Source organism: Stanieria cyanosphaera PCC 7437, from assembly GCF_000317575.1.
Taxonomy (GTDB): domain Bacteria; phylum Cyanobacteriota; class Cyanobacteriia; order Cyanobacteriales; family Xenococcaceae; genus Stanieria; species Stanieria cyanosphaera.
The window spans coordinates 1,084,386-1,142,056 of sequence record NC_019748.1; the positions used below are offsets into that span (position 1 = coordinate 1,084,386).

Genomic DNA, 57,671 nt, shown 5'->3' on the forward strand with positions numbered 1-57,671 from the left:
TGTTTGGCAAGCAGCAGTGGGATTTAGATAAGTCTTCTGGCTGGAAAATAAAAAAATAACATCTCAAAAATTGTTTAATTGGCATCTTGATTGGATGCCTTTTTTATTACCAGGAAGGATGTGTTTAGCCACCTGGTTAGTAATGAGTCTAAAATAAAAAAACATTTCAAATAAAGTTGATGCAAGTTACTACTTCAGATTTAACCCAAATTTGGGCTGGTTTTCACGCGCTGTCAGAACCATTAAGGCTACAAATTATCGAACTACTGCACTCTCATGAATTATGTGTTTGTGAACTGTGTAACAAACTAGAGGTAAGCCAATCAAAGCTCTCATTCCACCTGAAAACTCTTAAGGAAGCTAATTTAGTTCGCGCTCGACAAGAAGGACGCTGGATTTACTATAGTCTTAATTTGGCTCAGTTTATTGTTCTAGAACAATATTTAGCAGAATATCGACGTTTTGGGGATATTTTACCAGCTAGAGGCTGTGATTAAAGATTAAATTTTTTTGTTGAGAAAAAAATATAGAAAATAGAGATTCCTTCGATTCTTATTCAAACTTCATATCTGTATTGCAAGGGCGATCGCTATTGAACCAGAAGTATTGCTGATGGATGAGCCTTGTTCTGCCCTCGATCCCATTTCTACTCTCAAAATTGAAGAGTTAATTCAGCAGCTTAAACAAACTTATACCATTGTGATCGTAACTCATAATATGCAACAGGCAAGTCGTGCTTCGGACATGGCTGCTTTTTTTAATGTCGTGACTTCTGAAGAAGGAAAACGCTCTGGTTATTTAGTCGAATATAACCAAACAGCAAAATTGTTTAACAATCAATCAACCCAAGAATACGTCAGTGGTCGTTTTGGCTAATTTGGTGATCTTTTAGCGATCTGCTACTTCTATCCATCAAAAATATTTGATGCATCAAGGTTATTTGATATATAATTAAAATCGGTTCCACAATTGTGAGTGGAGAAAAAAATGAATATTTTGAACAAAATACCGCTAAAAGTATCTCAATTCATAGCTTTTGGAGTAGGTACAGCACTGGTAGCTGTTGCCATTCCCCTGGCTTCTCAAGAAAAACAATCAATAAAAGTTGATGGTTCTAGCACTGTCTATCCCATCACCAAAAAAATCATCGAAGAGTATCAAGCCAATCAAAAACAACCAGTAAATATTGAGAGCAATTTTTCTGGGACAGGAGGTGGGTTTGATAAGTTTTGTCGTGGGGAAACTGATATTAATAATGCTTCCCGTCCGATTCAACTCGATGAGATGGAAGCCTGTAACAACTCAGAAGTTCGTTATATCGAATTACCTGTTGCCTTTGATGCGCTCACAGTGGTGGTCAATCCTCAAAACAATTGGTTAGAAAGCATTACTCTTGAGGAATTAGCCAAGATTTGGTCGCCAGAGGCAGAGGGAAAAATTACACATTGGAATCAAGTTAGACCAGATTTTCCCGACCAACCTCTTAATCTTTATTCTCCTGGGAGAGATTCAGGGACTTTTGATTATTTCACTGAAGCTGTTATAGGAGAAGTGGGGTCAAGTCGTAACGATCTTACTGCTAGTGAAGATGATGATGCTTTAGTTCAAGGAGTCAGTCAAGATCCTAACGCTTTGGGTTATTTTGGTTTAGCCTATTACGAGCAACGTGCCAATGAAATGAAAGCTATAGCTGTCGATAGCGGTAAGGGCGCAGTTTTACCTTCCAGAGAAACTGTTGAACAAGCTCAGTACCAACCTTTGTCCCGTCCCTTATTTATATACGTCAACGCAGCTTCAGCGCAGAAAAACCAAACTTTGAGAGAATTTATCGATTTTTATCTTGCTCAAGCACCAGAGCTAGTAACTCAAGTCGGTTATGTTCCTCTACCAGAAGAAGCTTATCACATTGATAAAGTTACTTTCCACAAAGGTGAAGTGGGAACTGTGTTTGAAGGCAAATCCCAATTCAACCTGACCATACCTGAGTTATTACGGAAACAAGCTCGATTTTAATTTTTAAGTAGAAGTTTTATGAATCCTGAAAGTCCAGAAATCAACGAGCGAGCGGTTAAAGCTGGCAGCCAACTGAGTTTCTTTGAGAAATACCTGACTATCTGGGTTGCTCTTTGTATTATTGCGGGGATTGTTCTTGGAAAAACCTTTCCTGGGGTAGCTCAATCCTTGGATGCCATGAGCATTTATAACGTCTCAATTCCCATTGCCATCTGTCTGTTTTTCATGATGTACCCAATCATGGTGAAAATTGACTTTTCTCAGGCAAAGAAGGCAGTAAAGTCACCCAAACCAGTATTATTAACCCTAGTAATTAACTGGCTAGTCAAACCGTTTACCATGGTAGCATTTGCTCAGTTTTTTCTGGGCTGGTTATTTCTGCCTTTATTATCGCAAACTGAACTGATCAGAGGTGTGGAAGTCACTCTAGCTAATTCCTACATTGCAGGAACGATTTTACTAGGTATTGCACCTTGTACGGCGATGGTACTGATGTGGGGCTATCTCTCTTACAGCAACCAAGGACATACTTTAGTAATGGTGGCGGTTAATTCCCTAGCTATGTTGTTTCTTTACGCACCATTAGGAAAATGGCTACTGTCTGCCAATAATCTGACTGTACCTTGGGAAACTATTGTTTTATCAGTTTTAATTTATGTTGGGTTGCCTTTACTAGCAGGAGTTCTCAGTAGACAATGGATTTTTCAGCATAAAGGAAGACGTTGGTTTGAAGAGAACTTTCTTCACTATCTTTCCCCAGTTGCGATCGCAGCATTACTGTTAACCTTAGTTCTCTTGTTTGCTTTCAAAGGAGAATTAATTGTTAATAATCCTCTGCATATCTTATTAATTGCTATTCCGTTATTTATTCAGACTAACTTTATTTTCTTAATTAGCTATGTAGCAGCCCTAAAACTCAGATTAGACTACGAAGATGCAGCCCCCGCAGCCTTAATTGGAGCAAGTAATCACTTTGAAGTTGCGATCGCAACTGCGGTAGTTTTATTTGGGTTAAATTCTGGTGCAGCTTTAGCCACTGTAGTTGGGGTACTAATTGAAGTACCTGTAATGTTGATGTTGGTGGAAGTTTGTAAGCGTACTGCTAATTGGTTTCCTAGACATCCTGAAAAAGCAACCTTGCTTGACCCTCGTTGTGCAAGTCCTTATCGGTAATTTCAATGAAATTAAATAAAATACTTCTACTATGGACGAGCCTTCAGGTATAAAAGAATATGAAGAGGCTGGGTTTCAAGCTCTCTGGCTGCCAATTACGGGGGGTAAACCGCCAACTGTCAAACAAGTCAAGCAGTTTGTTCGATTTGCCAAACCATTAATAGAAGAGAATCAAGCAGTAGTAGTTCACTGTACCAGTGGAAATCGTCGAATGGGAACATTAGTAGCTGCTTACTTAGTTGCAGAAGGGGAATTAGCAGAAACCGCAATTTCCCTTGTTGAAAAAGCACGTCCTACAGCCGAACTCAGGGAAGCACAAAAAGAATTTTTGTTTAATTTGTCTCAGTTACTAGCATAGTTTTATCGAGCAACACCAAGCATGACTACATTCAATCATCCACCAAGAATTTTATTTTTATACGGTTCATTAAGAGAACGTTCTTACAGTCGCCTTTTAGCAGAAGAAGCAGCCAGAATTATTACTGATATGGGGGCAGAAGTTAAATTTTTTCATCCCGACGAATTACCACTAAGAGGACAGGTAGAAGAAACTCATCCTCAAGTACAGAAGTTACGAGAATTAAGTCAGTGGTCTGAAGGTCAGGTGTGGTCTTCTCCTGAAATGCACGGTAATGTGACGGGTATTCTCAAAAATCAGATTGATTGGATACCTCTAAGCATCGGTGCAGTGCGACCAACTCAAGGAAAAACTCTAGCGGTAATGCAAGTTAGCGGAGGTTCGCAGTCTTTTAATGCCGTTAATACTATGCGGATTTTAGGGCGATGGATGCGAATGTTTACTATTCCTAATCAATCTTCAGTAGCCAAAGCTTACCAAGAGTTTAATGAAGATGGCACAATGAAAGATTCTCCCTACAGAGACAGGGTAATAGATGTAATGGAAGAATTATATAAATTTACCCTGCTACTACGAGATAAGGTGGATTATTTGACTGACCGTTACAGCGAACGTAAGGAAAGAGAGCTAGCTAACAGTAGATAGAGTAAATTAAACAAATGAACATCTTATTTATGTGCGTTGCCAATTCTGCTCGTTCTCAGATGGCTGAAGCACTAGCAAAGGATATTTTAGGAGAAAAAGTAACGGTAATGAGTGCAGGGATTCATCCCGCAGTTACGGTTCATTCTGAGGCTGTAGCAGCTATGGAGGAAATCGGTTTTGATATTTCTTCTGCTAAACCCAAGCTACATGGCAATTTACCACCCAGTTTTTTAGCCAATCTCGATTACGTAATTACAGTTTGTGAAGAAGAACTTTGCCCCGAACTAACTACGAGAAAAGAACGTCTGCGTTGGTCTTTTCCCGACCCTGTATTACTGCAAGGAGAAGAACAAAAACAAGCTTTTCGAGAGATTCGTAATGAGTTAGAGCAAAAAATCTTCGATTTTGGTCATCACCATCAACTTTTAGCTTAATCACTATAAATTATCTGGAGCAAAAACTATGAAAAAAGTAATGTTTGTCTGCAAAAGAAATTCCTGTCGCTCCCAAATGGCTGAAGGTTGGGCAAAAACACTAGGAGAAGGCAAAATTGAAGTGACATCTTCTGGGTTAGAAGCTAGTCGAGTACATCCCACAGCTATTGAGGTGATGTCAGAAGTTGGCATTGATATCAGTAGCCAAACTTCAGATCCTTTGAGTAATTTTAATGCCGATGATTACGATGCAGTCATTTCCATGTGTGGTTGTGGAGTTAATTTACCACCTGAATGGGTAACACAAGAAGTTTTTGAAGATTGGGAATTAGATGATCCTGATGGACAACCAATAGAAACTTTTTATCGTGTCAGAGATGAAATCAAAAAGCGAGTAGCAAATTTAATCGACCAACTTAAGTGATCCCTCTTTTGTCACTAACGGGATTTGTGAGAAGTTTACGTGGTTTCAGCCAACGAAAAATTAAGCTTAGACCTCAAAATGACAAAAGAGGGTTAAGGGTGTGGTCTTATCTTCTGGCACTCAGGTTAAGTTCCCTCCTCATATTGGCGAATGTTTGGCATTTATGGCACAAGAGAATGCAGAGATCGAATCGAAGTTCAGGGATTTGGTGTTGAAAATGAATATGGAAGAATGATCGAAGCATCAACACTTGTAGTTAATGGTGAACCACTCAATGTCTTGAGTGAAAAACCTTTTTAATCTTTTTCTAAAACATTAGATAGACATCTCCAAAAATTAGATTTTGAGCCTGGTTTAATTATTGGAGATGTTTAACTGCGAGCGGTAAGAGAGTACCCTTGACATTCTCCTAACTAGAAATTTGATTGAAGACCAAGCCGAAAGGTCAAACCAGGTTGATAAATTCTATTAGCCTTCTCGTAAGTATTATCTGTTAAGTTTTCCAAGAAAACTGTTAGCTGCATTTTCTCAAAGATAGGGATTTGCAGTCCTAAATCCAAACTAACCCAAGAAGGCGAAAAGTCAGTAATTGCGTCTTCTGGATTGGTAAACAATGCTCGTCGCGCACCACTGTAATAGTTTGCATAGAGGTTGACTCGCCAGTCCTTAGGAGAAGCATAACCTATGCCCAATTGAGCAACAGAATAAGGAACTAGTGCCAATTGTAGACCCTTCTGCAAACCTGTTTTAATTTCAGCATCGGTATAAGTATAGTTAAGAAAAGTTTTCCATTGAGGCGAAATTTGCCAATTGAGTGCTACTTCTAGTCCATTCGTATTAACCAGACCAATATTTTCCCATCGTCCCTCACTAATGCCGAGACGGTCATCTAAGCTACTGCCAAAGTAAGTAAATTGACCAGTCAATCCTGGTGTGAACAGAACATCGACCCCTGCTGTCCAAGTAGATCCCTTTTCTGGTTCGAGATCTGGATTTGATAGCCAATTGTGAACCGTATCAAATACATAAAGTTGATCTAGTCCTGGATTGCGCTGTACTGATGCCCAACTACCTCGTAGGGCAAGAAATGGTGTAATGTCCCAACGAGTTCCGACACTAGGATTGAGATAGTTGCCAAATTCGCTGTTAAAGTTTTGCCGTAAGCCAAATTCTGTCTGAAACGTGTCGGTAATTTTCCAAGTGTTGAGAGCAAATAGCGCAGTGTGAAAACGTTCTCGTTCTTCAGTGCCATTGAGTTGGGCAAGTTGGGGAACGTTGCTGGAAACTTCGCCAGTCAGAAACGAATTTTGCAAATCTACACCCCAGCGTAGATTATTGTTGGCAGCAGTCTGCCAGTCGTGTTCCAATCTGCCATTAACTGCTCGTGAATTAAGAGTGCCAGTTCGGTAAAAAATATCTTGCGTAGGACCGTAAGTATTAAAGTAATCTTGATTAAAAGAAATAGTAGTTTTTAATTCTGAGTCTTCCCCTTGACCCAGCATAGATTTCCAAGATAATCCAATATTTAGTTTATCGTGATCGAGGCGATCGCGCTGTAAGGGAAAGCCAAAGTAAAGCAATCCACGACGACTTGTTATTTTGGAAATATCTAAACTGAGGTTGTTACGCGGATTGAGATCGAACGAAAGATTACCATAGTAGTTTTCTACAGAAGAGTCTCCATTAAATAAGCGTCCATCAGGTCCGCGATTAGCAGCACCAACAGGAACGCGATAATCGTTTTCTGCCTCAAATCTCTCATAATTCAAAGCATAGCTAAATTTTTTTGTTCCGCCACTAAAGCTTCCTTGAAACCGAGATTGGTCATAAGAACCAAACTGAGCGACTCCATTGGGTCTAGGTGGTCCTTCTCCCTGTTTAGTTGTAATGTTGACCACTCCACCTAAAGCTTCTGAACCGTAAAGAGTCGTGCTAGTGCCACTTGATAATTCTACTTCCTCAATATCTCCTGAAAGAATGCTATTGAGATCGGTTGCACCATGGTAAGTACTTATGTTAGTACCAATCGGTCTACCATTTAACAAAAATACGGACTGGTTAATTGAAGCCCCTCGATAATAAGTTCCTGTATGAATATCTGCTCCATACCCAAAATCGTTGATAGCAAAGCCTGGCAAGCTCCGCAGTGTCTCAGAAAGAGTATCGACACCTTGGTCGCGGATTTGATCTGCATCAATTGTATACACTGGGGTAGACCCTTTTGATGGCTCGGGTTGCCCTCGAATAAAAATTTCAATTTCTTGCTCGATGTCCGAATCTTCTTCTTTATCTGCTAAAAGCGATCGCTCAACTGGGATTGATTCCGACTCTTGAGCTAGCAATTCGCTTATTTTAAACAGTTCTGACCGTTGAGAGGAACTAGCGGGAAACAAATTGATCAAGCGTACTTTGAATTTAGTAGTATTAGCAACAGGCTCTGCCAAACTAATCGATGCCATTCCCAGAGTAAGGGAAGTAGTAGCTATAAACAACAGTTTCAGGAGCATTATTTTCAATATAACTTTTCACACCAAACAAAATTAGCGAATTTGTTTTGCCGTTTCTTAGTTTTGCTCAGGCAAACACAATCTAAAATATTTTTTCGTTAACGCTTTAGTTATGTCAAAAGACAATCTGTCAAAGTTGTAGCTTTTTGTTTGACTAGATATTTAACAATAATTAATTGCCCCAAAACTTAAGCTCTATTGTATATTTGAGAAGAAAATCCTGTGCCGATCATAGTTATACAATATGCTGGACTTAAATAAGCTAGCGGGACAAATTCCAGGTATTAGTCAGCATTTACATCAAGAAACGATCGCCTCTCGCCAAAGACTTGAATTGGCGGAGAAATTAACTCAGCAAGCGTGGAGTCAACAAACAGAATTAATTGAGAAATTAGAAATGTGGCGCGATCGCTTGATTTTTGCGATTGCTACTCCTGTTGAACCTCTGGATACAGCAATTGACATTCAAGCAGCACCTTATAGTCATAGTGTTTTTGCTACGGATGGTTCTCAAATTGCTCCTTCTCACCACGAAATTGCTTACTGTTATTTGATCAATGTCGGGCGGATCATGCTGCATTATGGGCAAAGTTTACACCCATTATTAGATAGTTTGCCTGAAGTATTTTATAAACAAGAAGACCTTTATATTCCTAAAGAATGGGGTATTCGTCTTGAAGAATGGATGAGTCACCGTCGGACTGTTTCAGAAGCGCAAATGCTAGCGGAGATGGCTTGTAAATGGGTTTTACCACCAGGCGCGCATCCTGATATTCCTAATTTGGCGATGGTAGATGGTTCTTTGATCTACTGGTTTTTGGATGGTTTACCTGTAGAAGCTAGAGAACAAATTTTGCCTCCCATTCTGTTGGCGTGGGAACAGTTAAAAGAAACTCAAATACCGTTAATGGGTTATGTTAGTTCTTCTCGTAGTACTGAAGCTTTGAACTTTCTCCGCTTACACACCTGCACCCACGAACATCCCAATTGTTTTGCCAACTGTAGTGATTTAGTAGATAGATATCCCTGTCAAAAAGTTGACCCCCTACGAGATGCTACTTTTTGGGCAAATCGTTTAAAACCTGGGCAAAGAAGCCCGCTTTATCGCAGTTCTTTACGCATTTTAGAACTATACGATGAATCACAACGAGTTTACTTTTGTTACGTTCATGTTGGCACAGAGATTGCTCGGATAGAACTACCTGCTTGGGTAGCAGAAGATTCAGCCTTATTTGACCGCTCCCTTAGTATTATGCTGGCACAAGTTCATAAAGGTTATGGTTATCCAGTAGCCTTAGCCGAAGCACACAATCAAGCTGTCGTTAGGGGAAGCGATCGCGCCCGTTTTTTTGCTCTCCTCGAACACCAAATGATTCGTGCAGGCATTAGAAATGTTGGGACATCTTCTAAAGAAACTCGTAAGCGAGGTAGTATTGCATAACCTTTTCTTGACATTTCTTTGGTAGTCTTGAGTTCAAGAAACTTAACAATTAAGCATGATGAAATTAGCGTATGTAACCACTTACAATGCTGAAGATGTTGCTAATTGGTCAGGAACAGGCTTTCATATTCTTCAAGCTTTAAGAAAACAATCTTTGCAAGTAGAGTTAATTGGTTCAATTAAAAATAAATATTCCCCTGTTTCATTAGCATCTAAAGGAAGAGAATACCTATATAAGTGGTTATTTAAGCAAAAATACTTATGCGACCGCGAACCTCTTTTGCTCAAACAGTATGCCAAGAAAACTGTTCAACATCTTGCTGAACTTAAAGATGTAGATTTAGTATTTAGTCCAGGCACAATGCATATTGGTCATCTAGAATGCGATCGCCCTATTGGTTTTTGGACGGATGCTACTTTTGCCAGTTTAGTGGATTTTTACCCACAATATAGTAATTTATGTGAAGAATCCCTAAAAAACGGTCATTTAATGGAACAGCAGACCTTAGATCGCTGTAAAATAGCTATTTACTCTTCAGAATGGTCTGCTCAGAGTGCGATCAACAACTATCAAATCGATCCAGCTAAAGTGAAAGTAGTTCCTTTTGGCGCAAACGTTAATCATCACAAAAATTTTAAAGAGATTCAAAGTTTAATTCAATCAAGACCAACCAATCAATGTAAATTATTATTTTTGGGAGTTGATTGGTATAGAAAAGGTGGACAAATAGCTTTTGAAGTAGCGAAAGCCTTAAATCAGTCTGGTTTACCAACAGAACTTACCGTAGTTGGATGTGAGCCTATTTTAGATGAACCGATACCTGACTTTGTTAAATATTTAGGATTTATTAGCAAAGCAACAACCAAAGGTAGAGAAAAACTTAATCAAATTATCGCCCAATCTCACTTTTTAATTTTACCCGCGATCGCAGATTGTACTCCCATTGTTTTTTGTGAAGCTAATTCTTTTGGTGTTCCCTGTTTATCAATCAAAGTAGGAGGTATTCCAACCGTAATTAAGGATAATATTAATGGAAAACTATTCGCTCAAGAGGCGGAAATAAGTGAATATTGCCAATATATTGCCAATTTATTGACTAATTATCCACAATATCAACAATTAGCTTACTCTGCATTTCATGAATACGAAACTAGATTGAATTGGACTGTAGCAGCACGTACTGTCAAACGTCTATTACAAGAAGCTATCTAAAGCATAAGAACATAATTTTATTGACCAGAAATTATCTCAAGTTCTGAAAACTGCTGTAAAATAAATTTTCTCGGCGTCCCCGTGTCAATCGTCACATTCAACTGTTTAAGCGAACTTGATATTTAGCTAATCTGGCAGAAGCGATCGCGTTCTGTGCGATAGCATGAACGTCTGGATGAATGCCAGTCAAAAGTTAAGTTGGAGCATCCTGATTTTCGATATATTTCTTCAATACTGATATTGTTACAGACAAAACTGATAGCCCCAAGGTAATGAATTATTAAATTCACTGTTACTATCTATGCATTCTCTTGCCTTAGCCAAACCATTAGTATTAATAGCATATTCATTAATCCAATCAGTATAAGCTTGTCCAAAAGCAACCACTGCTAAATCACGACAATTTTTAACTAAATAATTTGCCCATTCTTGTTGTAATTGAACTGAATTTAAAATACTTTCAACAACCTCATTTGATGAGGAATCATATTCTTTGGAAATAACAACATCTTCCATTGGATAGATTAATTTTCCTAAAATAATCATTACTCTCGTCTGTCTGTGACTAGGATTACCTACATGATCATTATTGGCATCATGTGCTTGAATAATACTAACTGAAGCTCCAGATTGATAAATTTGTTCAGCCACAGAATTTAAAGCCCAATTACACTTTTGATCAGGTTGAGAATAAACAGAATCAACTTGAAACCCTAAACAAAATAAATTTAAGAAGAAGAAAGACAAGCTTTTTTTAAGCATGACTAAGTAATTAATTATCAAATTGAAACTTCTAGAAATTAGAATATTGCTTTTATTTGGTTATGCAAGTGATACTCATCACTATTATTTTTGTGGTATTAAATATTATTTAAAATTAATATCTTAATAAAATAAGAGTTTGTTTATTTAAATAAAATTAAACCGAAAAAAAACAACAGCTTAAAGTAAATCATTAATTTAAGCAAATTTAAGTATGTGTTTACAAAGTAACTGAAAAATGTAAATTGTTTGTTGCGATAGTCAGATTGTGAGATATTATCAAGAAAATTATTAATTAACTTGCTGCGTTTTAGTAATGAAACAGATTTGGTTTTCTTTCCCTCTAGCTGGTACGATTACCATTGGTTCTTTATTTGTCTTGCCTTTCGCTTCAGCACAAATTTCTCCCGATGGCACGCTACCAACCCAAATTAATCGCCAGGGAAACGTTTGGGAAATTACTGGAGGAGGGCAAGCAGGCAATAATCTGTTTCACAGTTTTAAAGATTTTTCTATACCGACTGGCAATGAGGCATTCTTTAATAATGCATCTGATATAGTTAATATTCTTAATCGTGTTACTGGTGGAAATTTATCTAACATCGATGGTTTATTAAAAGCGAATGGTAATGCCAATTTATTTTTAATTAATCCTGCGGGAATTATTTTTGGTAAAAATGCTTCATTAAATATTGGTGGTTCTTTTTTTGGCTCTACGGCTGATGGTTTGTTGTTTGATGATGGTACAGAATTTAGTGCGATCAATACTGATACACCGCCTCTTTTAACTATTAATGCACCAATTGGCTTAAATTTAAGAGGAAATAATTCTGCAACTATTACGAGTCAAGGCAATTTAACTGTCATTAAAGATTTAACTCTTGCTGGTGGCAATTTAGATTTACAAGGGCAATTACAAGCAGGAGAAAATATAACTTTTCGGGCAACTGATACAGTAAAAATTAGAGATAGTAAAGTTAATCCTTTTATTGCTAGTGCTGGTGGGAAATTATTAATTGAAGGTAGTCAAGCTATTGATATCTTTACTCTTAATCATCCGAATAGTGGCTTTTTTTCTGGTAGTGATTTAGTTTTACGTAGTAATAATGCTATCAATGGCGATGCTCATTACTATAGTGGTGGTAGCTTTCAAATCCAACAATTGGATGGCAGTTTAGGTAATTTATTTAGTCTCTACGATCCTGTAATTAAAACCGCAGGAGACGTTAGTTTTCAAAGTTATCAAGGCGCATCTTTACATATCTTTGCTGGTGGCAAAATTGAGGTTGCTGGAAATATTACCATTACAGATACAGATACCACAGCTAATTCAATTCAAGAAAACGTCACTCTTTCTGATGGTGAAACGATAATCGGAATAGATGGTAGTAGCAAACCAACTTTAGATTTGAGGGCAGGTACTACGGCATTTAATCCACCTGAAGTTACTGGGGAACTTACTGGTTTTACTTCCAATCTTATTGTAGCAAATCCAACTAGTGCAGATTTAATTATTGGTGGCAATATTACTAATAATGGCGGTACGGTTTTTCTAACTAATCAGTATCAACCAAATCCTAATTTACCCGCAGGAACGATTCAGGTAGGAGGCATTAACACTAGCAATGCTTTTGGGGATGGAGGCGATGTCATCATTGACTCTCGTGGTGGCGTTAATCTTCAAGGTAATGTTGATTCTTCTGCTTTCAAAAATGCTGAAATCAGAACTTTAGTTAATCAGCCAAGTAATTCTATAATTACAGCTAATGCTGGTGATGGTGGGGCAATTACAATTTTTGCTAATGATGATATTAGTGGTCAAAATTTAAATTCATTTTCTCAAGTTCGGTTTAATTTAGCTACTGATGTTCAAAGTCAAGCTGATATTCAAGGTCTAATACCAACTCAAGCAACAGCTACATCTGGTAACGGTGGTGCAATTACAATTAAAAGCAATGGTAACTTAAACTTAAATATTTTAAATTCTTCTTCTTCTGTTACTGCCAATGCAAATATTTTAAATCCTAATAATTTTTCTTTGATTAATAGTTCTCTTGATTTTAATGTTGGTAATGGAGGCAAAGTTGAACTTAATGCTAATGGTAATCTAACTACTAATGTAATTGATTCTTCTGTTTTTGCTTTCTTTAATCTCAACAACCGAGTAGAAGCTATCGATACCAATGGTATTAATCGTGAATCTCAAATTAATCTTAATGCCAATGCAACTATTGGTTCAGCAGGGGCAGTAGATTTAATCAGTGGAGGTGATTTAAACTTAGGATTGGTAAGGTCTTCAGTAGGCGCGATCGCAAGAATCAACAATGTTGCTCAAGTTTTTGGTACTAATCCAGCCTTGAGTTCTATCAATAATCCTACTACTGCTCGTGCTAATGTTCAACTCAATCTTAATAGTGAATTAGAAGGTAACGGTGGTGCAATTATCCTATCTAGTGGTGGCGCTATTAATGCTGGCGAATTAAATTCTTCTTTATTTAATACTTCTAATGCTACTTCGATTGGCAATGCTGTAGCTGATAACGATACCACTGTTTCAGCATTTGCTAACCATGATGTTGCTATTAATAGTAATGCTAAGGGTCAAAATGGTGTTATTTCTCTTAGTGCCTTAGGAAATGTCAACTTAGACAATATAAATTTTGTTGCTTCTACAAATCAAGCTACTAACCAGTTAACACCGATTGCTAGATCTTTAACTCCTAATGCCAAAGCGAATAGTAATGTAACAGGAACAAATAATGTTCGCCTATCTAGATCTGATGTTAATTTACAAGCGATCGCAATTGAAACAGGAGGTAATCTTAATCTAGGAGATATTTTTGCCCAAGAAATTAATTTAACCGCAGCAGGAAATTTAACTACAGGTTCGCTTTTATCGAACGGAGATATCAATCTTACTAGTACTAATGGTTCAATTAGGACAGCAAATCTTAATGCTACAGAAAATCAGATTAACTTAAATGCTCAACAAGATATTGTAATTGCTATTGCTAAAGGAGATTTAAATCTTAGTAATGCTTCGTTTATTAGTAATGGAGGAGATATTACTATTCAAGCAGATAACATTAACTTAAATAATACCAAGCTTGAAAATAACAATGCAGGTAATATTAATCTCACCACTGATGGTGTTATCACTCTCCGAAACGACAGCACTCTCTTTACTAACAATCCTGAAAGTCAAATTAATCTTAACGCTAAATATGTGATTGCTTCTCCCAGTCAGAACGATGGTAACGATATCATTGCTAACAATGAAGGTACGATTACTTTTAATGTTGATTCAGTGTTTAATCTTCAACAACGTCCTCAAAATTCTGATGCTAATGATATTGTTGGTAATTCTGTGATTGGTTTAGATGAAACTTTTGCCATTGTAGTTCCTGATCTAGACTTCAGTGAAGAAATCCAATTTTCAGGAAACTATCTCATTCCTGAAGCACTAACCAAATTAAATTGCCCTGCTACTACTCCTCAAACAGCAGAAGACTTAAAAATAGTTACCTCTCAAGGCGTAATTTATCCTGCCCAAGGAATAGTACGTCAACCAGATGGCACAGTTATTTTAACTGCTGAACCTACTCCTAATACTCCTCAACGTAATCCCAATCTTCCTGTTAATTGTAATTGACGACTCCCATCGCGACTAGGCGAGGGATTCTCAGTTCAATCGCCCTTGCTAACCGAAGTTAGTCTTACAGTGCGTCCCTGAGCAGTACGGAGGTTACTATGCGCCGTCGCACGGCGCGTAACTCCTCTATCGATGCGTCCCACCGATAATATCCGTAGTCCCTCATCTCTAATATTAGTAGCTGCGTTGATATCCCTGTCATGTTGCGTATTACATTTAGGACATTGCCAGCTTCTAATATTCAGAGGTAATTCTTCAACTTTATGATAGCAATGACTACAAGTTTTACTAGATGGGAAGAATCTATCTACTTCAATATAGGTTTTACCTTCCCATTCAGCCTTATATTTCAACATAGTACAAAGCATACCCCAACCTACTTGGGAGATAGCTCTACTAAGTTTTCTATTTTTAGTCATTGCTTTGACATTTAGACTCTCAACACAAATGACTTGGTTTTCATCAACTATTCTACGGGATAGTTTGTGTAAGAAATCCGAACGACAGTTAGCGATATGGTTATGAACTTTAGCGACAATTATGCGTGCTTTATCTCTACGCTTAGAACCTTTCTGCTTACGAGTGAATTTGCGTTCTTTACGAATGCGATTCTTCTCATGTTTAGCCATCCATTTAGGATTACTAAACTTCTCGTTATCACTCGTAACAGCTATATCAGTAACACCAACATCAATCCCGATTGCTTTTCCTTCTTTAGATGCTTGAGGTATAGCTTTACCATCATCTACCAAGATAGAAGCATAGTATTGACCCGAAGGTGTTAGTGAGATAGTAGTAGTCTTGATAGTACCTTCAAAATTTCTGCTTAGACGGCAATAGATTTTACCTACTGCTCCAGGTAATTTTAGATAATCACCTTCTAACTTTACATTTTGAGGATACTGTATTGATTGCCTACCTTTCTTGGATTTATAACGAGGATAACCGCCTCGCTTCTCAAAGAAGTTTTTATAAGCGGTGCTTAAGTTCAGTGCCACTACTTGTAGGCATTGAGAGTAACAAAGACCTAACCATTCATATTCTTTCTTGAGTTCTGGTAAGAGTTTTTGAATAGCATTCCTAGTAAGTCCTTTACCTGTTTCTCGATAGGTCGTTTCACTCTTGTTCAAAGCATAGTTCCAAAACCACCTAACATTACCCAGGTGTTGGGCTAGAAGTTTTTTTTGTTCTTGTGTTGGATAGATTCTGTATTTGTACGCTTTGTACATTAGCTTCGAATTTTATCACTAACTATAGTTTATGATAACATAAATCATCAAAAGTTGCTACAACTAGTGAAAAGTTCGCTTTCATCTCTCACGCCTAGGAGAGAGAATTCCCGCTCACAAAAGTTAACGATAATTTTGAGCTTGAGTTTCAAATAAATAAGCGTAACTGCCTTGAAGTTGGATTAATTCTTCATGAGTACCACTTTCAACAATTGAACCTTGATCCATTACATAGATGCGATCAGCCATTTTGACTGTAGATAAACGATGACTAATTAAAATAGCTGCTTGTCCTTTAATCAGTTGACGAAAATTTTCAAAGACTTCATATTCCGCTTTAGGATCCATTGCGCTAGTAGGTTCGTCCAAGACAATAATTTGGGATTTTCTTAAAAAAGCTCGCGCTAAAGCTACTTTTTGCCATTGACCGATACTTAATTCTTCCCCTTGATTAAATAATTTACCTAAAACCGTATGATAACTTTGAGGTAATCGAGTGATAACATCATGCGCTCCAGACAACATGGCTGCTGAGACAACGCTTTGGTCGTTTGCAGGGATTTCTACATTACCTAAGCGGATGTTTTCTGCTGCGGTAAAGTGATATTTGACATAATCTTGAAAAATCACACTAACTTCACGTCGCCAAGCAGTAGTATCTAACTGATTTAAATTAATACCATCGACAGTAATGTTCCCGCTAGTGGGTTCATATAAACGACAAAGAAGTTTGATTAAAGTAGTTTTCCCTGACCCATTTTCTCCTACTAAAGCAATCACTTCACCTGCTCCAAGAGTCAGATTAATGTCTTTAATTGCTTGTCGTTGACTATTAGCATATTGAAAACTAACGCGCTCAAATACAATCCCCTTTTGGATTGGTTTAGGAACTGGTTTAGGGTTAGCGGGTTGGACAATATTTGGTTTTAAATCTAAAAATTCGTATAGATTACTTAAAAAAAGATTATCTTCGTAAAGTGAGGATAAACTACCCAAAAGACCAGTTAAAGCACTTTGTCCTCGTTGCAGTGCTTCGCGATAAATTACTAAATCACCAATGCGAATAATCCCCAAAAAAGCTTGATAGATAATATAACTATAAGCAGCGAGCATCAACAAAGCAGCTAAAGATTGAGCAGCTACATTCGCAAAAGAACGTTTAGTACTAATATTCAGATTTTCTTGATAGAGTTTTTTTCGTAAGGTATCATACTGTTGACTGAAAATATTTCCTAAATTAAATAAACGAATTTCTTTAGCAAAGTTATCTCCAGTTAATAACCAACTTAAATATTGTCCTTGTCGTTCCATTGCAGTTTGCTTGCGTTGCCAATGGAAAAGGATTTCAGTGAATTTTATTCTGACTAATACTGAAGGAATTGCTGCTACAAATAAAATACCTCCAATCCCCCAATGAAGAGATAAAAGTAATCCAACCATCGTTACTAAAGAGATAAAATTTTGAGCAACCCAAACTAAATTTCCTAAAATTATATTCGGTCGATAAATAGCTTCTTGTTGCGCCCTTTGTAGAGTATCAAAATATTGAGGATTTTCATAATATTCTAAATCTACTTCAATTGATTTGGCATGAAGTATACTACTCATATAGTCGGTAACTTTCCGAGATTGAGCAGTCTTAACTAATTCTCCGATCGCACTACAAAAGACATTAATTAATGTAGCTACTCCAGTCAAGATAATAAAAAAAACTAATTTCTGAAATAAGCTTTCTTTGTTTGTAGTGGTAACACTAACTGTTACTGTATCAATAATTAGCTTTGTCAGATATAACAAGATAATCGGAATGATACCCTGAATTATAATCAGTACAACGTGAGTAGTAGTCCAGACCGGACTAGCTTGCCAAACTAATCGTAATGCGGGTAAAAAACGGAATACTCCTTTAAGTTTTTGTTTGAGACTTTGGTTCATTAAAGCTAACTGAAACCTGCAATTAAGTTTCTCACAAAGTTGAGGGCTTTTTTCGATTCTTTAAACAATTGGGGATAGTCTTTAGTTAATTGAATAGTTAATTGTTCTACAGACAATTTTCCATCTATATTGCTTAAAACATATCGCGCTGCTTTACCTTTATCATTAAGACTAGGTTGATACTGAGGAGAGAATTTTTTCATCTTTTTAAGAGTCATCGGTAAGGCAAAGAAAGTGGAATGTTGCTGTGATGTGGTATCAGTTTTAACTTTCCAACTCCAATCACCAAAAGCAGGTCTTTGCAGTTTAAATTTTACTTCTTCTCCAGCTTCTAATTCTAAAGGAGGATCTAGTGGTAAAAATGCAGCAGACCAATGTAAATGGGGTTCATGGGGCGCAGTAGAGAGCCATTTGTCTCCTAACTGCATGGCAAACCAACCTATCCAACCATGACAGCATCCAGACTCGATAATTGTCTGAGTAATTTCGATTTCACAGTTGGTATTATTGCAACTATGGAAATCCATTGCTAGTAACTTAGTAGGTTGGGCAAGATACTGAGCGTTACTTAATTCTTTTTGAGAATAATAAATTGAGTTGCTAACATAACTACGAGCAACACTAAGATTGATTCCTAAATGAATTTCTGACCAACAAGCAATATTTTTTTGATAAAAGTCTGGAATTGACGCGGGAACAGCTTCCATTACTGCTGCTTGAGGAATCATTACTCCATTAGGTTTGAGATATTTATCCCGTGCATAAAATAAAGAAGGTAATAAGTCTTCTTGCAGTAAAAAGTTCCCCGTAAACACAGAAATAATTACATCAACTGCTTCGGGAAGTTGAACTTCTTCAATCTTTCCCTGTAAACAAACAACATTATCATAGCCGTTAGCTTTGGCAATTTCACCTGCAACATTAATAACATCTTCTGGTTCGATTAGATAAACTTTTTTTGCTCCTAATTGTGCTGCTAATAAACCTAAAGTTCCTAACCCTGCACCTAAATCTAAAACTACACTTTCAGGAGTAATAACTTGTTTTAAAGCTTCCCAATAAGCTTGGTTGCGTCGCAGATCTAGAGCCATAAATTGCTGACCCTGGACTAAAGAATAACTCATAATTAATTATTAAATTGATTGACTTCTCTAACAATAAAATCGTAAACTTCAGACAAACGATCAAGATTTCTTGGATAAAAGATTTTTTTGACGGAAATTGTTTTTATTAAATTAATGTAATCATCAAAAAGCTGTAAATTGTCTTTGATGATGATGCTAGTGTGATAGCTATTTTTAATTAATTCCATCATTGCCAGACCAGAAGTAAGCAATTCACTATAAATATCTTCAAAACTTTCTTCTAATAAATAAATACATTTAAGAGGTAAGGGCTGAGTTTGAATTTTTGCCCCTAAAAATTCGGGTTTGTAATGAATTTTATAAGCAGTTTCTTGGCTGGTATCCAATCCTAAAATATCTGCCGTACTGGGAAACAATTTAATTCTAGGACTTCCTGGAAGAGCAAAACCTTGCCTGTCGATGACTAAGACATCATCAGTAACAAAACCCACACCTCTACTAGCACAATAAGCAGTTAAAGTAGATTTACCTTTACCCGAATCACCCACAAAAGCAACAGCTAAATCGTTAATAGCGATGACATTGGCATGAATGGCAATTTGTCCTTGCAAACAAAGACAAGTCGCTGCAATATGAGAAGCCAAACAAGTTACTGTAGAATATTCAATTTGTTCTATGCTTGCTGATTCTTTAACAAGAATAGTTGCTGTTTTTCCGTCTGCTTCAATCCAAGCTCCTAAATCTTCGATCCAGTCTATCCAGTAGCGAATTGAATTAGATTCAGGAAAATCAACTTTAAAGAAGTAACCAGCACTTTTGATATTGGGCATTTGAGTAGTAAACTCAATTTTTAGCTGAATATTATGAGTAATCTGATCAATCTCATGGATAGCAAGTTTAAAAACTTTATCAAGCAAATTTGTTTTTTTTGTAGTATTAATTTGTCCGAACAAATTTAAGTTAGACATTGGTATTTTAAAATCTAAAATATAGAACCGATCGCCAAAGTTGACGATCGATTGTTAGTTGGTTTGTTTAAACTCGATCTATTTGAAATCAACAATCAAGTTCAATCAATGTTCAAGGTTTAAGGAAAAGGAGTCATGTCCATATTCATCATGATAAAGTTCATGTTACCTTGTTGATTTTGCCCATCAGTATCAGGCCCAGATTTACCTAAACCTAATTGAGTAAGTTCATCAAGATTACCTAATTGAGTAATTTTCATAGGGGAATATATTTTTTTTGCTGTCATTTTTATGCTCCTCAAAAAAACATTAGATTACTCGAATATCAAGAAAAATTATAACTTATTTTTAAACAAAAAAAATTCTAGCTTATTATTAGTTAATACTATTAAATGCTTTAAAAAAAACCTGAAGTTAATCCAAGCATTTTATGTGAACATAAGTTGTCTTGTTTTTTGTTTATCTTAATTAAAATTAAATTTAATTATTTTCTATAACAACCCCTATTGCATACCCATAATTATCATTAGCAAAAAAAATTAATTTAAAACCAGCTTCGTTTAGTTCGTATTCAATTTCTTCCTTAGTAAAGTAATGCACAAAAATTCGATGAGGTAATAAAGAGTCGCCGAGTTCAATTTTTTCAGCCCAAGGCAAGCTCCTAATTAAGTTGCCGATGAGCGCAATTAATTTGTAAGATAAATTATTACCCTTGCGAGGAAAAAAAGATAATAATAAGGGAGCTTGATTTTTAACCTGAGAGCGCATTTGTTTGAGAAATTCAATGCGATGTTGTTTCCCTTGTATATTTGTATAAGCACCCCAGCCAACAATTAAGCCATCATATACTTGATTAAAAGTAGGGCAAGTATCGCGAGGAGCAATTTTAACCTGAGAATTAATTCCTTCTTTGCTTAAAAAGTTATTAGCAAACTCAACCAAATTAGGATTGCATTCAAAACCATCAGCTTGATATCCTGACTTGTGTAAAGCATAGATTTCTCTACCTCCCCCCGCACCAGCAACTAAAATTTTTTTAGATGACTCAAAATAATCCTGAATAGCTTGAACTTCCCAATCCCAAAAACCACTACGATTATATGCTTCATCTTGATACATCGAATCGTTATCGTAAAAAATGCGATCTGCTAATTGTAAAGTTTTGCGGTTTAAAATTCCCAACCAAAAACCAGCAAAAATAACATTTAAAGCAGCTTGAATTTTGCTTAACAGTGAACAAGAATATTTATATAATTTGAGACTTAGGGGATATTCAATAACATTCATAAACACAATCAACTCAATTAATTAAAATAGTGCTTTTCTACTCTCAACCACCAATCGCAAAATGTTAGAGATGTTAACAACTGATTACTCAACTTATTCTCAACATCTTGCCAAGGTGCATAATTTTGCTGATACATTTTTCGATATTGATTAAGAGAATCTTCTAATTGAATAAAATCAATAATACTGGCTAAATAAGAATTTTCTTTGGCTTGTGCGACAATAGCTAGAGGTTGTTTTCCTTTCCCTAATCCCGCATATTTTAAAGGATCGAAATAATTTTCTTTAGGACGCAAACGTACTCGATCGGGTAAAGTTTCGCGGTTAGCTTGGCGTAAAAAGATTTTTTCGTAATTGTTATCTATTTGTAAAGAAGGATGAATACTATTAGCAAACTCAATCATTCTGCGATCGCCGATTGGAGCAACAGGTTCAATTTGATAAGTTGCTGCCAACAGCTTGTATAATTGGTTCATACCAACAGAACTTGTATTTTCAAGCGACTGACAAATGGCCGATACACGACTGTTAACTAAAGAAGATTGAAAGCGTTGTTGTATTGCCAAATGAATCTGAGAAGATTGAGCGTAGTTAGAATTTAGCCATTGAGGTAAATTATATTTGCTAGAAGATAAACGTAGAGCAATCCAGCGAGCTTGCCAAGATGCAGGTAAAGACGGTAAAAAAAACTGTCGCCATAACCAAGAATACCATCGTGGAGATTCTTGAAAATGTTGCCAAAACAGTTTCCAATTACCAGCTTTCATTTGATCCGCCCACAAGGTATAGCAAAACTCATCTCCCCAAACTCCAGAAAATGCCAATCCAAATCCTTGGTTTTTAGCTAAATCCATTGTGCGAAGATTCATCGGTAAGGCACAGGTAATAAAAGGATCGTCTACTACAGGTAACTTATCCCAAGGCTCGCTAAACGCCCAAGCATCATTACAGTTAATCGGATGCCAGTTAACTTGAGGATAACGTTGTAAAAAAGCTTTAATTGGTTCTCTTTCGTCAAATTCGGGATAAATATCTGTAGTAACAGAAAAAGCATCAACTTTTGGTAGATGATTTAACAGCGAGACTGTTACCGTACTAGAATCTAAACCTCCACTAAGAGTGGTATAGGGCTGACGACAGCTACGTAAATAATCTTTGACTACCTTATTGAGGAGATACCAAAATTTTTCATAGCAGTCTTCTGGAGACTGAGGAGATAAATAACTCTTTGGTTGTGTAAGTTGATAAATTTGTTGTAGTTGTAATTGTTCTGATTGTAAGACCAAAGCTTGACCTGGAAGAAGTCGTTTTAAATCTTTAAACGCTGTAATACCAGGAGGATGTGCCAAGCTACCACAAATTGTATGAGCAACGTAAACTTCATCTAGTTCTCGACTCACTTGGGGATGCAATAGTAAAGTTAATACTCGCGATGCCAGCAATAAAGTTTGACCATCCCAATAGTAAGCAAGAGTGCGTCTTCCTAAAGCATCACAACCGACAAATAATAAATCTTGACTAGCATCCCAAAGAATAAAAACAAAATCGCCGATGAGGTACTTTATACAATCAACTCCCCAACGACGATAACTTTCTATAATTAATTGAGCATCTGTAACTTTAGAACGATCTGCAAGTAAAGATTCACGGTCATCAACTCTACCATCCCAAACTAAGACACATCCTTCATACTCAATTACGGGTGCTTCTAGACATGATTCAGGAGTGTTAAAGAACTGAGTACGTCCCAAACTCAAGTTTATTTCAGAATTGTGCCAATCTCCTCGTCCATCCTTACCCAAAACCTCTAAATCTGCTAGCATTTTTTGCCAGGGCGTGGGTTTTCGACTATTCCAGACACCTAAAATTCCGCTCATGCTCTTCAATATCGATTAGCGATATATCTATTTTTTATTCTTAAACTCTACTCAAACGTGGAGTAACATTGGCAATATCAGCACGATCGTTAAGCACAATGTCATTGTAAGTAACCCAGGCATGACCAATCTTGTCGCCCCAACCTACTTCTAACTTTGGAGTAATACCTTGTTCCCTTAACCAGTTATATAAAACCAAAGAACGATGCAAACACTTAGGACGTAGAGGATGAATTTTAGCTGTCCAGGCGATCGCAATTACCCGTTGTCTAATGGCTTGTTTTAACTCTGGAGTCCAAATAGCCGACTTACTTTCTCCAGGAGTTTGTAGTGCCTCCAACGCCATGTCCTTCAGACGACTATCGACCCACCATAATTGCTGAAATGCCCATAAACACAACCAAATATATTTCGGCTTGGTAATTGCTTTAGTGGTCAGATGAGGAAATAATATTGCAATCCGATAAATCTTGAAGAAAACTTTGGAGATCTGCGACGACGCGATCGCGTTCGACTTCGTATTCATTTATGATTTGATCTACTACTGGTGTTAGAGGTTTTGCATCTAATAAAGCTTGCCAAAACATAATACTGGTTTCGCTCAAGCTATAATAAGTTCCAGAAGGAATATGCAGTAAGATTCCCTCATTTTCTACCTGGCGAAATAAAATATCTTCAGCTACCTGATATTTTTTTTCATCATTAGCTTTTATTTTGCTGATTGGCTCAATGTCCGCTGTCATTCTAGGCTTCTATTCCTTTAGAATAATTATGTTTAATTGAATAGGTAAACTTCTTAGTTTAAAAGTATAGGTTGAAATACAAAAGATAATCAGAACTTAAAAAGTAAGACAAATGTTACTCAAAAGTTTGGTTATTAACACTCTGCTGTTGAGATCAAGTGCTTTAAGTAACTAAAAAGTCAGTCCAAATCCTATAGCGGTTCTCAGATTCATGAGATACAGTTCATTTCCCTGGTTGAGCGTTAATAGTTGATAGTTGAGACCTACGGTAGTGCGCTTCGCTTATGTTAATGGTTGATTATTCATCCCTCATAATTAGTAATTAGTAATTAGTAATTAGTAACTGGTAATTAGTAACTGGTAATGGTGTACCTCACCAAGAGCGAGAAAGGCTATAGCTCTCAATGCCTAATCTAGCCTTGTTCTAAGGTAATGAGCTAATCTGTACGATATTTTAATTCAATTAAACTTGCTATTTAAGCAGCAGATAATGCTTCTTTTCCATGTTTGCGCAGTAAATCCATCAATTCATCTCGATAATCGTGAAAAACTGATTGACGTTTAATGTGATGAGTACGTTCTGGTAAATCAATCAGCATTTCCTTTCTTACTGTACCAGGACGCGCACCCAAAGCATAAATTCGATTAGAGAGAAATACTGCTTCCTCTACATCATGAGTAATCATAAAAATTGTTAGATTAGTACGATACCAAAGGTCTAACATAAATTCATGCATCGCTTCTTTAGTATGGATATCTAGTGCGCCAAAAGGTTCATCCATCAACAAAACTTTTGGTTCGGAAGCCAAAGCACGAGCGATCGCAACTCTTTGTTTCATCCCACCAGATAGTTCTTTAGGTAATGATTTGGCAAACTTAGATAACCCTACTACACTTAAATAATAACTAGCTTGTTCTCGCCGTTCTTTTTTAGGTAATCCTTGAAGTTTTAGCCCAAATTCAGTATTTTCTTGCACATTCATCCAAGGATAAAGGGTATAATGCTGAAAGACCATACCGCGATCGGGTCCTGGCCCGGTTACTAACTTTTCACCAATTTTTACTTCTCCCGAAGTAGGTAGATCTAATCCAGCAATTTGCCGAAGTAAAGTAGATTTACCAGAACCTGAAGCCCCTACTGCACAAATAAATTCGCCCTGCTCGATGGTCATATTAATATTTTTAAGCACCACAAGATTGCCTTGTTTAGTCTGAAAGTGTTTATGAAGACTGTTAATTTGTAGATACATTGATTTCACCTTTTTAACCATGAATAACTACTTGCTATCAATTCATTGAAGTTGTTTGCTGTAATCAAAAACACATTTTTCAAAACTAATTGATCAACTATCTTTTTTGAGAAGCCCATTTACAAAAAACTTTCAAAAGATATTGAAAAAATAGATCAAAAGATAAGCCAATAATTCCAATTACAATCAATCCCACAAAAATTTCATCAGTTCTAAGAAATCGACCAGCCACACTAATTCGACGACCTAAACCTTCAGTTGAAGCAATTAATTCTGAAACAATTACTAACTGCCACGCAGCAGCTAAGTTAATTCGACAAGCATCAATAATTCCAGGGATAACGTGAGGAAAAATTACTTGAGTTAGAGTCTGCCAACGACTTCCCCCCAGCATATAAGTAGATTCAATCAAGTCTTTGGGAACAAACTTAACTGTATCCATCACCATCAGTGAATTAAAGAAAAATACTCCAATAAAAATTAAAGCAATTTTGGGTTCTTCTCCAATACCCAAATAAAGAATTAATAAAGGAATAAAAGCAGGGGCTGGCATATAACGCATCAACCCAAACAGAGGTTCTAACAACGCCCTAATACTGGCAAAGCTACCCATCAGAATCCCTGTAGGAATAGCAATGAGTGAAGCTAAACTAAACCCAACTACCACCCGCCAAAGACTAGCTACTGTATCTTTAAGTAATTCTCCTGTACTCCAAAGTCGGACAAATGCTTCAACTACTCTTCCTGGCGAGGGTAAAAATTTGGGGTCGATATTACCAAAAGTTGTTACTAGCCACCACACTAATAAAGGAGCAAGAATTGAAATAATAACTAAGGTAGTAGATAGAGGTTTAGGAATATCTTCAGCCAATCTCCAAAAAACAGTGGGAGGCAAAGTATTTGATTGACTGGCAATTACCTTTGAGTTATCAACTTGATTCATAATTGTTTTTCCGATGCAGAAACGCAATAAACTTGGAAATTTACTTCGATTGCTTTGATTATTAATAATTACTTGGCTTTTTCTGCGTAAGCTTTAACAAAACGGTCATCAAAAAGTTGACTCGTATCAGGTACTTGAGGTGCTAAACCAACTTTGACTAAAAAGTCACTAATTTGTTGAGCCGAATACTGAAGAGAACTCGCGTCATTGCCTGGTTGAAAAGCTTTCAGGTTGTCTTCTACCGAAAAAATAGTCGTTCCTTCAGCGTAATCTTGATATTCTTCAACAGTGACATTTGCTCGTCTTGCCATAATTTCGTAAGCTTGTGCTTGATTTGGCTCCATATAATCAAGAGTGGCAAACCAAGAATTGACTACTGCTTGCACCTGTTCGGGATTTTCTTCAACGAATTGACGAGTAAACACTAAGTGGTCAGAAATTGCCCCAGGAAAGTCTTTAGAACTAAAAAGTTCTTTACTACCATTACGTTTCAAAGCTTGAGTTGTAAAAGGTGCAAAGACTGCGACTGCATCTACCTGTCCACCAACAAAAGCTGTTGCTGCTTGCCCTGTTTCTAGGGGTATAAATTCAATATCTTCTGGAGACAAACCTTCTTGTTCTAAACCTAACAAAAGTAGATAGTGGTCAACTGTTCCTTCTTCAGCAGCAACTTTTTTGCCTTTAAGATCAGCAATACTATTAATTCCTTCCCTAACAATTATTTTGTCGTTACCAGTAGAGTTATCATTAACTAAAACAATAACTTGTTCTGCTCCTCCTGCTATAGCACTAATAGTATCGTTTAAGGTTTGACTATTGGCAGTGATTTGTTGAGCATTAAGGGCATTAATTGATTCTAAATAACCATCGAACCACTTCAACTCTACTGAAGCATTATTAGCTTGAAAAATTCCTTGTTCTTGAGTCACTTGCCAAGGAAACCAACCAGGCCAAGCACTATATCCTAAACTTACACTAGCTGTATTCCCAGAAGAAGTAGAACCTGTGTCGTTAGTAGTTTTAATTGAAGTAGCAGGATTACAACCAACTACTACACTTAAACTAAAAATAAAAAGAATGAGATAAGATAAAAATGAACGAGTTTTCAGCATAGATTTAATTGAATAATTAACGATTAGATAACAATTGTCGTCAAATAAAAATTGAATTTTACTTGCTTAAATTTAGTAAATGAGAAAATTAATAAAGTAGCGATACCTAATAAAAAGTAAGTTTTAGAAATAGCAAAAATTAATCAACTAAATTAATTAGTTAATAATTTAAAATTGATTTTTTACTTAAAATTGCTCAATTTATAGATTGGTAGCAAAGACTCTATCTTTTTTTGTTTGCAATTTGATCCAATTAAACCAAGCTTCTAATCCTTCACCCGTTTTAGCAGAAATAGGAATAATGGTTACATGAGGATTCATTTGTTTAACATTAGCTTTAATTGTTTCTAAATCTATTTCCAAATAAGGAGCTAAATCAGTTTTAGTAATTAATAAACAATCTGCTTCTTGAAACATCACTGGATATTTCAGAGGTTTATCTTCTCCTTCAGTCACACTAAGTAGGGCAACTTTAGCGTGTTCTCCTACTTCAAATTCGGCAGGACAAACTAAATTACCGACATTTTCTACTAAAACTAAATCAAATTCTTCGGGATTATATTCATGGGCTAATCGATGAATTCCTCCTGCTACCATTTTTGAATCTAAATGACAGGAACGTCCTGTATTAATAGCAATAACTGGAACACCATACTGACGCAAACGTTCTGCATCTAATTCGGTAGTCATATCACCTTCAATGACAGCAATTTTTAATTGATCTTTAATAGCAATAATAGTTTTTTCTAAAAGAGCAGTTTTTCCTGCACCAGGACTACTCATAATATTGAGACAAGTAATTCCCCATTGATCAAAATGTTCGCGGTTATGATCTGCGCCTTCTTGATTAGCATGGAGTAAATTAAGTTCTAAAGCAGCGTCGAATGTTTGATGCATCTTTTTCAGTTATTTATTAGTTAGAGACGTTTCGCCGAAACGTCTGTACAGTATCATTTATCAGTAGGGACGTTTTGCAAAGCACCTTGACAAGTATTAGTTAAAGAAGAATATTCAAGGCGATCAATTTTTAATTCTCTTCCAGAACGAATATCTTCCATTGCCGACTGACATTGAGGACAATTGTATTGCAAACCTAGTTGTGGTTTGTATTCTGTTTTACAAGTGTGACAAAAAGCAATCAAAGGTGTTTCTCGAATTACTAATTCAACTTGTTCTAAAAAAGTATTACGAGTTTGTACTTCAAAGGCAAATTGTAAACTAGCGGGTTCAACACAGGTAAATTGTCCGACAATTAAATGAATTTTTTCTATTTTTGGCTGTTCGGGCTGACTATCCCACCAGTCTCTCACTGTCATAATGAGAGCTTTAGTCATATCAGTTTCGTGCATAATTAGTTATTGGTCATTTATCTTTGTTGAAAATTATTCAGTAAAATAAACATTTTTGTTGATAGTTGATTGTTTTTCCACACATAAACCTTGTCCTGAGTGAAACGAAGGAACAGATGAACACAGTGGAGTTATCGGTTGGTAGTGTTTTTTGTTGATGATTGGTGGTTGATAGTCGATTGTTAATGGTTAATTGTTGATTGTTGATTGTTAATTGATAACTGGTCACTGGTAACTGGTAACTGATCACTGAATTAAGTCCAAGCAGCATCAGCTTCTAGTTTGGCTTCGGGATGAATGTAGGCTGGTTTTTCTTTTCTAGGTAACTGTCCAGACACTACTAAATGCGCCATCGTGTCGCAGATTACGCGAGTTGCCATCAACGCAGTCATATCACTGATATCGTAAGGAGGTGAAACTTCTACTACTTCCAAACCACAAACAGGGGCATTTTGAACTATTTTCTTCAATAAATAAAGAGCTTCACGGGGTAATAAACCACCTGGTTCGGGCCAACCTGTACCAGGAACAAAACCTGCATCGATACAATCAATGTCAAAACTGATCCAAACGCAATCGGTACCATCTAAAGCTCTTTCTAACGCAAAGTCAGCAGCAGCATCTAATCCCATTTCGGTGATATCGGTAACGGTAAGAATATTAGTTGCTCGTTCGCGACAAACTTTGACACCTTGACGGGGTACTTGCCAACCACCAATTCCTAATTGGACTAAATTTTTGGCTGGGGCATTGGCGATATTAGTGGCATGAAACCAAGGACAAGTGTGCATCCTTTCATCTAAATCGGTTTCTTGAGTATCCACATGGCGGTCAAAGTGAATAATGCCGACTTTTTTATCTCCTAAATGACGACAAATTCCTCGAACTGTGGGAAAACCAATTGAATGATCTCCTCCTAAAAGAATTGGAAAAGCACCAGAACCAAAAACGTGGGCAACCCCTTTGGAAATTTGATCGAAAGATTTTTCATTATTAGCAGGAATGGTAAAAATATCCCCGACATCACATAAGGTAATTTGTTCGCGTAAATCAACCCCTAATTCAAAGTTATAGGGAGTATACAAAGCGGAGATACGGCGAATTCCTTGAGGGCCAAACCTTGTTCCAGGACGATAAGTAGTACCCGAATCATGAGGAACACCAACGATCGCAACATCATAGTTGCCCACTTGCCTAACATCTTCTAAATATGGTGCTTTTAAGAAAGTATTAATACCTGCATAATGAGGTAATTCACCACGGGAAAAAGTTGGAATAGTGCGATCGCGTATACTATTTGCTGCTTCTAAACCATACTTTAAGCCCTGATCTACTTCTTGTTGCCATCCTGTTAGAGGTAATTGTCTTTCTTTATCTAAGGCGCGTTGAGCTTCGCTATCATGTCCATTGCGATCGCTATTGGGAGGTTGAAATGGTAATTCGGTCATGACACTTCTCCTACATTCAATTTTTGTTTCCATGCAAAAAACCCAAGAGGCTGACAGGTAATTAATCTGTGTCAGTTCCTCCCGGGCTTTTATCCCGCCGTGTGGCTACTAAATTATTAGTAATTGAGTAAAATTGAAAATTTCTGATGTAGCCTGCTTCTCTTGGACCAGTCACTCGATAATGATCAATTATTTGAGTCGGAACCCTAGAAGCTATGTTTGGATTATTACCTTGGTAAATTAACAATTTTTTTTTCTCATTTATGTATTAATCGTTACATAATTTTGAAGAATTGTCATCAAATTTTAATTTTTTATTGACTGTATTCTTGTTAGAAAATCTAGACCTAATAAAATTGCTGTTACACTACCACAAACACAAATTTCTCCTTGATTAATTTTTTCTTTGATCTGAGTAATAGGAATAATTACTACTTCAATTTCTTCCGTCTCATCTAATCTTTGCTGATCACAGTAAGTAGCATCTTCGGCGACAAATAAATAAATTTTGTTACTATCTTTAACAGGGTTATCATATAGCATAGCGATTTGAGTAAATTTACTTGCTGTGTATCCTGTTTCTTCTAGTAATTCTCGTTTGGCTGCCTTCAAACTATCTTCTTTTTGAGAGTTAAAAGTACCTGCTGGAAGTTCTAATAAAATTTCTTGAACTCCATGACGATATTGACGTACAAAAACTATTTCTTGATTAGGTGTAATGGGTAAAATTAGAGCGATATCTGGTCGAAGATTAACAAAATAATCATCAATAATTTTGCCGTTGGATAATTGAATTTTATCTTGCCTTACTTTACACCATTGATTATCAATTACGAAGCGAGAATTAATCGTAGTCCATTTTTTAATTTTAGTCATATAGTTTTGAGATACAGATGTTTATGAGTAATTTTATTACCTCAACAACTGCTTAGATAGTAGATTGCTTTTAATTAATAAAAACTTAAAATAATATTTTAATCTCTACTTTAAATAAATAGAGAATTTTATTTTTATATACACATAATTAAAGAGTGAGTGAAGAAAGCCTGAGAGGCTAGAAAAACTGCTTAAGTAATGATATTTTAGTAACATCTTTAATTTCAAACAGACAACATTTGAGCAATAGTTTTATCCATTTGAAATTTAATCACCGAAAAGTCCCTGACAGCAAATTTATTTTTCTAGTGTTTTGCTTAAGCATTAATATTTCTAGTTGTGTATTTATTAAAGAGCAAATGACACTAAAGTTTACGAAAGAACAATGGTTATCCAGGGATTTTTCCAGAACAAAAGACTGTATGGGAATTCTGGATGTTATGTTCTGATCTTAATAGCTGTATTTTTGTTAAAAGTTTAGGAAGAGTACAGTGCTATGAATGGCAAATGATAGCTTTCAATACTGAGACAGGAAAAGTAGTTAAAGTCTTTTCTGACGATCCTGAAAGAATTGGTTTTGAATAATTTTCAAAAAATGATTTTATGAGCCAAATTTAACTATGTTAATACCTTTTATCGATAATTTATGGTGATTATAATGAACAGAATGCGCTCAAAAAAACTATTTATCCACAAAAAAGCCAGGTTTAAATCCTGACTTGGTATCTAGTACCTCAATACAATCTAGCAGGTGTGAAGGCTACTGTCTTAAAATCTGAATTAATTATGAATTATTTAGGTAATGCTTGCGCTAAGAAAAGTTTAAAAATAGTTTTAATCTCGCTGAATTTTTACTAATAATATTGATAATTAAGTCTAAAATTACAATTATTTGAAAATATGGATGTAACAGTCCAAACGTTTACTGTTCACAAAAAATATTCTTTGCAAATTAGTCGCGGTACTACCTCCGAAACTACTAATATCTGGATCAAACTCAAAGAAGATGGGATTGAAGGATGGGGAGAAGCTTCTCCTTTTGCTATTAATAAGGAAAAAGAAATTACCACTGTACAACTGGTGACAGAATTAGAGGCAATTATTCCTCAATTAAAACAATTTAGTCCTTGGCAACGACAAGAAATAGAAAGCTTTTGCGATCGCGTAAAATTATCTTCTGCACTCAAAGCTGCAATTGATATGGCATTGCATGATTGGTTGGGGAAAAAAGTTGGTTTACCTCTCTGGCAAATGTGGGGTTTAAATCGCGATCGCATTGTGCCAATTTCTGTTACTGTGGGCATTAGTTCCCCTTTAGCAGCCCAACAAAGAGTTAAGGCTTGGCAAGAAGTCGTTGATTTTCAAGTTTTAAAAGTAAAATTAGGTAATCCTGCTGGAATTGAGGCAGATCAAGCTATGTTATTGGCAGTCAAGGAAATAGCGGTAACCGCTAAATTAACTGTCGATGCCAATGGAGGTTGGAGTTTAACTGAGGCAATCAGTATGTGTCGATGGTTGGCAACTCTGGGAGTGGAGTATGTTGAACAACCTTTACCCGTAGGAGAAGAAGCGCAATTATCTACCCTCTCCCAATCATCTCCTTTACCTATTTTTGTTGATGAAAGTTGTTTTACGAGTCGTGATATTCCTCAACTGGCTGACTCTGTTGCTGGTGTTAATCTCAAAATTATGAAAACAGGTGGTTTAACTGAAGCAATGCGAGCCATTCATCTGGCTAAAGCTTGTAACTTAAAAGTGATGTTTGGTTGTTATTCTGATAGTAGTTTAGCTAACACTGCCATGTCTCATTTGGCACCCTTAGCGGATTATTTAGATTTGGATAGTCATTTAAATCTGATTGACGATCCTTTTGCGGGTGCAACTATGACTGAAGGGCGTTTGCTACCTAATGATTTGCCAGGAATAGGAGTTGAATACTGTGGATCTCACAGCTAAACGAATAGCTATTTTGCTTCATGAAGGAATTAAAGGTAATCACGGCAAAACAGGATTAGCTTTTTTACGTTATAGTCAAGCTCAGATAGTAGTAGTTATTGATGCTCAATCGGCAGGAGAATCTTTGTTTCGGTTAACTGGTATTGCTAAAGAGATTCCGATTGTAGCCAATGTCGAGCAAGCTTTAATTTATACTCCCGATGTTTTATTAATTGGCATTGCACCTTCAGGAGGACAATTACCTACTAGTTGGCAAGAAGAAATACAAATTGCGATCGCAGCAGGATTATCTTTAGTCAATGGCTTACATACTCCTTTTGCACTTCAGTTTCCCCATTTACAACCACAACAATGGATTTGGGATATTCGTCAAGAGCCATCGGGATTATCAATTGGTGCAGCCAAAGCACGTCATCTTGCTTGTCAACGCATTCTTACGGTAGGAACAGATATGGCAGTAGGTAAAATGTCTACCAGTTTAGAATTACAGCGTGCTGCTCAACGTCAAGGAATTAAAGCCCAATTTATGGCAACTGGACAAGGCGGTTTAATGATTGCTGGACAAGGGATACCTTTAGATGCGATCCGAGTCGATTTTGCTGCGGGTGCAGTTGAACAAACAGTAATTAAATTGGGACAAGAATGCGATTTATTAATGATTGAAGGGCAAGGTTCTCTACTTCATCCAGGCTCTACTGCTACTTTACCATTACTGCGAGGCAGTCAACCAACAGGACTCATTTTAGTTCATCGTGCTAGACAAACACACATTCGAGATTTTCCCGATATTCCTATTCCTTCTTTACCCGAAGTGATTCAACTTTATGAAAGTGTAGCTAGTGCAGCAGGAACTTTTGGGACAATTAAGGTTAAAGCGATCGCACTTAATACTTTTCATCTCGATCTCAAAACAGCACAACGAGAGATTCAAGCAACTGAAACAATAACTGGACTTCCTTGTACCGATGCAGTTCGTTTTGGTGCTGATATTTTATTAAATGCTTGCTTTTCTATTTAAATAACTAGTTAAAGAACAACAAATTTGAAAAGTTTACTAATAATTAATCAGTAATGACTCATAACTATTAAGCTATGTAGCAAAAAGTATTATATATTCGATTTTAAAAATTACAATAAAAATAAAGCCATAAAGGATCGACTTATATGTTAGTCATTCTTACAGAAGAACAAATCTTATCGCCTCAAAAAGTATGTCCAACTTGTTTAATGGCTGACCAAAGTGGCTCACCTCGCTGGCATCACGGCAAATTATTCTGCGGTCATGCTCTTCAAAAATCAGAAGAACGACAAGCTACAATTTATGAATGTCAAATGGGATTTAGGATTGCGAATATTCAGTAATCAAACACAAAAACATCTAGGTTTGTCTAGACTGCGTTATCTTAAATCTGAGTAGAATATTTTTATTTTTCACAACTAAGAGGAGATGACGCAATGGTTTGGCGTGGCTCAACTGATTTTAAAGATCGTATTTTTGCTGCATTAGTTTATTTACTTCCGTTATATTATGCCTTGCCTTTTGGAAGTTCACTATTTGCTCAGTTTCCTTTATTAGAATTTATTACAATACCTCTAATTCCAATAGGAATTATCTATAATAGTATTCCCTTTGCTGGTTTAATTATCTTTTTTGTCTTATTTTTAGCCGTGGTTAGAAACGAAAGAATTAGCCACTTTATTCGTTTCAATACTATGCAAGCGATTTTACTAGATATTATCTTGTTTTTATTTGGTTTTTTAATCCAAATTTTAGGACAACCATTAGGAGCAGGTTTTTTAATCCAAACTTTATCTAATGTACTTTTTCTAGGAACTTTAGCTGCTTGTGTGTATGCAATCATTCAATCATTTTTAGGTAAATACGCAGAAATTCCAACACTTTCCGATGCTGTTTACTCTCAAGTACGCTAAACCAATAGCTATTAAATCATAATTAAACCGAAGCTATTACAGAATTTTCCAAACTACCAATTCCTTCAATTTCCACTCTAACGCGATCGCCTGCAATAAGTGGACCAATTCCTTCTGGTGTACCAGTTAAAATCAAATCTCCAGGTAACAAAGTCATGACTTGAGAAATATAAGCAATGAGACTTTCTGGAGCAAAAACCATTTCGTCAATGGTAGCTGATTGACGAGGTGTAGGCAGATCGTTGACAAAAGTTTGTAGTTTCGCTCCTGCACTTAATTCTCGAACAATCCAAGGACCTAAAGGGCAAAAAGTATCAAATCCTTTAGCTCTAGTCCATTGACCGTCTTTTTGCTGTAAATCTCTAGCTGTTACATCATTAGCAATTGTGTAACCCCAAATTACTTTACTAACCTGCTCTGGTTTAAGATTGCGACAACGTTCCCCGATTACAATTGCCAACTCTCCTTCGTAGTCAACTCGTTGAGATTGGGAAGGATAATAAATTGGTTGACCATCAGCCACAATGGTAGTAGGTGGTTTAAGAAACAATAAAGGTTCTTTTGGTAAAGGAGTACCCATCTCCTCAGCGTGTTTAGCATAATTTTTGCCTACTGCAACAATTTTCGAGGGAGCGCAAGGAGCAAGTATTTGATAACTATCTGGAGCTAACTCGATTTCTGTAGATTGTCCTCCTAACCAAGGTGGTGCATCAAACACAGCCACACTGCGGTTAAGTTTTAATAAACCGTAGTAAATTTGCTCTTGAATAGTTTTAACTCGAACGTAGCGTTGTGCCATAACAAAAAAAAGTTGATGTTATCAAATTATCATGAGACATTAAAGACATTTTTTGAAGACAATCTCACTCAATGATCTCGCTCAGGTTGAATTTTACCGTGAAATTAACATTACTAGGACTAGCGGTCAGGTATAAAGTAATAGTAAGATCATAAATCCTTGCTTCTTTAATTTATTGCTAAAGATCAAACAACTGCTATTTTTGAGTCTAGCCGTACATTCAGAGAAGCCATATTGTCCATAAGGAGATTACAGATTGTATGAGTAGAAATTATGAAATGATGTATATTCTGCGTCCTGATTTATTAGAAGATCAAGTGGAAGCAGCAATTAACAAATATCGCGATTTCTTGAGCGAACAAGGTGCAGAAAATATTCAAATTCAAAATCGAGGTAAAAGAAGATTAGCTTATCCAATCAAAAAACACCTAGACGGCATTTATGTTCAAATGAACTATCAAGCTGATGGAAACCAAGTTGCTCCCTTAGAAAGAGCAATGCGTTTAGGTGAAGAAGTAATTCGCTATTTAACTATTAAGTTAAAAGATGAACCTGGTATGGTTTCATCGGAAACTAAAGTTGAAACTAAAGTAGAAACAGAAGTAGAAACAGAAGTAGAAACAGAAGTAGAAACAGAAACAGTTGCCACCGAAATAGAAGCTTAGAAGTTAAAAGACAAAAGAGTAACTGATAACTGATCACTGATCACTGGTAACTGCTATAAGATTGTCCCCTAAATTGCAGGACTTTTAATGAGTCACCAACTCTGATCGATCCTGTGGTTTGAGGGGTCATATTTTCGCCAAACATCACTCCTTGTTCGGCAAATTGGCGAAAAGTTCCCAAACTTCTTAAAGGTTCTCTTGATTCATCTCTAGTACCAGTTTGTTGATCGGTTGTAGTGATAATACAACGGCTACAAGGTTTAACTACAGAAAAAATCACTTCACCAATTTGAATTGATTTCCATTTGTCTTCAATAAACGGTTCGGTTGTTTCTACCACAATATTAGGTCGAAATCTATCCATTGGGATAGTTTGTTTCGGTTGTTGATACATCTCGTGAATGCGAGCATTTAACTCTTGTAGAGAAGCTGTGGCTGTGAGCAGAAAAGGATAGCCATCAGCAAAACTAACCATTTCATCGCCTTTAAAAGCGTATTTTTGATTAACTGGGCGAATATGTTGAGGAGACTGTCGAACTAAACGACATTCTTTGTTGCTTTCTAGCTGTAATACTTGATGAAACCATTGAGCTAGTTGATCGCCTTGATCAATCGCGATAGTGCGATCACGCCAAATTTCAACTTCTATTTCGTTGCCTGTTAAAGTAGGAGTGAAATTAATCGGTTCAACACTGTTATCTTGGGTTTTTAAAGCAATACCATCTTCAACGAGTTCTACTTTAACTTTGGCTAACAGGGGATATTGTCTTTGAGTGAGAAATTTTCCTTGTTGATTAATCAGCATCATTTCTCGATCCCAAGCAAACCCTTTAGGAGTTACTTGAGCTTGTTGAACTTTAATTCCCTGACAAGATTTAATTGGATAAATACACAGTTCGGAGACAATCATAGATTTTGGGATAAATTAACAAAACAAAAAGTCAAGGAGATGAAAAACGATTGATTTTCTTTTCTCTAAAATACTTTCAGCATTCAGTTTTAGTTATTAATAAATTCTGCGCTCAGAAATAACTTTTACTCTCTTGTTTTTTAGAGCAAAATTGATCATTCGTCCACTTAGTAATCAAGAATTAAATGAGAGAATAAGTGCCAATTATTCCTCTATTTTCAAGAAAATGAGCAACTCTGAGAATTAATAATTCTTGGTAAGGAGCAGCAATAATCTGTACTCCTAAAGGTAATTTTTTAGAACCAAGTACAGGAACAGAAAGTACAGGTAATCCGATCAAAGAAAAAGGTTGAGTAAAACGACCTAAATTAGGACGTACTAACACTTCTTCTCCTCCAATGATCATTTTTGTTTGACCCAATTTGGGCGCAACACAAGGAGTAGTCGGAGCAAGGATCAGATCTACTTGTTGAAAAATCTGTTGTAGTTGATGGCGATACCAACGGCGGAATCTTTGCGCTTGAATGTACCACGAAGCAGGAATCAGCGCACCAGCTAAAAAGCGATCGCGAGTAGCGGGATCGAAATCTTGAGGACGTGATTTAAGGTTATGGAGGTGTAAGTTTGCTCCTTCGGAAGCTGTAATTAGATAGGCTGCTGCTTTAGCGCGATCGCTTTCAGGAATCGTAATTGTCTGTCGAACATTTAATGCTTGAGCAACCGTAGCTACTACTTCAAGAGCTTCTGGTTCTGCTTCCTGTTGAAAATAGTCTCCTGCGATCGCAATTCGTAAATGGTCTATTTCTCCTTCTAATTGAGATAAACATGGTTGGATCGGCTTATGGGTGCAAACAGGATCTTTAGGATCTGCACCTTGTAAAACATCAAATACGGCAGCTACATCTCGAACAGAGCGAGCAAAACAGCCAATATGATCTAAACTACTCACAAATAAAAACACACCTGCACGAGAAAGACGACCATAAGTAGGTTTAAAACCATAAACGCCACATAAGGCAGCCGGCACTCGAATTGAACCATTAGTATCTGAACCTAAAGTTAGGGGTACTAATCCTGCTGCTACTGCTGCTGCTGAACCTCCAGAAGAACCACCAGCAATCCGACTGAGATCGTGGGGATTTCGAGTTGCACCATAATGACTATTTTCGGTTACAAATCCATAGGCGTATTCATCCATATTTAATGTTCCGACTAAAATAGCTCCTGCTTGTTTTAAAAGCGCGATCGCAGTAGCATCTTCTTGAGCGGGAGAATTGTCTTGATTGATTTTTGAACCAGCTAAAGTAGTAATGCCTTGAACATCAAACAGGTTTTTAACTGCAAAAGGAACGCCTGCTAAAATACCTGGATGTTTACCTTGATCGATTTTTTCCGCCGAAGCGATCGCAGATGTGCCAGTTACCGCAGTAAAGCAATTTAAATTAGGATTGCGTTGTTCAATTTGTTTGAGAGTTTGACTAACAATCGCCTTAGCCGTAGTTTTTCCTTGATGTATAGCCTCAGCAATAGCCAGTGCGTTTTGAGTTTGATTCATGGTTCAAAAGTAGCAGCAGATTCAAGTTCTGGTTGTAATTCAAATTCGGTTACTAAAGATGCGATTTCAGCAATTCGCTCAAAATTATCTTGTACTCCAGGTAAATATTCTGGTGTTAGTTTTAAACCAAGCAATTCCGCTGTTTGTTGAATATATTCCCGATAGTCTGAAGTTGAATTAAGCATGAACTACCTTTTTTAGTAAATCTCTGTTTAAGATAGGTATGATTTGCAAATATTGCTTAATCATCATGAAAAATCATCTACTAAAATTTATTCGTCTAAGTACTCTGGTTTCTATACCAGCAAGTCTATTTACTATTACTCTTAACTTTCCTGCTACTGCTGCTAGTTTTGGTGCTTGTGCTAGCAGTTTAATCGATAGCGGGATCACAGGAGAACAAGCTGCTACCGCTTGTGCCGATGCACTAGAACCAAAAGAATTGTCTGCTTGTGTAGAGAAAATTAAAAATAATACTGCGATCGCTGGAGAGGAGGCTCTTCAAGCTTGTTATCGCGTTCGTAGACCAGCAGAACTAGCTAGTTGTGTTACTAGCATTAACGATCAAGTTGGCGGTGAAGGTAAGTTGATGGCATTAAATAATTGTCGTAGCAGTCTTTTACCGAAACGTTATGCTGATTGTGTCACTGGGTTAACAGGTAGCATTCCCAATCTCTCTGGAGCAAAAGCGATGGAAAGTTGTATTAGTGCTGAAACTTTCCCTCCAGTATTGTTTCCTGGTCAATCAAATTAATTCAATCATTAATTTACTCAAATCAATAATTTTGACTTGCCTCCTTTGTCTGGGGGTAATTTTTTGAATTTTTACTCATGTAATTTGGTAAATTTTTTTCTTTCTGGTTTTTACTTTGCTTTTTATCCAGATAATTATGCAAAATCGCCTTAATCTTTACAAAAATTCATTATTGCACAGGTCAAAATTTTGTCCATCAGAAATAATTTTTTAGTTATCCTGATGTAGGGATAATTCACGAATTGTGATGTAGAGGCAATTCATGAATTGCTCCTACTAGGCATATAAATTAGCTACATATTCGCCATAACCGTTATAAATCGTAGTTTCTTTAATTTCCCACGATAAACCTGGGCCGGTACTAATAAACTTTTCAGTAGCTTGTGACCAACGGGGATGAGGAACATTCGGATTAACATTTGCCTCAAAACCATATTCTTTCGGATCTATCGTGTTCCAATAGGTCGCTGGTTGACTATCTAAAAATTCAATTTTGACAATTGATTTTGCTCCTTTAAAACCATATTTCCAGGGAACTACCATCCGCAAAGGCGCACCGTGTTGCTTAGGTAAATCGTGACCATAAATACCTAAAGCAAAAAAGGCTAATTCATTTGCCATTTCCTCAATTCTTAAACCTTCTGTATATGGCCAAGGTAAAGTCCCAAAATGAAAAGCTGGACCTGTAGTAATTTCGGGGTCGTAAAATGAAGTAAAACGGACAAATTTAGCTTGAGAAGTAGGTTCAACGGCTTCAATCAACTTTTTCATCGGAAAACCAACCCAAGGTAAAACCATTGCCCAAGCTTCTACACAGCGAAAACGATAAATCCTTTCTTCGAGGGGAAACGTTTTTTTAAGGTCATCAATATCATAGGTACGAGGATTTTTAACTAATCCTGTGACTTCTACCTGCCAATTTTCTGTAGGGAGTTTTTGGGCATCCATCCAAATTGCTTTAGTCCCACCATACTCGTAAAAATTATTATATTGCCCTGCCACTTTTTCTTCCGTAACGGGTCGATTGACTTGGGCAAAAGCTGAATTGGTTTGAAATGACTCTATTTTAGGTAAATTGAGACTGGTTTCCAAAGCAGTTGGAGTAGAAGATTTATTGTTCGTCGAATTAGATTGCTGACAACCAGCTAATGGCAAAATACTAGTCGTAATTAAAGTTTTCAGAAAACGACGACGATTGTAATAAAGACGTTCTGGAGTGACTTGACTTTCAGAAAGTTGCCAGGATTTAGGGATACGAATTAGAGTCATTAGTTAACAGGACGAAAATTGTAGGGATAAATCTTAATCGTTTTTTATTATCAATTCAGATTTTAGAGCATTCAGATTAACTAATCAGTAGTACGAGCAATATTTTTGTGGCTATTGATAAACTAAATAGAGTATGAATTCAAAGGATCAAAAGCTATTTATACACCTCCTTTAGCTCGTTTAATCGAACAATTGCAGTTATTACCTGGAGTTGGACCAAAAACTGCTCAAAGATTAGCCTTACATCTGATTAAGCGTTCAGAAAAAGAAGTACAATCCTTAGCACAAGCTTTAATTGATGCCAAAAAACAAGTAGGCTTGTGTAAAGTCTGTTTTCATTTGTCGGCAGAACCAGTTTGTTCAATCTGTAGCAATCAAAATCGCGATCGCGATACTATTTGTGTAGTGGCTGATTCTCGTGATGTGATCGCTTTGGAAAAAACAAGGGAATACAAGGGTCAGTATCACGTTTTGGGTGGCGTAATTTCACCCATGGATGGAATTGGGCCAGAACAGCTACATATTGAAGCTTTAGTGAGAAGAGTTACTAAAAATCAAGTTAAAGAGGTTATTTTGGCAATTAATCCTAGTGTTGAAGGAGAAACTACAACTCTCTATCTCGGTGGATTGTTAAAACCGTTTACTAAAGTGACTCGAATTGCTTTTGGTTTACCGATGGGTGGGGATTTGGAATATGCTGATGAAGTTACTCTTGCTAGGGCATTAGAAGGTAGAAGAGAATTAGATTTTTAGTAGGAAATATTAAAAAATAAAATTGTAATTATTTGTAGGATGGGTAGAGCAATAGCAAAACCCATCAATTATTTACTACCAAGCATTTGATATTGAATTAATTAAGTGCAAATACTTAGTTAAAGAATTTATTATAATAAATTACTTCAATTTAAAATTAAGAACAATTTTCTGTTCTTTTATTATGAATGTAATTCAATATAATTTATTTGAGCATAATAATTTTAATTATCTTTATATAAATAATGAATATTTTATTGAGCGAAGTTTAAAGTTTATTGATTTATTTGCTGGAATAGGTGGCATGAGAATCGCCCTAGAAAAAATAGGTGCTAGTTGTGTTTTTTCTTCAGAATGGGATAAATACGCTCAAAAAACTTATCAGGCTAACTTTGGCGAAGTTCCTCATGGAGATATTACTAAAATAACCACAGAAATAATTCCTGATTTTGATATCTTAGTTGCTGGTTTTCCTTGCCAACCTTTTAGTTCAATTGGTAAAAGAGAAGGATTTCAACATCCAACTCAAGGAACACTATTTTATGAAATTATTAGAATACTGATAGCTAAACAACCAATTGCTTTTTTACTAGAAAATGTAGAAGGTTTAATTTACCATGATAAGAAAAAGACTTTAGAGACTATTATAAAATCTTTAAACGATTTGAATTATGATGTATTTTATCAAGTTTTAGACGCAGCCCATTATGGCGTACCACAGCATCGTAAAAGAGTTTATTTTGTAGGATTTAATCGTAATTATTCTGCTCAAACAATAAATTTTTATTTTCCACCTGCAAAAAAAAATAAAGTTGAGATCGGACAATTTGTTGAATCTCATTTCGATGGTTATTGTATTTCTGAACATTTACAAAAAACTTATTTATTTAAAAAAGATGATGGTAGACCAGAGTTAATTGATCGCAATAGCAAAGGTTGTGTCAAGACTTTAGTTTCTACCTATCATAAAATTCAGCGATTAACTGGTACTTTTGTCAAAGATGGTAAAACAGGAATTAGATTGCTTTCGGAAAATGAATGTAAAGCAATTATGGGGTTTGATAGAGATTTTATTATCCCTGTTAGTCGTACTCAAATGTATCGACAACTAGGAAATTCTGTAGCAATTCCTGTGGTTGAAGCTATAGCAAAAGAGATGGTTAAAACTATTTATTTCATTAAGCTAACTATTAAAATGAGTTAAAGTCTTGTAATTAACTAATTTTAAATAAAGCGATCGCTTTTACTAATAACGTGACACAATAACGATAAATAATCTCATGATTCTTGAAGTGGCAATACTGAATATTAAATCAGATCTGAGTCATGATTTTGAAAAAGCATTTCAACAAGCTTCTAGAATTATTGCTTCCATGCCAGGATACATATCCCATGATTTACAAAAATGTGTTGAAATTGAAAATCGCTATTTACTGATGGTCTATTGGAATACTTTAGAAGATTATACTATTGGTTTTAGACAATCTGAGCAATATCAAACCTGGAAACAATTATTGCATCACTTTTACGAGCCTTTTCCTGTAGTCGAGCATTACTATAGCGTCATTAAAAGCTCAAAATAAAGAATAGTTAAATCTTAATGATCTTAAAAATAAAAACAGAGATCTAGATTAACACACAGCCAAGCGAGGCATAATTCGGTTAAAATCACATAGCAATATTGTTTATCCGTAAAAAAAAGTTATGGTAGCAGCCGTTACTCAGACTAAATATGAAGTAAAAGATCTTGCCCTTGCACCACAAGGTAAGCAAAGAATTGAATGGGCAGCTAGAGAAATGCCTGTAATTAAACAAATTAGAGAGCGTTTTGCCCAAGAAAAACCTTTAGCAGGAATTCGTCTAGTTGCTTGTTGTCACGTTACGACAGAAACAGCAAATCTAGCGATTACCCTTCAAGCTGGTGGTGCAGATGCACTATTAATTGCGAGTAACCCTCTTTCGACTCAAGATGATGTGGCTGCTTGTCTAGTTGCTGAATATGGTATTCCTGTCTATGCGATTAAAGGGGAAGATAATGAAACTTATCACCGTCATGTTCAAATCGCTTTAGATCATAAACCTAATATCATTATTGATGATGGTAGTGATGTAGTTGCTACTTTAATTCAAGAAAGACAGGATCAACTGAGCGATATTATCGGTACTACTGAAGAAACTACTACTGGTATTGTCCGCTTACAAGCAATGTTCAAAGATGGGGTACTTACCTTCCCTGCTATGAATGTTAATGATGCTGAAACCAAACATTTCTTTGACAACCGTTATGGTACTGGGCAATCTACCTTAGATGGTATTATTCGTGCTACTAATGTTTTATTAGCTGGTAAAACCGTAGTTGTAGCTGGTTACGGTTGGTGTGGTAAAGGTGTGGCAATGCGCGCCAGGGGTTTAGGTTCAAGCGTAATTGTTACCGAAATCAATCCTGTGAGGGCAATTGAAGCAGCAATGGATGGTTTCCGTGTTATGCCTATGAGTGAAGCTGCCTCTCAAGGAGATTTATTTGTTACTGTTACTGGTAATAAACACGTCATTCGCCCTGAACATTTTGAAGCAATGAAAGATGGGGCGATGGTATGTAATTCTGGTCACTTTGATATCGAAATTGACCTCAAATCTTTAGGTGCTAAAGCTACCGAAGTTAAAGAAGTTCGCAACTTTACTCAACAATATCAAATGCCCAACGGCAAATCAATTGTAGTTTTGGGAGAAGGAAGACTAGTTAATCTCGCTGCTGCGGAAGGGCATCCTAGTGCAGTGATGGATATGAGTTTTGCTAACCAAGCTTTAGCTTGCGAATATTTAGTTAAAAATAAAGATAGTTTACAACCGGGTTTACATTCTATTCCCACTGAAGTTGACCAAGAAATTGCTGCCTTAAAACTAGCAGCGATGGGAATTAAGATTGATACTCTTACCTCTGAACAAATTGAATACATTAACTCTTGGACAGTAGGAACATAATCTAATCGACAATCAAGGTGGGCTATTGTCCACCTTTTTATTATTTTTTTCTAAAGTTAAGGCTTAATTAATGATCAGTATTTTGCTTTCAAATTGAATCGTGTATATTTGAAACGATTTACTTATTGTTTCTGGTTAAGTATTTAATTTCTATATGCTTAGACAGGCTTATCAATGGGTTATTGGTTGGAGTGAAACACCTTACGGTAGTTGGGCGTTATTTATACTGGCTTTTGCTGAATCTTCTTGTTTTCCCATTCCTCCTGATGTCTTATTAATCGCACTTTCGGTAGGGCAACCTCTGGCAGCTTTTCAATTTGCCCTGATTTGTAGTATCGGTTCTGTACTAGGAGGAGTAGCTGGTTATGCTATGGGCTTTTTTGCTTTTACTGCGATCGCAAAACCCATTTTACATCTTTATGACCCAGATTTAGCTGTTTTTAATCAAGTTAAAGGACTTTACGACACTTGGGGATTTTGGGGTGTATTAATTGCTGCTATCACTCCGATTCCTTATAAAGTATTTACTATTGCTTCTGGTGTTTTTAAATTTAATCTGTTGCAATTTGTTTTGGCTTCTATCATTGGACGTAGTTTCCGCTTTTTTCTCGTTAGTGGTTTAATATTTTGGGGCGGAGAATCTTTAAAATTATGGATTGAAAAATATTTTGATTGGGTAGCTTGGGGTTTTCTGGCTATTCTTATTCTTGGTTTTGCTGTTTTAAAATTCCTGTAAATTAAATATTTATCTAAGTAAATATTCCAACGATTCAATAATGATATGGGTGAACGACCGTTCGCACCTACTGATAACTGAAATAATGGCTAAACTTTCTCTAGAACTAAATCGCTATTTTTTTGAAGAAGAAAGATCTTCAGACGTAACTTTAGCTGAAATTTTGAACTTGGCTGGAGAACGAATTTTTGGATTTTTATTAGTAATTCTATCTTTTCCTTCTGCTTTACCAATCCCTGCTCCTGGTTACTCCATTCCATTTGGTATTTTGATGTTTATCTTAGCACTACAACTAATTTGTGGTCGTCAACGTCCTTGGTTACCAGCCAAAATGATGAAAGCTTCGATGAAACTCGAAACAGTGCAAGGAGTAATCAAAGCAGGAAATCCTTGGTTACAGAAAATTGAAGCTTTAAGTAAGCCTCGTCTTAGCTATATTTGTACTGGTCTTACTGGTAGAATTATCTTGGGAATTGCGATCGCTTTAATGTCAATTTCCATGATGATCCCGATTCCAGGCACTAATACTCTACCAGCTATGGGAATATGGGTAACTGGTTTTGGTTTGATGGAAGATGATGGCGTAATTTGTTTGGCTGGTTTATTACTCTGTGCTGTTGCTGGCACTTTATCTACTTCAATTATTATTGCCGTTATTTGGGGTGGTTCGAGTCTTTTGGATGTAATTAAAGGTTGGTTGGGTAGCTAGTTTAAATTACATAACAGTTGGGATTGATTCAAGCCATAAAATTATTTTGGCTGACTTCTTTCCCTCTGGTCAATTATTTTTGTAACTACTCTCATCCCGCTATAAAATTACGTAAAATAAAAAAGTCGAAATAAAGCAATAGTCATGAGGAGTAGAATACAAAGCTAAAAAATCAAAATTTATATATTTAACTAAACTCCAGTTTATTCCTAATAATATTTTTTTTTCGCTCAAGTTTCTGCTCGCTTAATTAATCTGATTTATAATAAATGCATTTTTATGAAATTAATCCTTTGCATTGTAATAGCATAAATAATTATTACTAAAAAATATAGCAGTTCTCATACTGGTGAGGTACAAAGTATTTGGATTTAAGGCAGGAAGTAGAGGGTAGTAGGCAGGTGTTAAGTGTACCTCGTGGATTCGAGAAACGCTATATATTTTCCTCGAAAAGTTAATCATCTTTTTTGTTACTAATTCTTATTCCTGATCAAGATAAACTATTTTGACTGAAAATTTTTTGTTTTAATTAATGTCAAGAAATCAGAACAAAATTGTTGATAAAATATTCAAAAAATTAGTAAATATCGCTACAATTAGATAAATATTTTTAGCTATCCCAATAAAAACCTTAGCAACAATTTTTGAACAAGAGGATTCAGCTACGATGGATTGCAGCCACATTCAATTTTCTGTAGACAAATCAAAAGTAGACTATCAACAACTTAAAGATTTATTTACGATGGCTGCTTTTTGGGCGCGAGAAAGAAGTATCGAGGATTTAGAAATTGCGATCGCAAATAGCGATCCTGTAGTTACTATTTGGGATCAACATAAATTAATTGGGTTTTCTCGGGCTACTTCTGATGGAATTTATCGGGCAGGAATTTGGGATGTTGTGGTTCATCCAGAGTATCGCGGTATGGGTTTAGGACGCAAGTTAGTTGAAACCGTTATTTCTCATCCGAAAGTTAATAAAGTAGAAAGAGTTTATTTAACTACTACTCATCAACAAAGTTTCTACGAACGCATTGGTTTTAAACAAAACGATACTACCACGATGGTACTGTACAATACTAATCCAATCGATTCGATCGCTTTACTAGAACAACAAACCCAAGAAATAACAGTCAATTAAACTAGGGAAAAAGGATTCAACCAACGCAAGATCTCTTGGTTTAGGCGGGATAAATCGCGAGAAAATCCTTGCTTAAACCATTGCCCAAAAACATCAAAAGGAGTAAAAATATCTCCAGTTTGCCAATTAATTTCTTGAGAGAGAGGAGTTAAATGATTGCCTGGCAGAGTTAAAGTAGCAATCATCTCAGGAAAGCGTTGTTGTAAAACGGGTTCTAAGGTAATAGTTTGATCAATGGTATCGTTGTTAAATTTAATTAAAAGATTACGACGAATATTGTAATTACTGGCAATTAATTCGCTCGTTTCTGTTGGAGAAGGGCTAAACTCGACATTGAAAGCAGGGTTAACATTCAGACTAAGGGTAAAAGTATTATTAAATTGCTCTAAAAAAGGAATTGCACGACTAGCAGGATAATTATTAAAAGAGATCAGAATATTACCAGCCCGTTCTACTTCATACAAACTACCAATTAACAGATGCAGTTTACAACCCATACTATGTCCTATGCCGTAAATAGGAAGATAACCTTTTGTAATAAAATTATTTCTTTGTAAACGGTCTAAAATTGTTTCAAAACGGTTGAGGACATCACGAGCGATCGCAAGATGATCTAAAGTATTTAAAAAGGGAGTAGCGATAATAGCAAATCCCGCTTGTCCTAATTGTTGCAAAAGAGAACGATAAGTTACTTGGGGGGCAGTAGCGACAAACGCACCTCCCAAAAAATGAACAATCCCAATTGGTTTAGTGGTGGGTAAATACACCCAACTTCCAGAAATTTCTTGCCACTCCATTTTTCAGTTATCAGTAAGAAAAACCGTACATATTTATTAGTTTAAAACGATTAAAGAAAAAATCGCTATAGATGCGCAACAAGTTATTAATGTTGCGTAGCACAAAACGTTTTTACTTTAATTTAAAGACTATTCAGAGCGCAACAAGCTTTTTAGACAATCAGTTTTATCAAAACTTTTTTTTCAGATAAATATTTTAATAAAAAAAACATCAAGAAAAATTTCTATTTTAAAGAATTTACAAATAAATTATTAATTTTTTAAGGGCTAGTTTCAATTATTTTAAAGTTATTCAAATAAAATTTAAATCACAGCATAATAATTTATTCTTATTAAAATTTGCTTTAAATCTTGATTTTGAAGAACCAATAAAGCTGTAAGCTTATTAAATAAAAATTAAATCAATTTTGTGATTTACACTTTGTTTTTTTACAAAAAAAGATTAAATTAAGAATAACCAATCAACTTAAATTGCAAAACTAACAATTTATTTGATTCAAACAACAAAATATTATTTTTTTTATTATTTGAACTAATTGAAAAAGTTTTTCTTTTTTTCAGTAATTTTGACATGATTTACCAGAAGCAATTAGTCAAGACTTAAAAACAAATCAATAATAGTTGATATATTTTTATATTTTTTATTGTACAAAAATGAGCAGTAATACTATTTTGTTAGTAGAGGATAATCGTGACTATCAAGAGTTAATTAGACTAGCATTTAACGAAAGTGAAATTGAACATAATTTAGTCATTGTATCTGATGGCATAATCGCTTTAGAATATTTATTTGGCACGGGTAGTTTTCGCGACCGCGATTTAAATATAATGCCAGATTTAGTTTTACTTGATTTAAACTTACCTCAACTTAATGGTTTAGAAATTTTGCAGCGCATTCGTGCCAATCCCATCACCAGACTGTTACCCGTAACAATTATTAGTTCTTCACTTGAACCTGAAGACATTATCAATGGTTATGTTTATGGTTGCAATAGTTATATTCATAAACCTGTAGACTTTACAATGCTGAAAAATTTTGTTAAAGAAATAACGTATTATTGGTTAATTATTAATCAAGCCCCACCTTATTTTGGAGCATTAAATGAGTAAACTGCTACGAGTACTAATTGTCGAAGACTCAGAAGATGATACTGACTTATTAGTAATCGAATTAGAACGTGGCGGTTATCAAATAATTTATCAGCGAGTAGAAACAAAAGAAGAAATGCAAGCTGCTCTTGAAGTTCAGGAGCAATGGGATATTATTTTAGCAGACTATTTTTTGCCCCGATTTAGTGCAAATGAGGCTTTGGATTTATTAAAAGAAAATAATTTAGATTTACCTTTTATTATTGTTTCTGGCAAAATCGGTGAAGATACGGCTGTAGCAGCGATGAAGGCAGGAGCGCATGATTATTTCATCAAAGGAAAATTGACTCGCTTAATTGCTGCTGTAGAGAGAGAACTAAGAGAAGCTCTTTTGCGACAAGAACATCGTCATGCCCAAGAAAAACTGAAGTATTTAGCTTATTATGATGAGTTAACTCATTTACCCAATCAAAGATTATTTATTCACCATTTAGCTCAACAGATTAAGAATAATCAGTTGTTTGCGGTTTTATTGATTAAGCTCGAGCGCTTTTCTAAAATTAAATATAGTTTGGGTCATGCTTTTAGTGACAAGTTGCTAATAGCTGCGATTAAAAGAATTGAAGTTTGTTTACAACCACAAGATTTTTTAGCTCGTGTTGGTACAGATGAATTTGCTATACTCCACATCTTTGAGAAACAAGTACGAAATTTTTCAGCCAATAATCTTTCTTTGGAACAACAAGCACAACATCAAGCTAAAATCATTCACAATCAATTAATAGAACCTTTTCAAGTAGATAAAACGATCGCGTTTTCGGGAATTAGTATTGGCATTGCCTTAAATAGTCTGAGTTACGAACAACCAGAACAATTTTTGCAAGCAGCAGATACAGCAATGAATCAAGCCAAACCTGATTTTGTCAACTATGCAGTGGTTTTTGACAAAAAAATCCATCAGAATGTAGTCAAGAGATTACAATTAGAAAATGATCTTCAACAAGCTATTACTAATAACGAATTACACCTCAATTATCAAGCGATCGTAAATTTAAAAACCGAACAAATTAATTGTTTAGAAGTGTTAGTTCGATGGAAACATCCATTTTTAGGATTAGTATCACCAGGAAAGTTTATTCCTCTTTCTGAAGAAACGGGTTTAATTATTCCTCTTGGTCAATGGGTATTAACTGAAGCTTGTCAACAATTGTCTTTATGGCAAAAACAATTTTCTCATTCTTTGCCTTTAGCAATCAGTGTAAATGTTTCTGGAATTCAACTATCTCATCCAGAATTGATCTCTCACATTGACCGATTACTGCAAAATTTTTCGTTAACAGGAAAACATCTAAAACTAGAAATTACCGAAAGTGTTTTGATGGAAAATCCTTCAGCAGTAACTAAAGTCCTTGAACAATTAAAACAACGCGACATTCAATTGTGCATTGATGATTTTGGTACGGGTTATTCTTCTTTAAATTATTTACGTTATTTGCCAATCGATACTGTAAAAATTGATCGTTGTTTTGTTAGTCAAGAAGGTAACGATAAAAATTACGATATTCTTAAGGCGATTATTAATTTGGCACATAGTTTAGAATTAAATGTTATTGCCGAAGGAATCGAAACCGAAGCTCAACTTCAGATGCTACGGAATTTAGGTTGTGAATATGGACAAGGATTTTTACTAGCTCATCCTCTTAATAGTCAAAATGTAAGAAATTTGATTGAAGAGCAATTTGGATGTTGGTATTCTGCGTAAAATTAAATCCGAACAAATAACTATTTTTAAGGTTTAAGAATTAATAAGAGTATCGACAGTAGAAAAAATCTCAATTGTATAAATTTTTATACGAGTTATTTTAATATAAATCACCATTTAGTTAAAATTTTGTCACTAAATTCAGAAAATTATGTGTACCAGCTTATACTCTCTGAATAAACTTATTAATTATAGTAAGTAAAGCAAATGAAAAATCGTCAAATTAAGCAATGGAGTTCGTTGCTTCTAATTAGCTTACTATTTTCTTTTTTAGGTGGTTGTGAAACTGGAGAAAGTAATCCCAATTCAGAAACCCAAACTAATCAATCACAGTCAAATAATACAACTAATACTAGCAGTCTTCTTGAGCGAGTAAAAAGTCGTGGTAATCTTGTTTGCGGAGTAAACGGACAACTACCAGGTTTTAGCTTCGTTAATGAAAATGGTGAATATTCAGGCATGGATGCAGATTTTTGTCGCGCAGTAGCATCGGCATTATTTGACGATCCCACTAAGGTTGAATTTCGTGACCTCAGCGCACAAGAGCGTTTTACTGCCGTTCAGTCAGGAGAAGTAGACTTAGTAAGTCGCAATACTACTTGGACTAGTAGTCGTGATAGTGCTAATGGGATGGAATTTGCTCCCATTCTCTTTTACGATGGTCAAGGAGTAATGGTATCCAAAGCTAGCAAAGTTCAAAAATTGGCAGATTTAGGAAATAAATCGATCTGTGTTCTCTCAGGAACAACTACAGAACAAAATTTAGCCGATCAAATGCGAAAGCTCGGACTTACTTATCAACCAGTAGTATTTGATGATGTTGATGCTTTGTATGTCGCTTATGAACAAGGTCGATGTCAAGGAGTTACAAGCGATCGCTCTCAATTAACCGCTCGTCGTGCTGTTTTAGCTGAACCTAATAATCATATCGTTCTTGATGAAGTAGTTTCTAAAGAACCTCTAGCACCAATGGTTGCTAATGGTGATTCTAGATGGTCTGATGCAGTTAAGTGGATTACTTTTGCTTTAATTCAAGCGGAAGAATTTGGCATCAATTCCCAAAATATTAGTGAATTTGCTGCAACAGATAACCCAGAAATTAAACGTTTTTTAGGACAAGAAGGTAATTTTGGACAAGATTTAGGACTTCCTAATGATTTTGCTGCCAGAATTATCAATCATGTTGGTAATTATGAAGAAATTTATGAGCGCAACATTAGTCAACCTTTTGGTTTAGAAAGAGGTCTTAATGCACTTTGGACTGATGGCGGATTATTATATTCTCCTCCGTTTCGTTGAGTTTGATTAGTCATTCGCTCACTCAAGATAAGCTAATTTGCATAGAAAGCTGCCTATTTTTTGAAAGCTTCTACCTACTGCCTTTTGTTAATCAGTAACTTAAATGCACCAGCAGCTTACTAGTGCGACTTACCAACAAAAACCCATCAATGACTGAAGAAAAAATACCTTTTTGGCGAGATAGTAGAATTCTTAATCTAGTAGGACAAGCAATTGTTTTACTCATTGTCTTTACTGTTATTGGAATTTTAGTCAATAATTTAGTCCGTAATTTTCAACGTTTAGGTTTAACTTTTGGGTTTAATTTTCTATCTCGTCCAGCTTCTTTTGGTATCGGTAATTCACCAATTCCTTATAGTCCTACCGATCCTTACACTAAAGCAATTTTAGTAGGATTGCTCAATTCTTTACAAGTAATGTTTTTTGGCATTATCATTGCCAGCACAATTGGAATTATTATTGGTATTAGTAGATTATCTAATAATTGGTTAGTGCGCCAATTGGCAACAATTTATGTTGAAACTCTCCGCAATACCCCTTTATTATTACAGTTATTTTTTTGGTATTTTGCAGTTTTTTTAAAACTTCCTTCAGTAGATAATCCTGTAGTTATTAATAAAATAATTTATTTGACTAATCGCGGAATGGATCTTCCTTGGTTTGTTTTCAATATCAAAACTGGGTCGAGCTTAATTTTTATTATTATTAGTATTATTTTAGCAATTATTTTTTGGCGTAAAAGAATTCAAAATATTGAAGCAAGAGGAGAACCAGGACAAATATGGCTTTGGTTATTGGGAGGAATAATTTTTGCAGCTTTTGCCGTTTTTTACTGGGGAATTGATTGGAAAATACCACAATTAAAAGAAAATAATATTACAGGGGGAATTAATCTTTCTCCAGAACTAGCTACTTTATTAATTGGATTAAGTATTTATACGGCTGCGTTTATTGCTGAAGTTGTCAGAGCAGGTATTCAATCAGTTAATAAAGGACAGTGGGAAGCAGCAAGAGCGTTAGGTTTAAAACCTGGTTTAGTTATTCAACTGGTAATTTTTCCTCAAGCTTTACGAGTAATGATTCCTCCTTTAACTAGTGAATTTCTCAATTTAGCCAAAAATTCTAGTCTAGCGATCGCGATTGGTTACAATGATCTTTATGCTATTTCTAGTACCATTTCCAATCAAACTGGACGCTCTATAGAAATGTTATTAGTTGTGATGATTACTTATTTGACTATTAATTTAATTATTTCTTCTATAATGAATCGATTAAATCGCTCGGTACAGTTACAAGAAAGATAATGTTACTCACTTAAAAAAAACTCAAATTGTTGTTTTTATTTGAGAAATTAAATCTTGAGTTGTTAAATTACCCATGCCAGAAATTTTTTGGTTTTCAGGTAATTGTTTAAGAAGATTTAAAGCAGCAATTTGCATTTTAAAAGTCTTTTTTAAATCACCTTCTCGCTGATAAAGTTGACTCAGATTTAAATAAGCAGCAATAAATGATTGATCGAGATAAATAATTTTTTTAAGTAATTCTTTAGCTTCGATAAAATTACCTAATTCTTCTTTGACTTGAGCTAAAAGATAATAAATAGACACAGCTAAAGAATCTATTTGTAAAGCAGATTCGCAAACTGCGATCGCGTCTAGATGTTTGCCAGTATCAGCATAAATTTTGGCTAATAAATAATAGTAATCTATTTGATTACTTGGTTGATTAATTAATTTTTGTAGTTCTGCGATCGCTATTGTATATTGTTGTTGTTCTACGAGTTTTTCTATTTCTGAAAAAGATAAATTAGTTTTAATTGGTAAAGGTTTAATCTGAATTAACGGATTAGATAATAGTTTTTGAGATTGCTCGATAGAGTTAATCAAACGACTAAAGTTTTCTTGTTGAGAAGAGATTTGATCTAAATTAGGAAGTTGGTTTTGAGTTATTCTAATTGAGTTAGAAGAGAAATTACTAACATTATTTAATTCAGGACGTTGATAAATAATTGACTCTTCAAAAACTTCAATTTTAAAACAGCTTAAATCTTGCGCAGCTAATTCAGTATGGCCTGTAAGTAAGTAACCTAAAGGTTGTAGAGAATTATAGATTTTATTTAAAACAGTAGTAATTTTATCTTCGGGAAAGTAAATAAAAACATTGCGACAAATAAATAAATCAATATTATTTAATTCCCAATCGCTCTGAACAAAAGAATCATTAACTAAATTAATATTTTTAAATTTAACCATCTCTTTAATATCTGAATTGAGATGGTACTGATTATTTTTCACTTGAAAATATTGTTGTTTAATTCGTGGTTGTACACCTCGAAAAGACCAAGAACTATAAACTCCTGCTGCTGCTTTTTTGAGAACTTCACGATCAAGATCTAAAGCAATAATTTGTAAATTCCATTGAACTAAATCTGGAATAAGTTCTTTAAGAAGTATTGCTAAAGTATAAGGTTCTTCTCCAGTAGAACAACCAGCACTACAAATACGTAAAGTTTTGGTAGTTTGTTTACGTTGAATAAGTTCAGGAAAAATTTGTTTTTCTAACAGATCGATTTGGGCTGTATCTCGAAAAAAATAACTTTCGTTGTTAGTTAATAAAATGATAATTTGTTGCCATTCTAAAGAATTAGTATTGGATGTAGTAGCCAGTAATTTATAATAATTTTCTGGTGAGGGTAGATTAAGTAATTGAGTTCGATTGCAGATTTGTTTTTTAAGGTCATCGCGGTCGCGTTCTTTAATAATCAAGCCTGTTTGCTCGGTAATTAAACTAATAAAAGCTTCAAGAAGATTATTGTTAAACAATTGATTGATAGACATTAGTAATATGTATAATATTTAAAAGATTTTTTTGAGTAAAAAGGGTGTAATTTCTGAAAGAGGAAGAATATGTTGTGCTGCACCTAAAGCGATCGCTTCTTTAGGCATTCCAAAGACAACACAGGTACTTTCGTCTTGAACAATAGTTAAACCACCAACATCTGCGATCGCTTTTGTTCCTTCTGCACCATCTTTTCCCATGCCTGTGAGAAGAATTCCAACCGCACCTCTACTATAGTGTCTCGCAACTGCTTTAAAAGTAACAGTTACAGAAGGACGATGACCATCGACTGGTGGATGATCCAAATAAATAAATTTTCCTTGAGTATCTATTTCTAAATGATGTTTTTCAGGAGCAAAATAAACTGTTCCTGGGATAGGGATTTCTCCTCTCTCAGCAATTTTAACGGCTAATTTACACTCTCTCCCCAACCAACTAACTAATCCTGATAAAAACCCCTCACTAATATGTTGAGTACAAATAATGGGGACAGGAAAGTCACTTGGTAAAGGTTTGAGCAGTTTAGCTAAAGCTTGAGGTCCCCCCGTCGATGCACCAATAGTTATGAGTTGAACGCGAGAACTAATCTTGGCAGAAGAGGTAATTTGAACTGTTGCTTCAATTAATCCTGGATTGTTAGTACGACTAGAATGACGCTGATCTTTTAGAGGTTTTGTAAAGACCGATACTCCTGATAAAATTTTGATTTTGTTGAGTAATGTTTGTTTAACTTGTTCGTATTCCGTAGCTTGTCCGCCTACTGGTTTAGGAAAAACATCAACTGCACCTGCTTGAAGTAGTTCAAAAATATTTTCGGTATCGCTTTGTTGTACCGAGTTACTAATGATTAAAATTGGCTTAGGATATTTAGCCATTACTTGTTTAGTAAATTCTAAACCATCCATTTTTGCCATCTGGAGATCGGTACAAATTACGTTTGGTTCGAGTTTAGGAATCAAATCTAATGCTTCGATGCCATTACTGGCAGTACCAACTACTGTGATTTCTGAAGACGTAGCCAAAATTTTTTGTAAGATTGTCAAAGCAATGGGCGAATCTTCGACTAATAAAACTTTAATGGGTGACATAAGAAAGTAAAAAGTAAAAAGTAGAGACGTTGCTTCGCACCCTTCGGGAACATAAAACGTCTGTACAAATTATTAGATATTGGCAACTGGTAACTGATTTAAACTAATCGATTCAGAGTATCTAGCAGTAAAGTTTGATCGAAATCACCTTTAGTCAGATAAGCATTAGCACCTGCTTGTGCGCCTCGGCGTTTATCCTCATCTTTAGCCAAAGTAGTCACTAAAATAATTGGTAACTCTCGATATTCTGGATACTGACGAATTCTTTCAGTTAGAGATAAACCATCCAAATTGGGCATTTCTACATCAGAAATAATCCCATCAAATTTGCCCTTTCTCAGTTTGTTAAAACCATCCAATCCATCTACCGCAGTTGTCACTTGATAACCTGCACTTTCAAGAATGCGTTTCATTTGAGTACGAATGACAATTGAATCTTCGACTAACAATAAAGATGGTTTTATCTGGATAGATTCTAGAAGTTGAGTCGTATTAATTTGACTACCTTTACTAATAGAGTGCGCTAAATCTTGAGCATTTAGCACCATGCAAACCTCTCCATGATCGAGAATGGTTGCTCCAGCAAAATTGCGTACTCGTTGAATTAATTTACTTTGAGGTTTCAGAATAATCTCTTGTTGCGTCAGGATTTCTTCAATCAGAATACCAATTAATTCTTTTCCCGATCGCACAATAATACAAGGAATATTTTTGTGGCTAATATTATTAACTGTAGCAAAGGCAGGAATATTTAAAGGAAGTTCTAAAATATCTGCTAACCAAGCTACTGGTACCGGACATTCATCGATTACAATAGTGCGATCGCCTGTTAAGGTAAAGATATCTTGTTGGGATAAAAGTAAAATTTTAGTAACAAATTCAATTGGTAAGGCGTAAGAATTTTGATTAACTTTGAGAATTAAGGCTTTTGTTGTCGCGATCGCACTACTTAATCTTAAACTAAATTGACAACCTTGATTGGGAGTGGAGGTTACTTCGATACTGCCTTTAAGTTTGTCGACATTAGCACGAACAACATCTAAACCAACACCTCTACCAGAAATATCAGTAATTTTAGTACGAGTTGAAAATCCCGACGCAAAAATAAGAGCTTGAATTTGTTCTCTACTCATTTGAGCTAATTCTGCTTCGGTGTGAATTCCTTTCCGTAAAGCTGTTTGTTTAATTTGTTCTAAATCTAATCCTCTGCCATCATCTTTGATTTCGACGATTACGCTACTACCGATTTGATAACCGCGAAGCTGAATGGTAGCTGTTGCTGGTTTTCCTTTACTTTGTCTTTCTGAAGGTGTTTCAATGCCATGATCGATCGCATTACGAATAATATGTAATAAGGGGTCTTTTAGTTCTTCCAAAATTCGTTTATCAACCAGAGTGTTACCACCTTCAATTGATAGTTGAATTTGTTTTTTCTGATCTTTACCTAAATCCCTAACTAAACGATGAAATAGGTTGAAGACATTTGATAGTGGTAAAAGTCTTAAGTTGCGAATTCCTTTTTCTAGTCGATTACTAACCAAATCCAAGTTAGTGCTATCTTCTTCGCTACGCTCTTGTAATTGATCGACTAAAGTTTCTAACTGCTCTAAACTTGTTTGAGTATGAGCCAAAAAATCATGAAAAGATTTGAGATATTCTGCGCTTAAACTTTGTTCGATTTTACGGAACAATAAACGATAATTGAGTTTATTTTGATTTAATTCTGAACAAATATCGCTAATTTGCTGAATATGGTTGACTTGATTATTAATTCTTTGTTTGGCTACGGTTAGCTCTCCCGCCTGTGCCATTAAAGCATCTAATTTTTCTGGTTCAACTCGAATGGTATCAATGATTTGATCGCTAGCTGGTTTGACATTACTAGTTTTTGATTCTGGAATTAAATTGGGATTGGT

At 35.6% G+C, this 57,671-nt stretch carries 56 protein-coding genes, 1 pseudogene and 1 riboswitch (2 of these 58 cut by a window edge); of the genes and pseudogenes, 30 read left to right on the forward strand and 27 right to left on the reverse strand.

Annotated features, from left to right (window positions below; translation table 11 throughout):
* From STA7437_RS04710 to arsC, 9 genes and pseudogenes are all read left to right on the forward strand, one after another.
* On the forward strand, positions 1-31 hold the 3' portion of the coding sequence (locus tag STA7437_RS04710) for a photosystem II reaction center protein K (RefSeq protein WP_041619159.1). It extends 107 nt beyond the left edge of the window; 31 of the gene's 138 nt are visible here — the last part of the coding sequence; the start codon falls outside the window, past its left edge; its stop codon occupies positions 29-31.
* A gap of 148 nt (positions 32-179) precedes the next feature.
* Complete coding sequence (locus tag STA7437_RS04715; RefSeq protein ID WP_015192233.1) at positions 180-497, forward strand: ArsR/SmtB family transcription factor; 318 nt, start codon at positions 180-182, stop codon at positions 495-497.
* A 70-nt stretch (positions 498-567) separates the two neighbouring features.
* Positions 568-876: pseudogene (locus STA7437_RS27045) on the forward strand (phosphate ABC transporter ATP-binding protein); the annotation flags it as partial.
* A 111-nt stretch (positions 877-987) separates the two neighbouring features.
* Positions 988-2,013 (forward strand): PstS family phosphate ABC transporter substrate-binding protein, encoded by a 1,026-nt coding sequence (locus tag STA7437_RS04725; RefSeq protein WP_015192234.1) that lies wholly within the window; start codon positions 988-990, stop codon positions 2,011-2,013.
* Positions 2,014-2,031: 18 nt separating this feature from the next.
* Positions 2,032-3,186 (forward strand): ACR3 family arsenite efflux transporter, encoded by a 1,155-nt coding sequence (gene arsB / locus STA7437_RS04730; RefSeq protein ID WP_015192235.1) that lies wholly within the window; start codon positions 2,032-2,034, stop codon positions 3,184-3,186.
* A 31-nt stretch (positions 3,187-3,217) separates the two neighbouring features.
* Positions 3,218-3,544 (forward strand): protein-tyrosine phosphatase family protein, encoded by a 327-nt coding sequence (locus STA7437_RS04735; RefSeq protein ID WP_051036032.1) that lies wholly within the window; start codon positions 3,218-3,220, stop codon positions 3,542-3,544.
* Between the two features lie 21 nt (positions 3,545-3,565).
* The gene (arsH, locus tag STA7437_RS04740; protein ID WP_015192236.1) at positions 3,566-4,189 is read left to right on the forward strand and encodes an arsenical resistance protein ArsH; all 624 of its coding nucleotides are present in this window, start codon (positions 3,566-3,568) and stop codon (positions 4,187-4,189) included.
* A 14-nt stretch (positions 4,190-4,203) separates the two neighbouring features.
* Entirely contained in the window at positions 4,204-4,623 is a 420-nt protein-coding gene (locus tag STA7437_RS04745; RefSeq protein ID WP_015192237.1) for an arsenate reductase ArsC, read from the forward strand.
* Between the two features lie 28 nt (positions 4,624-4,651).
* Entirely contained in the window at positions 4,652-5,047 is a 396-nt protein-coding gene (arsC, locus tag STA7437_RS04750; protein ID WP_015192238.1) for an arsenate reductase, glutathione/glutaredoxin type, read from the forward strand.
* A 413-nt stretch (positions 5,048-5,460) separates the two neighbouring features.
* On the opposite strand, the gene STA7437_RS04755 is transcribed toward arsC, so the two are convergent.
* Positions 5,461-7,554: a TonB-dependent receptor plug domain-containing protein gene (locus STA7437_RS04755; protein WP_015192240.1), complete on the reverse strand. Its 2,094-nt coding sequence runs from the start codon at positions 7,552-7,554 to the stop codon at positions 5,461-5,463.
* Positions 7,555-7,798: 244 nt separating this feature from the next.
* Here STA7437_RS04755 and STA7437_RS04760 point away from each other — a divergent pair, with 244 nt between their 5' ends.
* Complete coding sequence (locus tag STA7437_RS04760) at positions 7,799-8,995, forward strand: DNA double-strand break repair nuclease NurA (RefSeq protein WP_015192241.1); 1,197 nt, start codon at positions 7,799-7,801, stop codon at positions 8,993-8,995.
* Positions 8,996-9,050: 55 nt separating this feature from the next.
* The gene (locus tag STA7437_RS04765) at positions 9,051-10,208 is read left to right on the forward strand and encodes a glycosyltransferase family 4 protein (protein WP_216087091.1); all 1,158 of its coding nucleotides are present in this window, start codon (positions 9,051-9,053) and stop codon (positions 10,206-10,208) included.
* Positions 10,209-10,451: 243 nt separating this feature from the next.
* Here STA7437_RS04765 and STA7437_RS04770 read toward each other — a convergent pair whose 3' ends face one another.
* Positions 10,452-10,970 (reverse strand): hypothetical protein, encoded by a 519-nt coding sequence (locus tag STA7437_RS04770; protein ID WP_015192243.1) that lies wholly within the window; start codon positions 10,968-10,970, stop codon positions 10,452-10,454.
* A gap of 316 nt (positions 10,971-11,286) precedes the next feature.
* Between STA7437_RS04770 and STA7437_RS24695 the strand changes: the two genes are divergently transcribed.
* Complete coding sequence (locus STA7437_RS24695) at positions 11,287-14,622, forward strand: two-partner secretion domain-containing protein (protein WP_015192244.1); 3,336 nt, start codon at positions 11,287-11,289, stop codon at positions 14,620-14,622.
* 35 nt (positions 14,623-14,657) lie between these two features.
* Here STA7437_RS24695 and STA7437_RS04780 read toward each other — a convergent pair whose 3' ends face one another.
* From STA7437_RS04780 to STA7437_RS04850, 16 genes are all read right to left on the reverse strand, one after another.
* Positions 14,658-15,851 carry an RNA-guided endonuclease InsQ/TnpB family protein gene (locus tag STA7437_RS04780; protein ID WP_015192245.1) on the reverse strand — a complete coding sequence of 398 codons (1,194 nt, stop codon included), beginning with the start codon at positions 15,849-15,851 and terminating at the stop codon, positions 14,658-14,660.
* A 123-nt stretch (positions 15,852-15,974) separates the two neighbouring features.
* Positions 15,975-17,786 (reverse strand): ABC transporter ATP-binding protein, encoded by a 1,812-nt coding sequence (locus STA7437_RS04785; RefSeq protein WP_015192246.1) that lies wholly within the window; start codon positions 17,784-17,786, stop codon positions 15,975-15,977.
* Between the two features lie 5 nt (positions 17,787-17,791).
* The gene (locus STA7437_RS04790) at positions 17,792-18,910 is read right to left on the reverse strand and encodes a methyltransferase domain-containing protein (protein WP_015192247.1); all 1,119 of its coding nucleotides are present in this window, start codon (positions 18,908-18,910) and stop codon (positions 17,792-17,794) included.
* A 2-nt stretch (positions 18,911-18,912) separates the two neighbouring features.
* A complete protein-coding gene (locus tag STA7437_RS04795) occupies positions 18,913-19,839 on the reverse strand; it encodes a phosphoenolpyruvate carboxykinase (ATP) (protein WP_015192248.1) in 927 nt (308 codons plus the stop codon).
* A 119-nt stretch (positions 19,840-19,958) separates the two neighbouring features.
* Positions 19,959-20,126 carry a hypothetical protein gene (locus STA7437_RS26475; RefSeq protein ID WP_015192249.1) on the reverse strand — a complete coding sequence of 56 codons (168 nt, stop codon included), beginning with the start codon at positions 20,124-20,126 and terminating at the stop codon, positions 19,959-19,961.
* A 193-nt stretch (positions 20,127-20,319) separates the two neighbouring features.
* Positions 20,320-21,126: a methyltransferase domain-containing protein gene (locus STA7437_RS04800; RefSeq protein WP_015192250.1), complete on the reverse strand. Its 807-nt coding sequence runs from the start codon at positions 21,124-21,126 to the stop codon at positions 20,320-20,322.
* Between the two features lie 17 nt (positions 21,127-21,143).
* Positions 21,144-23,003, reverse strand: a complete 1,860-nt coding sequence (locus STA7437_RS04805) for an asparagine synthase-related protein (protein WP_015192251.1) — start codon at positions 23,001-23,003, stop codon at positions 21,144-21,146.
* A gap of 40 nt (positions 23,004-23,043) precedes the next feature.
* Positions 23,044-23,529 (reverse strand): lasso peptide biosynthesis B2 protein, encoded by a 486-nt coding sequence (locus STA7437_RS25810; RefSeq protein WP_083856847.1) that lies wholly within the window; start codon positions 23,527-23,529, stop codon positions 23,044-23,046.
* A complete protein-coding gene (locus STA7437_RS04815; RefSeq protein ID WP_015192253.1) occupies positions 23,432-23,746 on the reverse strand; it encodes a PqqD family protein in 315 nt (104 codons plus the stop codon). Before STA7437_RS04815 ends, STA7437_RS25810 begins: the two co-directional genes overlap by 98 nt.
* Before the next feature lie 476 nt (positions 23,747-24,222).
* Positions 24,223-24,996 carry an ABC transporter ATP-binding protein gene (locus tag STA7437_RS04820; RefSeq protein WP_015192254.1) on the reverse strand — a complete coding sequence of 258 codons (774 nt, stop codon included), beginning with the start codon at positions 24,994-24,996 and terminating at the stop codon, positions 24,223-24,225.
* A 97-nt stretch (positions 24,997-25,093) separates the two neighbouring features.
* A complete protein-coding gene (locus STA7437_RS04825) occupies positions 25,094-25,939 on the reverse strand; it encodes an ABC transporter permease (protein WP_015192255.1) in 846 nt (281 codons plus the stop codon).
* Between the two features lie 68 nt (positions 25,940-26,007).
* Positions 26,008-27,051: an ABC transporter substrate-binding protein gene (locus STA7437_RS04830; RefSeq protein WP_015192256.1), complete on the reverse strand. Its 1,044-nt coding sequence runs from the start codon at positions 27,049-27,051 to the stop codon at positions 26,008-26,010.
* 201 nt (positions 27,052-27,252) lie between these two features.
* Positions 27,253-27,948, reverse strand: a complete 696-nt coding sequence (gene hypB, locus STA7437_RS04835) for a hydrogenase nickel incorporation protein HypB (protein WP_015192257.1) — start codon at positions 27,946-27,948, stop codon at positions 27,253-27,255.
* Between the two features lie 53 nt (positions 27,949-28,001).
* Positions 28,002-28,400, reverse strand: coding sequence for a hydrogenase maturation nickel metallochaperone HypA (gene hypA / locus STA7437_RS04840; protein ID WP_015192258.1), 399 nt, complete (start codon positions 28,398-28,400; stop codon positions 28,002-28,004).
* 254 nt (positions 28,401-28,654) lie between these two features.
* Positions 28,655-29,848: an agmatinase family protein gene (locus tag STA7437_RS04845; RefSeq protein ID WP_015192259.1), complete on the reverse strand. Its 1,194-nt coding sequence runs from the start codon at positions 29,846-29,848 to the stop codon at positions 28,655-28,657.
* Between the two features lie 76 nt (positions 29,849-29,924).
* Positions 29,925-30,069: riboswitch (guanidine-I (ykkC/yxkD leader) on the reverse strand.
* Between the two features lie 85 nt (positions 30,070-30,154).
* The gene (locus tag STA7437_RS04850) at positions 30,155-30,724 is read right to left on the reverse strand and encodes an NUDIX hydrolase (protein ID WP_015192260.1); all 570 of its coding nucleotides are present in this window, start codon (positions 30,722-30,724) and stop codon (positions 30,155-30,157) included.
* 435 nt (positions 30,725-31,159) lie between these two features.
* Here STA7437_RS04850 and STA7437_RS26480 point away from each other — a divergent pair, with 435 nt between their 5' ends.
* The 5 genes from STA7437_RS26480 (at position 31,160) to STA7437_RS04870 (ending at position 34,612) form a co-directional block, all read left to right on the forward strand.
* Positions 31,160-31,309 carry a hypothetical protein gene (locus tag STA7437_RS26480; protein WP_015192261.1) on the forward strand — a complete coding sequence of 50 codons (150 nt, stop codon included), beginning with the start codon at positions 31,160-31,162 and terminating at the stop codon, positions 31,307-31,309.
* A 315-nt stretch (positions 31,310-31,624) separates the two neighbouring features.
* A complete protein-coding gene (locus tag STA7437_RS04855; protein ID WP_015192262.1) occupies positions 31,625-32,680 on the forward strand; it encodes a dipeptide epimerase in 1,056 nt (351 codons plus the stop codon).
* On the forward strand, positions 32,664-33,698 hold the full coding sequence (locus STA7437_RS04860) for a DUF1611 domain-containing protein (RefSeq protein WP_015192263.1): 1,035 nt from the start codon (positions 32,664-32,666) through the stop codon (positions 33,696-33,698). Before STA7437_RS04855 ends, STA7437_RS04860 begins: the two co-directional genes overlap by 17 nt.
* A gap of 146 nt (positions 33,699-33,844) precedes the next feature.
* Positions 33,845-34,042, forward strand: a complete 198-nt coding sequence (locus STA7437_RS04865) for a hypothetical protein (RefSeq protein WP_015192264.1) — start codon at positions 33,845-33,847, stop codon at positions 34,040-34,042.
* A 93-nt stretch (positions 34,043-34,135) separates the two neighbouring features.
* Positions 34,136-34,612, forward strand: a complete 477-nt coding sequence (locus STA7437_RS04870; RefSeq protein ID WP_015192265.1) for a Tic20 family protein — start codon at positions 34,136-34,138, stop codon at positions 34,610-34,612.
* A 22-nt stretch (positions 34,613-34,634) separates the two neighbouring features.
* Here the strand turns inward: STA7437_RS04870 and STA7437_RS04875 are convergent, their stop codons facing one another.
* Complete coding sequence (locus STA7437_RS04875) at positions 34,635-35,411, reverse strand: fumarylacetoacetate hydrolase family protein (RefSeq protein WP_015192266.1); 777 nt, start codon at positions 35,409-35,411, stop codon at positions 34,635-34,637.
* A 260-nt stretch (positions 35,412-35,671) separates the two neighbouring features.
* On the opposite strand from STA7437_RS04875, the gene rpsF reads away from it, so the two are divergent.
* Entirely contained in the window at positions 35,672-36,076 is a 405-nt protein-coding gene (gene rpsF, locus STA7437_RS04880) for a 30S ribosomal protein S6 (protein ID WP_015192267.1), read from the forward strand.
* 40 nt (positions 36,077-36,116) lie between these two features.
* On the opposite strand, the gene STA7437_RS04885 is transcribed toward rpsF, so the two are convergent.
* The 3 genes from STA7437_RS04885 to STA7437_RS04895 form a co-directional block, all read right to left on the reverse strand.
* Positions 36,117-36,986 (reverse strand): MOSC domain-containing protein, encoded by an 870-nt coding sequence (locus STA7437_RS04885; RefSeq protein WP_015192268.1) that lies wholly within the window; start codon positions 36,984-36,986, stop codon positions 36,117-36,119.
* A 181-nt stretch (positions 36,987-37,167) separates the two neighbouring features.
* Positions 37,168-38,541: an AtzE family amidohydrolase gene (locus STA7437_RS04890; RefSeq protein WP_015192269.1), complete on the reverse strand. Its 1,374-nt coding sequence runs from the start codon at positions 38,539-38,541 to the stop codon at positions 37,168-37,170.
* Positions 38,538-38,726, reverse strand: coding sequence for a DUF4089 domain-containing protein (locus tag STA7437_RS04895; RefSeq protein ID WP_015192270.1), 189 nt, complete (start codon positions 38,724-38,726; stop codon positions 38,538-38,540). Before STA7437_RS04895 ends, STA7437_RS04890 begins: the two co-directional genes overlap by 4 nt.
* Before the next feature lie 65 nt (positions 38,727-38,791).
* On the opposite strand from STA7437_RS04895, the gene STA7437_RS04900 reads away from it, so the two are divergent.
* The gene (locus STA7437_RS04900; RefSeq protein WP_015192271.1) at positions 38,792-39,295 is read left to right on the forward strand and encodes a hypothetical protein; all 504 of its coding nucleotides are present in this window, start codon (positions 38,792-38,794) and stop codon (positions 39,293-39,295) included.
* Between the two features lie 276 nt (positions 39,296-39,571).
* Here STA7437_RS04900 and msrP read toward each other — a convergent pair whose 3' ends face one another.
* Positions 39,572-40,564, reverse strand: a complete 993-nt coding sequence (gene msrP, locus STA7437_RS04905) for a protein-methionine-sulfoxide reductase catalytic subunit MsrP (RefSeq protein ID WP_015192272.1) — start codon at positions 40,562-40,564, stop codon at positions 39,572-39,574.
* A gap of 156 nt (positions 40,565-40,720) precedes the next feature.
* Between msrP and recR the strand changes: the two genes are divergently transcribed.
* The 7 genes from recR (at position 40,721) to STA7437_RS04940 (ending at position 46,882) form a co-directional block, all read left to right on the forward strand.
* A complete protein-coding gene (gene recR / locus STA7437_RS04910; protein WP_041619165.1) occupies positions 40,721-41,317 on the forward strand; it encodes a recombination mediator RecR in 597 nt (198 codons plus the stop codon).
* Between the two features lie 184 nt (positions 41,318-41,501).
* Positions 41,502-42,521 carry a DNA (cytosine-5-)-methyltransferase gene (gene dcm, locus STA7437_RS04915; RefSeq protein ID WP_015192274.1) on the forward strand — a complete coding sequence of 340 codons (1,020 nt, stop codon included), beginning with the start codon at positions 41,502-41,504 and terminating at the stop codon, positions 42,519-42,521.
* A 76-nt stretch (positions 42,522-42,597) separates the two neighbouring features.
* Entirely contained in the window at positions 42,598-42,900 is a 303-nt protein-coding gene (locus STA7437_RS04920; protein ID WP_015192275.1) for an antibiotic biosynthesis monooxygenase family protein, read from the forward strand.
* 121 nt (positions 42,901-43,021) lie between these two features.
* A complete protein-coding gene (ahcY, locus tag STA7437_RS04925) occupies positions 43,022-44,299 on the forward strand; it encodes an adenosylhomocysteinase (RefSeq protein ID WP_015192276.1) in 1,278 nt (425 codons plus the stop codon).
* Positions 44,300-44,453: 154 nt separating this feature from the next.
* A complete protein-coding gene (locus tag STA7437_RS04930; protein ID WP_015192277.1) occupies positions 44,454-45,035 on the forward strand; it encodes a YqaA family protein in 582 nt (193 codons plus the stop codon).
* Positions 45,036-45,120: 85 nt separating this feature from the next.
* The gene (locus STA7437_RS04935; RefSeq protein WP_041619166.1) at positions 45,121-45,744 is read left to right on the forward strand and encodes an exopolysaccharide biosynthesis protein; all 624 of its coding nucleotides are present in this window, start codon (positions 45,121-45,123) and stop codon (positions 45,742-45,744) included.
* 667 nt (positions 45,745-46,411) lie between these two features.
* Entirely contained in the window at positions 46,412-46,882 is a 471-nt protein-coding gene (locus STA7437_RS04940; protein ID WP_015192279.1) for a GNAT family N-acetyltransferase, read from the forward strand.
* Here STA7437_RS04940 and STA7437_RS04945 read toward each other — a convergent pair.
* Positions 46,879-47,679 carry a DUF1350 family protein gene (locus STA7437_RS04945; protein WP_015192280.1) on the reverse strand — a complete coding sequence of 267 codons (801 nt, stop codon included), beginning with the start codon at positions 47,677-47,679 and terminating at the stop codon, positions 46,879-46,881. The two genes, STA7437_RS04940 and STA7437_RS04945, sit on opposite strands and share 4 nt — an antisense overlap.
* 654 nt (positions 47,680-48,333) lie before the next feature.
* On the opposite strand from STA7437_RS04945, the gene STA7437_RS04950 reads away from it, so the two are divergent.
* The 4 genes from STA7437_RS04950 (at position 48,334) to STA7437_RS04965 (ending at position 53,133) form a co-directional block, all read left to right on the forward strand.
* A complete protein-coding gene (locus STA7437_RS04950) occupies positions 48,334-48,789 on the forward strand; it encodes a response regulator (RefSeq protein WP_015192281.1) in 456 nt (151 codons plus the stop codon).
* Entirely contained in the window at positions 48,782-50,530 is a 1,749-nt protein-coding gene (locus tag STA7437_RS04955) for an REC domain-containing phosphodiesterase (protein WP_015192282.1), read from the forward strand. Before STA7437_RS04950 ends, STA7437_RS04955 begins: the two co-directional genes overlap by 8 nt.
* A gap of 207 nt (positions 50,531-50,737) precedes the next feature.
* A complete protein-coding gene (locus tag STA7437_RS04960) occupies positions 50,738-51,829 on the forward strand; it encodes an amino acid ABC transporter substrate-binding protein (protein ID WP_015192283.1) in 1,092 nt (363 codons plus the stop codon).
* Positions 51,830-51,978: 149 nt separating this feature from the next.
* The gene (locus STA7437_RS04965; protein WP_015192284.1) at positions 51,979-53,133 is read left to right on the forward strand and encodes an amino acid ABC transporter permease; all 1,155 of its coding nucleotides are present in this window, start codon (positions 51,979-51,981) and stop codon (positions 53,131-53,133) included.
* Between the two features lie 21 nt (positions 53,134-53,154).
* Here STA7437_RS04965 and STA7437_RS25385 read toward each other — a convergent pair whose 3' ends face one another.
* From STA7437_RS25385 to STA7437_RS04980, 3 genes are all read right to left on the reverse strand, one after another.
* Positions 53,155-54,666 (reverse strand): CheR family methyltransferase, encoded by a 1,512-nt coding sequence (locus tag STA7437_RS25385; protein WP_015192285.1) that lies wholly within the window; start codon positions 54,664-54,666, stop codon positions 53,155-53,157.
* 18 nt (positions 54,667-54,684) lie between these two features.
* Entirely contained in the window at positions 54,685-55,755 is a 1,071-nt protein-coding gene (gene cheB, locus STA7437_RS04975; protein ID WP_015192286.1) for a chemotaxis-specific protein-glutamate methyltransferase CheB, read from the reverse strand.
* 98 nt (positions 55,756-55,853) lie between these two features.
* Positions 55,854-57,671: the 3' portion of a hybrid sensor histidine kinase/response regulator gene (locus STA7437_RS04980; RefSeq protein ID WP_015192287.1), read on the reverse strand. The gene runs 510 nt beyond the window's last position; 1,818 of the gene's 2,328 nt are visible here — the last part of the coding sequence; its start codon lies off the right edge, out of view; its stop codon occupies positions 55,854-55,856.

Bases quoted from the DNA above. Each gene is read 5' to 3' on its own strand.
- STA7437_RS04950 (WP_015192281.1), top strand. From the start codon at position 48,334: ATGAGCAGTAATACTATTTTGTTAGTAGAGGATAATCGTGACTATCAA.
- STA7437_RS26475 (WP_015192249.1), bottom strand. From the start codon at position 20,126: ATGACAGCAAAAAAAATATATTCCCCTATGAAAATTACTCAATTAGGT.
- dcm (WP_015192274.1), top strand. From the start codon at position 41,502: ATGAATGTAATTCAATATAATTTATTTGAGCATAATAATTTTAATTAT.
- STA7437_RS04780 (WP_015192245.1), bottom strand. From the start codon at position 15,851: ATGTACAAAGCGTACAAATACAGAATCTATCCAACACAAGAACAAAAA.
- STA7437_RS04765 (WP_216087091.1), top strand. From the start codon at position 9,051: ATGATGAAATTAGCGTATGTAACCACTTACAATGCTGAAGATGTTGCT.
- STA7437_RS04755 (WP_015192240.1), bottom strand. From the start codon at position 7,554: ATGCTCCTGAAACTGTTGTTTATAGCTACTACTTCCCTTACTCTGGGA.
- STA7437_RS04890 (WP_015192269.1), bottom strand. From the start codon at position 38,541: ATGAATCAAACTCAAAACGCACTGGCTATTGCTGAGGCTATACATCAA.
- STA7437_RS04955 (WP_015192282.1), top strand. From the start codon at position 48,782: ATGAGTAAACTGCTACGAGTACTAATTGTCGAAGACTCAGAAGATGAT.
- ahcY (WP_015192276.1), top strand. From the start codon at position 43,022: ATGGTAGCAGCCGTTACTCAGACTAAATATGAAGTAAAAGATCTTGCC.
- STA7437_RS25810 (WP_083856847.1), bottom strand. From the start codon at position 23,529: ATGAATACGAAGTCGAACGCGATCGCGTCGTCGCAGATCTCCAAAGTT.
- STA7437_RS04820 (WP_015192254.1), bottom strand. From the start codon at position 24,996: ATGTATCTACAAATTAACAGTCTTCATAAACACTTTCAGACTAAACAA.
- STA7437_RS04795 (WP_015192248.1), bottom strand. From the start codon at position 19,839: ATGTCTAACTTAAATTTGTTCGGACAAATTAATACTACAAAAAAAACA.
- STA7437_RS04745 (WP_015192237.1), top strand. From the start codon at position 4,204: ATGAACATCTTATTTATGTGCGTTGCCAATTCTGCTCGTTCTCAGATG.
- STA7437_RS04725 (WP_015192234.1), top strand. From the start codon at position 988: ATGAATATTTTGAACAAAATACCGCTAAAAGTATCTCAATTCATAGCT.
- STA7437_RS04830 (WP_015192256.1), bottom strand. From the start codon at position 27,051: ATGCTGAAAACTCGTTCATTTTTATCTTATCTCATTCTTTTTATTTTT.
- arsB (WP_015192235.1), top strand. From the start codon at position 2,032: ATGAATCCTGAAAGTCCAGAAATCAACGAGCGAGCGGTTAAAGCTGGC.
- STA7437_RS04790 (WP_015192247.1), bottom strand. From the start codon at position 18,910: ATGAGTTATTCTTTAGTCCAGGGTCAGCAATTTATGGCTCTAGATCTG.
- STA7437_RS04920 (WP_015192275.1), top strand. From the start codon at position 42,598: ATGATTCTTGAAGTGGCAATACTGAATATTAAATCAGATCTGAGTCAT.
- STA7437_RS04785 (WP_015192246.1), bottom strand. From the start codon at position 17,786: ATGAACCAAAGTCTCAAACAAAAACTTAAAGGAGTATTCCGTTTTTTA.
- msrP (WP_015192272.1), bottom strand. From the start codon at position 40,564: ATGACTCTAATTCGTATCCCTAAATCCTGGCAACTTTCTGAAAGTCAA.
- STA7437_RS04715 (WP_015192233.1), top strand. From the start codon at position 180: ATGCAAGTTACTACTTCAGATTTAACCCAAATTTGGGCTGGTTTTCAC.
- cheB (WP_015192286.1), bottom strand. From the start codon at position 55,755: ATGTCACCCATTAAAGTTTTATTAGTCGAAGATTCGCCCATTGCTTTG.
- arsC (WP_015192238.1), top strand. From the start codon at position 4,652: ATGAAAAAAGTAATGTTTGTCTGCAAAAGAAATTCCTGTCGCTCCCAA.
- STA7437_RS04805 (WP_015192251.1), bottom strand. From the start codon at position 23,003: ATGAGCGGAATTTTAGGTGTCTGGAATAGTCGAAAACCCACGCCCTGG.
- STA7437_RS04735 (WP_051036032.1), top strand. From the start codon at position 3,218: ATGGACGAGCCTTCAGGTATAAAAGAATATGAAGAGGCTGGGTTTCAA.
- STA7437_RS25385 (WP_015192285.1), bottom strand. From the start codon at position 54,666: ATGTCTATCAATCAATTGTTTAACAATAATCTTCTTGAAGCTTTTATT.
- STA7437_RS04855 (WP_015192262.1), top strand. From the start codon at position 31,625: ATGGATGTAACAGTCCAAACGTTTACTGTTCACAAAAAATATTCTTTG.
- STA7437_RS04960 (WP_015192283.1), top strand. From the start codon at position 50,738: ATGAAAAATCGTCAAATTAAGCAATGGAGTTCGTTGCTTCTAATTAGC.
- STA7437_RS04940 (WP_015192279.1), top strand. From the start codon at position 46,412: ATGGATTGCAGCCACATTCAATTTTCTGTAGACAAATCAAAAGTAGAC.
- STA7437_RS04770 (WP_015192243.1), bottom strand. From the start codon at position 10,970: ATGCTTAAAAAAAGCTTGTCTTTCTTCTTCTTAAATTTATTTTGTTTA.
- STA7437_RS04825 (WP_015192255.1), bottom strand. From the start codon at position 25,939: ATGAATCAAGTTGATAACTCAAAGGTAATTGCCAGTCAATCAAATACT.
- STA7437_RS04845 (WP_015192259.1), bottom strand. From the start codon at position 29,848: ATGACCGAATTACCATTTCAACCTCCCAATAGCGATCGCAATGGACAT.
- STA7437_RS04930 (WP_015192277.1), top strand. From the start codon at position 44,454: ATGCTTAGACAGGCTTATCAATGGGTTATTGGTTGGAGTGAAACACCT.
- STA7437_RS04800 (WP_015192250.1), bottom strand. From the start codon at position 21,126: ATGAATGTTATTGAATATCCCCTAAGTCTCAAATTATATAAATATTCT.
- STA7437_RS04885 (WP_015192268.1), bottom strand. From the start codon at position 36,986: ATGATTGTCTCCGAACTGTGTATTTATCCAATTAAATCTTGTCAGGGA.
- STA7437_RS04850 (WP_015192260.1), bottom strand. From the start codon at position 30,724: ATGACTAAAATTAAAAAATGGACTACGATTAATTCTCGCTTCGTAATT.
- STA7437_RS24695 (WP_015192244.1), top strand. From the start codon at position 11,287: ATGAAACAGATTTGGTTTTCTTTCCCTCTAGCTGGTACGATTACCATT.
- STA7437_RS04865 (WP_015192264.1), top strand. From the start codon at position 33,845: ATGTTAGTCATTCTTACAGAAGAACAAATCTTATCGCCTCAAAAAGTA.
- STA7437_RS04815 (WP_015192253.1), bottom strand. From the start codon at position 23,746: ATGACAGCGGACATTGAGCCAATCAGCAAAATAAAAGCTAATGATGAA.
- STA7437_RS04760 (WP_015192241.1), top strand. From the start codon at position 7,799: ATGCTGGACTTAAATAAGCTAGCGGGACAAATTCCAGGTATTAGTCAG.
- STA7437_RS04900 (WP_015192271.1), top strand. From the start codon at position 38,792: ATGAAAAATCATCTACTAAAATTTATTCGTCTAAGTACTCTGGTTTCT.
- STA7437_RS04870 (WP_015192265.1), top strand. From the start codon at position 34,136: ATGGTTTGGCGTGGCTCAACTGATTTTAAAGATCGTATTTTTGCTGCA.
- STA7437_RS04935 (WP_041619166.1), top strand. From the start codon at position 45,121: ATGGCTAAACTTTCTCTAGAACTAAATCGCTATTTTTTTGAAGAAGAA.
- STA7437_RS04895 (WP_015192270.1), bottom strand. From the start codon at position 38,726: ATGCTTAATTCAACTTCAGACTATCGGGAATATATTCAACAAACAGCG.
- arsH (WP_015192236.1), top strand. From the start codon at position 3,566: ATGACTACATTCAATCATCCACCAAGAATTTTATTTTTATACGGTTCA.
- hypB (WP_015192257.1), bottom strand. From the start codon at position 27,948: ATGCATCAAACATTCGACGCTGCTTTAGAACTTAATTTACTCCATGCT.
- STA7437_RS04875 (WP_015192266.1), bottom strand. From the start codon at position 35,411: ATGGCACAACGCTACGTTCGAGTTAAAACTATTCAAGAGCAAATTTAC.
- STA7437_RS26480 (WP_015192261.1), top strand. From the start codon at position 31,160: ATGTTATGTTCTGATCTTAATAGCTGTATTTTTGTTAAAAGTTTAGGA.
- STA7437_RS04965 (WP_015192284.1), top strand. From the start codon at position 51,979: ATGACTGAAGAAAAAATACCTTTTTGGCGAGATAGTAGAATTCTTAAT.
- hypA (WP_015192258.1), bottom strand. From the start codon at position 28,400: ATGCACGAAACTGATATGACTAAAGCTCTCATTATGACAGTGAGAGAC.
- rpsF (WP_015192267.1), top strand. From the start codon at position 35,672: ATGAGTAGAAATTATGAAATGATGTATATTCTGCGTCCTGATTTATTA.
- STA7437_RS04945 (WP_015192280.1), bottom strand. From the start codon at position 47,679: ATGGAGTGGCAAGAAATTTCTGGAAGTTGGGTGTATTTACCCACCACT.